40 protein-coding genes and 1 pseudogene are annotated in these 45,269 nt (G+C 60.4%); 25 read left to right on the top strand and 16 right to left on the bottom strand.

What is annotated here, in order from left to right; translation table 11 throughout:
* Positions 1-767, bottom strand: a pseudogene (locus BMY98_RS22355) (RHS repeat-associated core domain-containing protein); the annotation flags it as partial.
* 414 nt (positions 768-1,181) lie between these two features.
* Entirely contained in the window at positions 1,182-1,625 is a 444-nt protein-coding gene (locus tag BMY98_RS22345) for a hemerythrin domain-containing protein (RefSeq protein WP_074892555.1), read from the bottom strand.
* A 227-nt stretch (positions 1,626-1,852) separates the two neighbouring features.
* Here BMY98_RS22345 and BMY98_RS22340 point away from each other — a divergent pair, with 227 nt between their 5' ends.
* Positions 1,853-2,587, top strand: a complete 735-nt coding sequence (locus tag BMY98_RS22340; RefSeq protein ID WP_074892554.1) for an alpha/beta hydrolase — start codon at positions 1,853-1,855, stop codon at positions 2,585-2,587.
* A gap of 47 nt (positions 2,588-2,634) precedes the next feature.
* Complete coding sequence (locus BMY98_RS22335) at positions 2,635-3,234, top strand: N-acetyltransferase (protein WP_245760107.1); 600 nt, start codon at positions 2,635-2,637, stop codon at positions 3,232-3,234.
* A gap of 301 nt (positions 3,235-3,535) precedes the next feature.
* Here the strand turns inward: BMY98_RS22335 and BMY98_RS22330 are convergent, their stop codons facing one another.
* The gene (locus tag BMY98_RS22330) at positions 3,536-4,714 is read right to left on the bottom strand and encodes an MFS transporter (RefSeq protein WP_074892560.1); all 1,179 of its coding nucleotides are present in this window, start codon (positions 4,712-4,714) and stop codon (positions 3,536-3,538) included.
* Positions 4,715-5,001: 287 nt separating this feature from the next.
* Between BMY98_RS22330 and ku the strand changes: the two genes are divergently transcribed.
* Both ku and ligD read left to right on the top strand, forming a co-directional pair.
* On the top strand, positions 5,002-5,919 hold the full coding sequence (gene ku / locus BMY98_RS22325) for a non-homologous end joining protein Ku (protein WP_074892553.1): 918 nt from the start codon (positions 5,002-5,004) through the stop codon (positions 5,917-5,919).
* A gap of 60 nt (positions 5,920-5,979) precedes the next feature.
* The gene (ligD, locus tag BMY98_RS22320; protein WP_074892552.1) at positions 5,980-8,655 is read left to right on the top strand and encodes a DNA ligase D; all 2,676 of its coding nucleotides are present in this window, start codon (positions 5,980-5,982) and stop codon (positions 8,653-8,655) included.
* Positions 8,656-8,894: 239 nt separating this feature from the next.
* On the opposite strand, the gene BMY98_RS22315 is transcribed toward ligD, so the two are convergent.
* Complete coding sequence (locus BMY98_RS22315; RefSeq protein ID WP_074892551.1) at positions 8,895-9,230, bottom strand: hypothetical protein; 336 nt, start codon at positions 9,228-9,230, stop codon at positions 8,895-8,897.
* Positions 9,231-9,457: 227 nt separating this feature from the next.
* On the opposite strand from BMY98_RS22315, the gene BMY98_RS22310 reads away from it, so the two are divergent.
* Positions 9,458-10,372, top strand: coding sequence for an aldo/keto reductase (locus tag BMY98_RS22310; RefSeq protein ID WP_083398865.1), 915 nt, complete (start codon positions 9,458-9,460; stop codon positions 10,370-10,372).
* Positions 10,373-10,432: 60 nt separating this feature from the next.
* Here the strand turns inward: BMY98_RS22310 and BMY98_RS22305 are convergent, their stop codons facing one another.
* The 5 genes from BMY98_RS22305 to BMY98_RS22285 form a co-directional block, all read right to left on the bottom strand.
* Complete coding sequence (locus BMY98_RS22305; RefSeq protein WP_074892549.1) at positions 10,433-11,509, bottom strand: nucleoside hydrolase; 1,077 nt, start codon at positions 11,507-11,509, stop codon at positions 10,433-10,435.
* A gap of 190 nt (positions 11,510-11,699) precedes the next feature.
* Complete coding sequence (locus BMY98_RS22300) at positions 11,700-13,013, bottom strand: MFS transporter (protein ID WP_074892548.1); 1,314 nt, start codon at positions 13,011-13,013, stop codon at positions 11,700-11,702.
* A gap of 164 nt (positions 13,014-13,177) precedes the next feature.
* Positions 13,178-13,825: an N-carbamoylsarcosine amidohydrolase gene (locus BMY98_RS22295; RefSeq protein ID WP_074892547.1), complete on the bottom strand. Its 648-nt coding sequence runs from the start codon at positions 13,823-13,825 to the stop codon at positions 13,178-13,180.
* A 250-nt stretch (positions 13,826-14,075) separates the two neighbouring features.
* Positions 14,076-14,894, bottom strand: coding sequence for an alpha/beta fold hydrolase (locus BMY98_RS22290; RefSeq protein ID WP_074892546.1), 819 nt, complete (start codon positions 14,892-14,894; stop codon positions 14,076-14,078).
* Positions 14,891-16,039: an FAD-dependent monooxygenase gene (locus tag BMY98_RS22285; RefSeq protein ID WP_074892545.1), complete on the bottom strand. Its 1,149-nt coding sequence runs from the start codon at positions 16,037-16,039 to the stop codon at positions 14,891-14,893. Before BMY98_RS22285 ends, BMY98_RS22290 begins: the two co-directional genes overlap by 4 nt.
* Before the next feature lie 372 nt (positions 16,040-16,411).
* Between BMY98_RS22285 and BMY98_RS22280 the strand changes: the two genes are divergently transcribed.
* The 4 genes from BMY98_RS22280 to BMY98_RS22265 all read left to right on the top strand — a co-directional run bounded on the left by BMY98_RS22280 (position 16,412) and on the right by BMY98_RS22265 (position 22,390).
* On the top strand, positions 16,412-17,461 hold the full coding sequence (locus BMY98_RS22280; protein ID WP_074892544.1) for a 2,5-dihydroxypyridine 5,6-dioxygenase: 1,050 nt from the start codon (positions 16,412-16,414) through the stop codon (positions 17,459-17,461).
* A 279-nt stretch (positions 17,462-17,740) separates the two neighbouring features.
* Positions 17,741-18,175, top strand: a complete 435-nt coding sequence (locus BMY98_RS22275; protein WP_074892559.1) for a MarR family winged helix-turn-helix transcriptional regulator — start codon at positions 17,741-17,743, stop codon at positions 18,173-18,175.
* 118 nt (positions 18,176-18,293) lie between these two features.
* Positions 18,294-18,812, top strand: coding sequence for a (2Fe-2S)-binding protein (locus BMY98_RS22270; protein ID WP_074892543.1), 519 nt, complete (start codon positions 18,294-18,296; stop codon positions 18,810-18,812).
* A complete protein-coding gene (locus tag BMY98_RS22265) occupies positions 18,809-22,390 on the top strand; it encodes a molybdopterin cofactor-binding domain-containing protein (protein WP_074892542.1) in 3,582 nt (1,193 codons plus the stop codon). The genes BMY98_RS22270 and BMY98_RS22265 overlap by 4 nt, the downstream gene beginning before the upstream one ends.
* 382 nt (positions 22,391-22,772) lie before the next feature.
* On the opposite strand, the gene BMY98_RS22260 is transcribed toward BMY98_RS22265, so the two are convergent.
* From BMY98_RS22260 to BMY98_RS22250, 3 genes are all read right to left on the bottom strand, one after another.
* Positions 22,773-23,417, bottom strand: a complete 645-nt coding sequence (locus tag BMY98_RS22260; RefSeq protein WP_074892541.1) for a TetR/AcrR family transcriptional regulator — start codon at positions 23,415-23,417, stop codon at positions 22,773-22,775.
* A 4-nt stretch (positions 23,418-23,421) separates the two neighbouring features.
* Positions 23,422-24,765 carry a CDP-diacylglycerol--serine O-phosphatidyltransferase gene (gene pssA, locus BMY98_RS22255; protein ID WP_074892540.1) on the bottom strand — a complete coding sequence of 448 codons (1,344 nt, stop codon included), beginning with the start codon at positions 24,763-24,765 and terminating at the stop codon, positions 23,422-23,424.
* A 136-nt stretch (positions 24,766-24,901) separates the two neighbouring features.
* Positions 24,902-25,906, bottom strand: coding sequence for an NADP-dependent oxidoreductase (locus BMY98_RS22250; protein ID WP_074892539.1), 1,005 nt, complete (start codon positions 25,904-25,906; stop codon positions 24,902-24,904).
* A 269-nt stretch (positions 25,907-26,175) separates the two neighbouring features.
* Between BMY98_RS22250 and BMY98_RS22245 the strand changes: the two genes are divergently transcribed.
* The 10 genes from BMY98_RS22245 (at position 26,176) to BMY98_RS22200 (ending at position 36,272) form a co-directional block, all read left to right on the top strand.
* Positions 26,176-26,937, top strand: coding sequence for an SDR family oxidoreductase (locus tag BMY98_RS22245; protein WP_074892538.1), 762 nt, complete (start codon positions 26,176-26,178; stop codon positions 26,935-26,937).
* Positions 26,938-27,518: 581 nt separating this feature from the next.
* Positions 27,519-28,991, top strand: a complete 1,473-nt coding sequence (locus tag BMY98_RS22240) for a mechanosensitive ion channel domain-containing protein (RefSeq protein ID WP_074892537.1) — start codon at positions 27,519-27,521, stop codon at positions 28,989-28,991.
* A gap of 186 nt (positions 28,992-29,177) precedes the next feature.
* On the top strand, positions 29,178-29,978 hold the full coding sequence (sseB, locus tag BMY98_RS22235; protein WP_083398862.1) for an enhanced serine sensitivity protein SseB: 801 nt from the start codon (positions 29,178-29,180) through the stop codon (positions 29,976-29,978).
* An 82-nt stretch (positions 29,979-30,060) separates the two neighbouring features.
* Positions 30,061-30,507 carry a GNAT family N-acetyltransferase gene (locus BMY98_RS22230; protein ID WP_074892536.1) on the top strand — a complete coding sequence of 149 codons (447 nt, stop codon included), beginning with the start codon at positions 30,061-30,063 and terminating at the stop codon, positions 30,505-30,507.
* Positions 30,508-30,701: 194 nt separating this feature from the next.
* Positions 30,702-31,175, top strand: coding sequence for a T6SS immunity protein Tdi1 domain-containing protein (locus tag BMY98_RS22225; protein ID WP_217648328.1), 474 nt, complete (start codon positions 30,702-30,704; stop codon positions 31,173-31,175).
* 338 nt (positions 31,176-31,513) lie between these two features.
* Entirely contained in the window at positions 31,514-32,182 is a 669-nt protein-coding gene (locus BMY98_RS22220) for a GntR family transcriptional regulator (protein ID WP_074892535.1), read from the top strand.
* A 76-nt stretch (positions 32,183-32,258) separates the two neighbouring features.
* Positions 32,259-33,068 (top strand): ABC transporter substrate-binding protein, encoded by an 810-nt coding sequence (locus tag BMY98_RS22215; RefSeq protein ID WP_074892534.1) that lies wholly within the window; start codon positions 32,259-32,261, stop codon positions 33,066-33,068.
* Between the two features lie 12 nt (positions 33,069-33,080).
* On the top strand, positions 33,081-33,857 hold the full coding sequence (locus tag BMY98_RS22210; protein ID WP_074892533.1) for an amino acid ABC transporter permease: 777 nt from the start codon (positions 33,081-33,083) through the stop codon (positions 33,855-33,857).
* Between the two features lie 2 nt (positions 33,858-33,859).
* A complete protein-coding gene (locus tag BMY98_RS22205) occupies positions 33,860-34,639 on the top strand; it encodes an amino acid ABC transporter ATP-binding protein (protein ID WP_074892532.1) in 780 nt (259 codons plus the stop codon).
* A gap of 22 nt (positions 34,640-34,661) precedes the next feature.
* A complete protein-coding gene (locus BMY98_RS22200; RefSeq protein WP_074892531.1) occupies positions 34,662-36,272 on the top strand; it encodes a gamma-glutamyltransferase family protein in 1,611 nt (536 codons plus the stop codon).
* A 121-nt stretch (positions 36,273-36,393) separates the two neighbouring features.
* Here the strand turns inward: BMY98_RS22200 and BMY98_RS22195 are convergent, their stop codons facing one another.
* Positions 36,394-37,299, bottom strand: a complete 906-nt coding sequence (locus tag BMY98_RS22195) for a LysR family transcriptional regulator (RefSeq protein ID WP_074892530.1) — start codon at positions 37,297-37,299, stop codon at positions 36,394-36,396.
* A gap of 96 nt (positions 37,300-37,395) precedes the next feature.
* Here BMY98_RS22195 and BMY98_RS22190 point away from each other — a divergent pair, with 96 nt between their 5' ends.
* The 6 genes from BMY98_RS22190 to BMY98_RS27035 all read left to right on the top strand — a co-directional run bounded on the left by BMY98_RS22190 (position 37,396) and on the right by BMY98_RS27035 (position 43,232).
* Complete coding sequence (locus BMY98_RS22190) at positions 37,396-38,181, top strand: SDR family NAD(P)-dependent oxidoreductase (protein WP_074892529.1); 786 nt, start codon at positions 37,396-37,398, stop codon at positions 38,179-38,181.
* Positions 38,182-38,267: 86 nt separating this feature from the next.
* On the top strand, positions 38,268-39,662 hold the full coding sequence (locus tag BMY98_RS22185; RefSeq protein ID WP_074892528.1) for an aspartate aminotransferase family protein: 1,395 nt from the start codon (positions 38,268-38,270) through the stop codon (positions 39,660-39,662).
* A 69-nt stretch (positions 39,663-39,731) separates the two neighbouring features.
* Positions 39,732-41,099: a glutamine synthetase family protein gene (locus tag BMY98_RS22180; RefSeq protein WP_074892527.1), complete on the top strand. Its 1,368-nt coding sequence runs from the start codon at positions 39,732-39,734 to the stop codon at positions 41,097-41,099.
* A 109-nt stretch (positions 41,100-41,208) separates the two neighbouring features.
* A complete protein-coding gene (locus BMY98_RS22175) occupies positions 41,209-41,508 on the top strand; it encodes a hypothetical protein (RefSeq protein WP_074892526.1) in 300 nt (99 codons plus the stop codon).
* Positions 41,509-41,661: 153 nt separating this feature from the next.
* The gene (locus BMY98_RS22170) at positions 41,662-42,765 is read left to right on the top strand and encodes a tetratricopeptide repeat protein (RefSeq protein WP_074892525.1); all 1,104 of its coding nucleotides are present in this window, start codon (positions 41,662-41,664) and stop codon (positions 42,763-42,765) included.
* Between the two features lie 251 nt (positions 42,766-43,016).
* Positions 43,017-43,232 carry a helix-turn-helix domain-containing protein gene (locus BMY98_RS27035; protein ID WP_074892524.1) on the top strand — a complete coding sequence of 72 codons (216 nt, stop codon included), beginning with the start codon at positions 43,017-43,019 and terminating at the stop codon, positions 43,230-43,232.
* A gap of 44 nt (positions 43,233-43,276) precedes the next feature.
* On the opposite strand, the gene BMY98_RS28200 is transcribed toward BMY98_RS27035, so the two are convergent.
* The 3 genes from BMY98_RS28200 to BMY98_RS22160 all read right to left on the bottom strand — a co-directional run bounded on the left by BMY98_RS28200 (position 43,277) and on the right by BMY98_RS22160 (position 45,011).
* Positions 43,277-43,366 carry a hypothetical protein gene (locus BMY98_RS28200; protein WP_425438899.1) on the bottom strand — a complete coding sequence of 30 codons (90 nt, stop codon included), beginning with the start codon at positions 43,364-43,366 and terminating at the stop codon, positions 43,277-43,279.
* A 272-nt stretch (positions 43,367-43,638) separates the two neighbouring features.
* Positions 43,639-44,325, bottom strand: coding sequence for a tetratricopeptide repeat protein (locus BMY98_RS22165; RefSeq protein WP_074892523.1), 687 nt, complete (start codon positions 44,323-44,325; stop codon positions 43,639-43,641).
* Between the two features lie 14 nt (positions 44,326-44,339).
* Complete coding sequence (locus tag BMY98_RS22160; RefSeq protein WP_074892522.1) at positions 44,340-45,011, bottom strand: hypothetical protein; 672 nt, start codon at positions 45,009-45,011, stop codon at positions 44,340-44,342.
* Between the last annotated feature and the right edge of the window lie 258 nt (positions 45,012-45,269).

Here is a 45,269-nt window from a genome sequence, read left to right as displayed (position 1 = left end):
TTAACCGCTTCAGGCACGAGGTATTCAGCAGCGCCATTCACCGCACCCTTGCCCGCAGCAACACAAATATCTGCAGCCGCGACGAAGATATTGCCAATCGCGGCCTGAGGGTCGTAGGCCCAAAGATCGCCTGCGGCATGAGCCAACTGCCCCGCCTCAAGCAAATCGGCCTTGGCGTTCAGTTTGGGGTCTACCAAGCTCTCCAAGCCAGCAGCGATCTCAAACAGCACGCCTTCCCCAAGCTTCCCTGCATCCTCAAGAATCCCGGGAAGCTTCCCGTGCGCCTGAGTCACAAAATCATCAAGCGTCCCGACAATCGTGGCATTGAGGTGCCCGATCAGAATCTCGATCAGTGCATCGCCCAGCACCATCTTGCCGGCCTGCCGCATCTCCTGACGCACCAGAAACAGCATCGGCCGCAGGCTCATCCGCGCCGCCGCCATGCCCGGCGGGATGGGCACCATCCCAATCAGGTTGATGCCCAAACTGACCCAGTCCAGCGGGTCACGCTCGTCACTGGTCGCCAGCCGAACGATGTCGTTCAGCGCATCTACCAGCGCCATGATGTTGCCCACCACCGGCAGCCCACCGGCCAGGGTCTTGATCCGCTCAAGCGTGACAACCCCGCCGCTGATGTCCTGCAGCCAGGCATCGAAACTGGCCGCACCAAGACCAACGTCTTCAACCTGAATCAGATCAAGCGGAACGATCGCCACTTGCGGTTCGCGTTTATCGCCACCAACGGGAAGGTTTAAGGGGGTTGCCAAGGATGCTCTCCGTGCTCAAAAAACCATCCGAAAAGGCGTGAATACCAATCCGGGGGCCACGGAGATATCAAGGCTTGTGCCAGTTATGAATTAGCCAAGCAAAATCAATAGGTTAAGGAGGAAAATGACGGGTTTTAGCGAACGCCAACCCTAAGAACAAAGAGAAAGTGCGCAAGAAGTTGCGCACCCCTGCGCAACTTCTTGCGCACTCGTCTGCAGGCCATGCACGACGTGGCCTGCAGAGCATCTAGCAGCCAAATTTGAGCTTCGGAGTGCGCAACTTCTTGCGCACTCCGACCCATCCATAACCAACCACTCTTCACCACCAAGAGCGCATCGCCAGCAAAATACGGCAGCAAAATCACAGCCAAAAAAAAGCCCCGAACAGTCGGGGCTTTCAGCATTCAGAGCGGCTCAAGCTTCAGCCAGTTGCTCTTCATACTCCTTCTGATACTCACCGGCCAGCGACTCTTTCTGCTTGTCGTCCAGCAGTTTGCCCGCCGACTGGAAGAACTTCTGCTCTTCTTCCTTCAGGTGGTGATGAACCTTCTCCGACAGCTTCTTGGCCGTGGCCATCCAGGACGGGCTGGACATCTCGGTTTCGTCGAGCTCTTCCATCATTTCGTCCATTTCGTGATGCTCGGAAATGGCATGGCGGCTGAGGTCGATACCGTTGTCGGACTGCATCAGCGGTATATAGAAGAAACGCTCTTCGGCGATTGCATGGGCCTGGAGTTCAGCTTTCAGGTGCTTATAGACGTCGACACGTTCCTTGCTGTCGCCATGGGTTTGGATCAAGGCATCGGCATAGCCGCGTTGCCGGTCATGACTTTCTCTCAGGGCTTCAAAAATATTCACGGGTGCTCCTTGGTTCGGCGACGGACTGATGTGCTTATTCCTAGACCGCAGCGGGTATTCGGCCGTTCCGTTGTACTTCGAGCCTGTGCGTATTCCCCAACCCCCGCCAACATGAAAACCCTCCACCGTACAGCCCCCCGACAGCTCCATTCGATCACTGACGGGCTGACATTCGCGACATGCTGCGTATGATGAGTCCGACGTTTTTCGCAAAAAGGCTCACTACGATGATGAAGTTTTTCGCCGCGCTGCTTTGCATGTTCACTGGCATGGCCCACGCAGAACCTGCGCTGCTCACCGATCTAGCGCTGCCGTACGTGGCGGCGGCGCCCGCTGAATCCAAAGACAGACCCCTCATCATTTTCCTGCACGGCTACGGCAGCGACGAGCGCGACCTGCTCGATATCAAAAACGATCTCTCCCCGAGTTACACCTATCTCTCGGTGCGTGCGCCGCAGGAAGTCGACGGCGGTGGCTACAAGTGGTTCACCCAGGACACCGATCAGGCCGAATACGAAGGCGTGACCAGCGATGTCGACAAAAGCACCGACCTGCTGCGGACCTTTATCGAACAGGCCACCGAGAAATATCAGACCCAGCCCGATAAAGTGATCCTGGTCGGCTTCAGCCAGGGCGCGATGATGAGCTACCAGATCGGCCTGCAATACCCGGAACTGGTGCATGGCATCGCACCGCTCAGCGGCAAGATTCTCGCGTCCCTCCATTCACGCCTGAAACCCGATGAGCGCCTGAAATCGCTGAAAGTGTTCATCGGCCACGGCTCGGCCGACACCCGCGTGGCGTACTCGGGCGCAACCGACGCCAAGGCGGTGCTGGAGAATCTGCTGATCGTTCCCGAGTTTCATTCCTACGCCGGGGCAGGGCATACGATTACAACGGCTGAGGTGGCGGATTTGAAGCACTGGCTTCAGAGCCAGTTGAAGAGTAAGGCTGCTGATTGACCCAGCGGGCGCCGGCACTCACATAGATTTATTCGATTGCTATAGATATGTACCGCAAGAAGGCCGGATGCTTTCGTCATCATTTGCTGCTTTGGTACGCGGTGAATGTGGCAATGGGGAGACAGGGAAAGGGGACTGATCTGCGCAATCAGGTCCTCAAGTCAAAAGCGCGCGAACTGGTTAATCAAACCCTTGAGAGGTCCGTCGAAGTACGATCACTCGGTATAGACAGGGGGACTGTGAGATTCATGCCTATTGATCCCGCGGCGCTCGCAATCAGCGATGAATGGGAACGCTGCCCCTATCCTTGGCGGGCGGTGCCGGAATGGAAGCTCAAAGATCCGAAAGGTCTTGACCTCGCCTTGTGGCATGCTCAGGAGCTTTGCGGTTTATGTTACGCAACACCGCGTCGAAGCCGTTTGCGGATCAGCATTATCTTGCTGGAAGGTCAACCGACCGAGAGTCATCCCCTGAAAAGGTTGGTGGCTCCATTGATGTTGACGGCGGTAGGGGTTTACGCGCAGCTGCTGAGATGCAAAGTCATCCAGATCGAACGCCCCGAGCCAGGCGTCGTGAACTACTATCAGACACTGGGGTTCGAGTTCGACACCGCTGGATGCCTTGTTATTTCAGCCGATCGTTTCTAGGATGTCCCCCAGGACCAAAGCACGGAGGTGCTCATGAACATTAAGAAACGTAAGGCTAAAATTCGGGAAATGACAGAATTCCGTGCCGAAGCGCACAGGCGCGCTGCGGAATATGCTCAGGCTCAATTGCACTTTCTGCGCTTAGCGCTGGAGATCGGCAGAGACCTCGGACCCACTGGCCCCATGGCTGGGTTCAGGGGCTGAACCTACATAAGAAAACCGCCGAATTGGCGGTTTTTTCTTGGCCTGCAATCAGCGCCCCACGCCTATGGCCTGAGCATCCTGCGCGTGCCGTGCTCCGTTATTCATGGCGTGAGTTCTTCAAAAAACCCAACAACGCCAACACCGGAAATACACTCCCCACGATCACAATCCAGACCCAGCCACCATGGTCATACAGCGCGCTCGCCACCACCGAGCCGATCGCGCCACCGATAAAGATGCTGGTCATGTAAAGCGCGTTGAGGCGGCTGCGGCTTTTGGCATCCAGGGCGTAGACCGCGCGCTGGCCGAGGACCATGTTCATCTGCACGCAGAAATCGAGGATGACCCCGGTGACTGCCATGCCGATCACGGCGTATGCCGGTTCGATCAAGCTGGGCAGAAAGCTCAGCGCGGCAAATAGCATGGCGCACAGACTGGCGATGCGGGTGTGGCCGGCATCGGCCAGGCGGCCGGCGATGGGCGCGGCAATCGCGCCGATGGCCCCGACCAGGGCGAAGAGGGCGATCTGGCTTTGCGACAGGCCGTGATTTCGCGCGAGCTCAAGCGGCACGGCGGTCCAGAACAGGCTGAAGGTGGCGAACATGCACGCCTGATAAAACGCGCGCTGGCACAGAACCGGCTGTTTGCGCAGCAAGGTCCATAATGATTTGAGCAACTGGCCATAGGTGGCGCTGTGGGCAGGCTGATGTTTAGGAATGGTGGTCGCCAGCACCACGCTGATCAGCAGCATCACCGCGGCGGCCGTGCCGAACACCGCGCGCCAGCCGAAGTGGTCGGCGATGAGACTGGCAGCGGGCCTGGCCAGCAGAATGCCCAGCAGCAGGCCGCCCATGATGCTGCCGACCACGCGCCCGCGTGTTTCTTCCGGCGCGAGGTTGGCGGCGAGTGGCACTAGAATCTGCACCGCCACCGAGCTGAAACCCACCAATAGCGAGGCGAGCAGGAACAGATTGGGCGTTTGTGCGAAGGCGGCGCTGAGCAGGCTGAGAATGGCGACGCCGGTGGTGACGATCATCAGGCGGCGGTTTTCCAGCAAGTCGCCGAGCGGCACCAGGAAGAACAGGCCAAGGGCATAGCCGATCTGGGTCAGCGACACGATGAAGCTGGCCAAAGTGCCGGACAGCCCGATGTCCGGGGCAATCAAGCCAATGATGGGCTGTGCGTAATACAGGTTGGCAACGATCGCGCCGCAGCAGAAGGCGAACAGCGTCGCCAGGCCCTTGGTCATCGTGGCGCGGTGGGTTGCGGGAGAAATGGAGGTCATGGGGACACCGGTGAGTTCGCAGGCCTGGCCGAGACGGCTCTGGTAAGGCGTGCAGAAAAGAGTGGCGCGAGGTTAACGCTTTTTCATTGCGTTAAGAAGGGGCGCCGGGGAATAGCGCAGCGTTGATCCGTGCGGCGGGCAGCCCGAGACCGTGGCCGCGCAAAAGCCGGGCAGCCCCCGATAATAGTGACGCTCCGGTCGCTCGGCCGAAACTTTTCCGAGTGCGCTTCGGTCACTGCTTACACATACCCCCTCACACCCCATCGGAAATTAAAACTATGCCTCGGGCAATCTGGAAAGGCGCGATCAGTTTTGGGCTGGTGCATATTCCTGTGGCGCTGGTGTCGGCGACGTCCCGGCAAGGTGTCGATTTCGACTGGCTGGACAAGAGAAGCATGGACCCGGTCGGTTACAAGCGCATCAACAAGGTCTCCGGCAAGGAGATCAATAAAGAGAACATCGTCAAAGGCGTGCAGTACGAAAAGGGCCGCTACGTCGTCATCAGCGAGGAGGAGATTCGCTCGGCGCACCCGAAATCAACCCAGACCATCGACATTTTCGGTTTCGTCGACAGCGATCAGATTCCACTCCAGCACATCGACACGCCGTACTTCCTGGCCCCCGACAAACGCGGCGAAAAAGTCTATGCGCTGTTGAGACAGTCGCTGGTCGATACCGGCAAGGTCGCGCTGGCCCATGTGGTGATTCGCACTAGCCAGCACCTGGCGGCAGTGATGCCGCTGGAATCGGCGATCGTCCTCGTGCTGCTGCGCTGGCCCTCGGAAGTGCGCGGGCTCGACAGCCTTGAGCTGCCCAAGGAGGCCACCGACGTCAAGCTCAGCAAGAGCGAGCTGGACATGGCCAAGCGCCTGATCAAGGACATGAGCACCGAGTGGTCGCCGGACGCCGAGGAGTACCGCGACACCTTTCAGGATCAGATCATGTCGCTGGTGGAAACCAAGGCCCGCGAAGGCAAGATCGAGAACGTCGAGACCGACGCCGGCGACACCGAGCGCAAGTCGGCTGATGTCATCGACCTGACCGAACTGCTCAAGCGCAGCCTGGGCGGGCGCAGCGGCGCGGCCAAAGCGCCTGCAAAAGCCAAACCCGCGAGCAAAGCCAAGGCCGAATCAAAGGGTGATGGACCGGCGAAACGCCGTGCACCGCCCCGGAAGAAGACCACCAAGGCCTCTTGAACGCGTGTCCTGTTGTAGCGTTGAAAGATGCACCGTTCCACTGCGCAGAGGTTCATCGTTATGACAAAACCTGTGAGTGAATACACCCGCAAGCGCAACTTCGATGTCACGTCCGAGCCTGCGGAAAGCGAGGGCAAGACGCGAAGCAAGCAAGGCAAGGCGCTGAGTTTCGTCATTCACAAGCACGATGCGCGCAATCTGCACTACGACTTTCGCCTTGAGCTGGATGGCACGCTGAAAAGCTGGGCGGTGCCGAAGGGGCCAAGTCTGGACCCGAAAAACAAGCGCCTGGCGGTGCACGTCGAAGATCATCCGCTGGATTACGGCAGTTTTGAGGGCAGCATTCCCGAGGGCGAATATGGGGCCGGCGACGTGATTGTCTGGGATCGCGGCATCTGGCAGCCCCACGGCGACCCGCAGGAGACCTACAAGGCCGGCAAACTTAAATTCACCCTGATCGGCGAAAAACTCAGCGGCGACTGGGCGTTGGTGCGGACCCGTTTGCCGGGCAACAGCGACAAGGAACAGTGGCTGTTGATCAAGGAAAAGGACGACGCCGTGCGCTCGGGCGAAGACTACGACATCGTCGTCGACAAACCGGAGAGCGTGGTCAGTGGCGCAACGGTGGGCGAGGGACGTAACCCGGCCAAGAACGCCAAACGTCAATCGGCGGCGTCTGAACCCGCCAGTAAAACCTCGGCCAGTACGAAGCCCGCAAAAAAGCCAGTGGAAAAGAAAGCCAGAGCACCGTCGCCCAAAAAGAGCGGCGTGCCGGCCAAACTCTCGCCGCAGTTGGCGACGCTGATGGACGCTCCGCCCGAAGGTGAATGGCTCTACGAAATCAAATACGACGGTTACCGGATCCTGACCCGCATCATTGATGGCCAGGTGAAGTTCTTCACCCGCAACGGCAATGACTGGACCGAGCGCCTGCCCTTGCAGGCCAAGGCTGTCGGTGATTTGAAGCTGGACAACACCTGGCTGGACGGCGAGGTCGTCGTCCTCAACGACGCCGGGTTGCCGGATTTTCAGGCGTTGCAGAATGCGTTCGACATCGACCGCAGCATGGACATCCTCTATTACCTGTTTGACGTTCCTTTCCTGAATGGGGAAGACCTGCGCGAAACGCCCGTCGAAGACCGCCGCGCGGCGTTGAAGAAAGTGGTGGGACGACAGAAAAAGGGCCTGCTGCGGTTCTCCGAAGCCTTCTCGGCAGGCCATCGCGACATCATCGAAAGCGCCAGTCTGATGTCCCTCGAAGGCGTCATCGGCAAGCGTGCCGGCAGCGTGTACCAGTCCAAACGCAATGCCGACTGGATCAAGCTCAAGTGCAAGCTGCGGCAGGAGTTCGTCGTCGTCGGCTTCACCAAACCCCAGGGCGCGCGCAACGGGTTTGGCGCGCTGTTGCTGGCGGTGAACGAGGAGGGCGCGGGCCTGGTGTATGCCGGCAGGGTCGGCACTGGTTTCAATAAGCAGATGCTTGGCGAGTTGCTGGAGCAGATGAAACCGCTGGAACAGGACGCGTCGCCGCTGGAGAAAAAGGTGACCAGCGCCCAGGCCCGGGGCGTGCACTGGATAAAACCGACACTGGTGGCGGAAGTCGAGTTCGGCGAATGGACCCGCGACGGGATCATTCGTCACTCAGCGTTTGTCTCGTTGCGCAGCGACAAGCCGGCCAGCGAAGTGGTCCACGAGCACCCGATACCGCCGAAGGACATCAAAGCGCCGTTCAAGCCCCGTGCCGCCAAGGCCAAAGCGTCGAGCACCAAATCCGCGTCCAGTGCCGATTCTTCAGCCGAGAAATCCAGGCCGGCCAGCAGGCGCGCCGGCAAGGACCGCATCGAGGTGGCCGGGGTGATGGTCAGTCATCCCGAACGGGTGATCGACGCGGAGAGCGGCTTGCACAAGATCGAACTGGCGCAGTATTACGAGTCGGTGGCGGACTGGATTCTGCCGCACCTCGACCACCGACCTGTGGCGTTGTTGCGTTGCCCCGAGGGCGTGGAAGGCGAGCAGTTTTTCCAGAAGCATTCCGAGCGCATGGCGATCCCCAACATCAAGCAGCTGGACCCCAAGCTCGACCCCGGTCATGCGCGCTTGATGGGGATCGACAGCGTCAAGTCGCTGGTCGGTGCGGCGCAGATGGGCACCATTGAACTGCACACCTGGGGCGCGACCTACGACCAGATCGAGCTGCCGGACCACTTCGTCCTTGATCTCGACCCGGACGATCAGCTGCCGTGGCGCAGCATGATCGAAGCCACGCAGCTCACCTTGTCGACCCTCGACGAGCTGGGCCTTGATGCGTACGTCAAGACCAGTGGCGGCAAGGGCATGCACATCGTTGTGCCGCTGGCGCGCCGGGCCGATTGGGAAACGGTCAAAGCCTTTGCCAGGGCGCTGGCGCAATTCATGTCGAGGGAGTTGCCGGACCGATTCACCGCGACCTCCGGGCCGAAGAACCGGGTGGGCAAGATCTTTATCGATTACCTGCGTAACAGCCGGGGCGCCAGTACGGTTGTGGCCTATTCAGCCAGGGCGCGGCCGGGGTTGCCGGTGTCGGTACCCATCAGCCGTGATGAGCTGACCCAGGTGAAGTCGTCGGCGCAGTGGAACATCGCCAACCTGCAGCAGCGGTTGCGCAAGCTGAAGGCTGATCCGTGGGCCGGTTACAAGCACAAGCAGCGCCTGACCAAACCGATGTGGAAACGCCTGGGCGCAACGCCGCCGGCTTAAGAGCGACCGGACGCGCTTAAGCCATCAGGTTAAGGCGCGGAAGGTCCTGGGGGCGACGATTTCAGGCGCGCCTGGCACGCAGGATCAAACCAGGGTTTGCGTGCGCCGGCTCGCTGGCGAACCTGCGGGATCAGACACTGCATCAGTGACCGACCCAATGCGTTCGCCAGCAAGCCGGCTCTTACGGACCGAGTTGAAACATGGGCGGTGTGCGTCAGTCGCAACAATGCGCCATCCGATTACTTGACCCCGTCAGTCCGCTCGCCTACCTCAGCCGGATAAAACTCTCCGTCCAGCCCGGCGGCCAGCAGGCGTTCCCGTACCTGGGTTTCGACTTCCAGGACTTGGTCGGGGTTATCAATGTTGTCGACGACGAGCCAGACCGGCATGACGTTCTGGCCATGGGTGCCTTCGCTGAGCATGTCGTGGGAGAAGACTTGTTTGGCGCGCCACAGGCACAGTTCGTCATCGGTGTGGTGGGGTTCGCGAACGGCGGTCGGCGAAGTCAACCAGACTTCGGTGTAGGTGCGCAGGTCGGCGTTGGGGAGTTCGTTCAGGGTGATGACAGTTTTCATTTGGTGTGCTCCAGTGTTCAAGATGGAGTTGTGACGCATCGAGCGCACCAGCGTTCCCGCGATCTGCGCAGGTGGTCGTACCGACTTGAACCGACGGCGCGCGCAAGGGGTCGATCAATCACTGTGCGCTCACGTCAGCCCGACCCGGAGACATACCCGTGACCGACCGACACCTGCTCACCCGCAGACGACTGCTCACCCTGGCAGCAGGTGCCTCGGCGGCGTTGATGTTTGACGCAGCGATCGCTCATTCCGGTGCCATCGCCACAGCATCCGAACCACCACAACCCGGCCCATCGCCCGGTCAAGCAGGAGAACGGAACATGCTCACGCGAGACATTCCATCCAGCGGCGAAGCCTTGCCGATGATCGGACTTGGCACCTATCGCGGGTTCGATGTCGAGCCCGGCAGCGACGCGTACAAACTGCTGCCTGCGGTGGTGGATCAGTTGTTCCACGCGGGCGGGACCCTGATCGACAGTTCGCCGATGTATGGCCGCGCCGAGGAAACCACCGGCGAGTTGCTGGCGATCCATCAGCCGTCCTCGCCAGCGTTCCTGGCGACCAAGGTCTGGACCCGGGGACGTGACGAAGGCATCGCCCAAATGGAAGCCTCGTTCCGGCTGCTTCGGACCCAGCGCATTGACCTCATGCAGATCCACAACCTGCTGGACTGGAAGACCCACCTGCCGACGCTGCGTGAGTGGAAAGAGGACGGGCGCATTCGCTACATCGGTCTGACGCACTACACCCCGTCGGCCTACGCCGAGGTGGAAGCTGCGCTGAAGGCCGAGGCGTTCGATTTTCTGCAGATCAATTACGCGCTGGACGATCGCTCGGTCGAAGCGCGGCTGCTGCCGCTTTGCCGTGAACGGGGGGTGGCAGTGATCTGCAATCGGCCATTCGGTGGTGGCGGTCTGCTTGGGCGATTGCGTAACACGGCGCTACCGGGCTGGGCGGGAGAAGTGCAGGCCAGGAGTTGGGCGCAACTGGCGCTGAAGTTTCTGATCTCAAACCCGGCGGTGACGTGCGCGATTCCCGGTACGGGCAATCCGAAATACATGAAGGAAAACGCCGAGGCAGCCAGAGGGCCTTTGCTCACCGATGCCCAGCGCCAGCAGCTGACTGCCCTGATCGGCTGACACCGCTGCACCTGGACATCTTCTGCGTCGGCAAAGGCGAAGCGCGAGGAGCTGAAGCGATCAGCGTTTGACCGGCGCAGGCAAAGTGACCAGATTCACGTATGCATCCCAGAACTTCTTCTGGTCCACGGCGTACACCACTTTCGCCTTCTGCGTGCCGACGGGCGCGCCCTTCTTGTAGCCCATGGAGCGGCCGTAATCCGGTCCGAAGTGGGCGTCGACATCGACCCACAGGTCTTTGGACTCGGTGACCAGTTCCGGGTGCACCAGGTACAGCGCGGGCAGGCTGTCCCAGGTGAAGCTGCGATGGTTCGGGTCCTTGTCGAACTCAGGCCCCAGCACCGTTTTGTACAGCTCGGGAATCACGCCTTTGCTGGCGATGATGCGCTGGTAGACCGAGGCGTCGAAGATGACCTTTTCGCAGACATCGTTGGGGAAAATCACGTGCTCGATAGGCGAGCGCAGCACGATTTTTGCCGCCTCGGGGTCGAACCACCAGTTGAATTCGGCCGCTGGCGTCGTGTTGCCGGGAATCTCGATGGCGCCGCCCATGTAGACGATGCGTTTGATCAGCGGCACGATTTCCGGCGCGCTGCGAATCGCCAGAGCGATGTTGGTCAATGGCCCAACGGCAAGAATGGTCACTTCGTGAGGATTTTCCTTCACGCTGTCGACGATGAATTGCGCGGCGGATTTGCTGCGCAGTGCAGTGTGCGTAGCAAGCCCGTCCGGCGGGGATACCAGCTGCGAGGCCGAGGTCGGACGCGGGCTCTTGAACGCCCCCGGCCAGCCTGCGCCGAACAGGGCTTTTTCCTGTTCATAGGTGGCGAAGTCGTGCAGCAGCGGGTATGCCGCGCCGGAGTACACGCCGACGTCCTTTTCCACGCCCATGCGCTCGACCGCCTTCAGCGCATCGACCTGCTCCTGATCGATCCACGCGTTGCCACTGACGAGGGTCATGCCCAGCAGGTCGATGCGCTTTTGTGCGTGCAGTTGCGCCAGCATGATGAAGGCCTGGCCGTCGTCGTTGAGTACGTTGAAATCGGTGTCGAAGATGACCTTTTCCGCCGCCTGCAAGGAGGTCGCGGACAGTCCGAGCGTCAGGGCCAGGGCACAGCTTTTTAAAAACGCCTGCATGAGCGGTTTCCACCGTTGTTATTGGATGAATGCGATGAGCAGTGTAGGAGCGTGGCTTGTCCCGCGATCGGCTGCGCAGCAGTCGTAAAGTCAGACGCCCGTTGCACCTGATACACCGCATCTACCGGGTACACGACGATTGCGTCGCCGATCGCGGGACAAGCCACGCTCCTACAGGATTTAGATCTGATTATCTGTTCACCAGCTTCGCCGGCAACGCCACCACCAGCAAACTGCTCAAAATCAGGCACCCGGCAAAGAACCACAACGCCCCGGCGCTGCTGCCGGTCACGTCGATGGCGATGCCCATCATCGAGTTGCTCACCAGGCCTGCGATGTTCGCCAGCGAGCACGCCAGGGCAAACCCCGTCGCCGCCGCCCGGCCTTTGAGGAACGTCGCCGGCAGGCTGAAGAACACCGGCACGGCGCCAATGATCGCCGCCGAAGCGACGGCAAACAGTGCGACGGTCGCGACCACGTTATGGGTGAAGAACGGGCTGGCGGCCATGGCCACGGCGCCGATCCAGAACGGCACGATGATGTGCCAGCGACGTTCACGACGGCGGTCTGAGCTGGCGCCGATCATCAGCATGCCGATCAGCGCCGCCACGCTGGGCAACGCGGTTAACACGCCGATGTGGAAGGTGTCGGTGACCCCGGCGTTTTTGATGAACGTCGGCATCCAGAAGCCCATGGCGTAGGCGCTGAGCAGAATCGAGAAGTCGATGCCGCCGAGCATCCACACTTTCAGATTGAAGAACCCGTCACGAAAGCTGTGTTTGCTGTCTTTGCCCTCGGCATCGTCCAGGCGCAGTTCGCCTTCCAGCAACGTTTGTTCGGTGCTGTTCAGCCATTTGGCTTCTTTCGGATTATTCGGCAGCGCCCAGAACGTCATCACGCCGAGCAGCACGCTGGGAATGCCTTCGATCAGGAACAGCCACTGCCAGCCCCGCAGCCCGGCGGTCTGGTCGAAATGGCCCATGATCCAGCCCGACAGCGGACCGCCGATGACGCTGGAAAGTGGCAGGCCGATCATGAACAGCGCGATGATGCGGCCACGGCGGTAGGTCGGGAACCAGGTGGTCAGGTAAAACAGCACCCCCGGCAGAAAGCCCGCTTCAGCGGCGCCCAGGAGAAACCGCAGCACGTAGAACTGCGTCGGCGTGCTGACGAACAGCGTGCAGGATGACAGCAAACCCCAGGTGATCATGATCCGCGCGATCCAGATCTTCGCGCCGACCTTTTCCAGCACCAGGTTGCTCGGCACTTCGAACAGGATATAGCCGACGAAAAACAGCCCGGCGCCCAAACCGAATGCGGTCTCGCTGAAGTGCAACTGGTCGAGCATCTGCAGCTTGGCGAAGCCGATGTTGATGCGGTCCAGGTAAGCGGCCAGGTAGCAGAAGCACAGGAAGGGGATGAGCTTCCAGGTGATCTTGGTGTACAGCGCTTTGATCGGGTCCGCGGCTAAGTTTGCGGAGGTTTCTACATTCGCAGAGGGCATGGGTGTCTCCTGGCGGTTCTTCGACCGGTGGGCGCGGCGGCGGCTGATTTTGCCTGTGTTTGCGGTGTTGTCATATGGTGGAAGAAGCGGCAAGCGGTAAGCCTCAAGCTGCAAGAGGGGACCGCGTGCTCTTCACTTGCGGCTTACCGCTTGTAGCTTGCAGCTCATCGCTTACCGGTTGCCGCTCGCATGTGCGTCATAGCCTCCTGCTTACCAACCACATCCCCGTATTTGCTGTCGATGTCGAACAGGTTCGCTTCATGGGGATCGGGATGGCGGTCGCCCACGCATTCGCGCACGACGATGGTCCGGAAACCATGCTGCACGGCATCCACCGCAGTCGCCCGGATGCAGCCGCTGGTGGAGCAACCGGCCAGCACGACGGTGTCGATCCCTTGGGCGTGCAGCATTGATGCCAGTGACGTGCCGAAGAACGAACTCGCGTACTGCTTGCTGATGACGACCTCTTCAGGCAAGGGCTGCACGGCCTCGCAGAACGCGGCCAGCGGGTTGCCTTCGACCATGTCCTTCATCACCGGCGCTTTTTTCACCCACATGCCGCCGTCCGCGAAATGCGTGGGGTGATAGCGGATGTTGGTGTGCACGACCGCGATGCCGTGTTCCCGGGCGCAGGCCAGCAGCTCAACGCTTTCGGCCACGGCACTGACCACACCCGGCGCATATAAAGGTGCACCGGGCTGGGTGTAGCCCTGCATGAAGTCGATCATCAACAGGGCCGGTTTCGCACCAAAACCGATGCGATTGCCCCAGACGCCCTGATAGTTGGCGTCCGCGCTTTGTGAGTCGGTCATCGGGTTCACCTCGATCAATAGGGTTGAAGTCGATTTGGCGTCGCGCCGGATTAATATCTTGAACAGCCTCCGGGCCTGAGCACAGAGATGCTTGGCAACGCAGGACACCTGTAGGAGCGCGCTTGCCCGCGAAACGCGCCGGGTCAGTTGGCGGTGATGTGTCTGTAGCATCCCTTCGCGGGCAAGCGCGCTCCTACAGGTCCAGCGCCTTACATAAATCCGGTTCAGGCCTGTTCGGTAATCCTCTGCCTCAGGTCAGCGGCGTACCGAGAAAGTCCCCGAACGCTGCAAAGAATCCCGGCAGGTTGTCCCACGGGATCATGTGCCCGGCGTTTTCCACTCGCGCGATCAGAATGTTCGGTTGCAACTGTCGGATCTCGGCTTCGTCTTCCGCCTGAATCACGCCCCCACGCTCGGCGACGATGAGCAGGGCAGGGACAGGCAGGTTCGGCAGGTCCTGATGGAAATCCACGTCATGGAAGTCGTTGAAGGCGCGGACGATGGCCGCTTCGTAGCAGGTGTGCAGCCACTCGGCGCGCAGTTGCAGTTGCTCCTCGGTCCAGGTCGCGCAAAACGCGCGCATGTCTTCGGCGCTCATTCCCTGCTGCGACTGGCGGATCGAATCGACGTACCACGGCAGCTTGGCCGGGTATTCACGACGCCCCGGACCGGACACCGGCGGATCAATCAGCACCAGGCTTTTCAGGCCTTGGGGACAACGGACCGAAGCCCGTACGGCGAAACGCGCGCCCATCGAGTGACCAGCCAGGTGATAGCTGTCGATGCCCATGGCGGCGGCGAACGCACCAATGTCATCGGCGCAGGTGTCGACGCTGTAATCCAGATCCGGCCCGGTGGAGGAGAGCCCGCGACCGCGGGCATCCAGTACGTAGGTGTCGAAAGACTGGCCCAGACGTTCGGCAACGAAACCCCAGGTGATCGCCGGGCTGGTGATGCCCGGGATCAGAATCAGCGCCGGTTTGCCGGAGTGTGTGTCGCCGCCGTAGCGCAGGTAATGCTGACGAATGCCGTTGGCCTGGACGTTGCCCCCATGAATGAATGTGCTCACGCCGCCACCCCCGATTTCAGTTCCTGGCCGTAGAGGTCATAACCGTAAACCCAGGCCGGATCTTCCTGGGTGCGCAGCCAGGTATTGGCGTTGGAAACCGCTTGCACGCGAGACGCGCGCTCCTTGCGATTGGCTTCGTAGAGCTGGAACGCGGTGCGATAGTCGGTCAGTCCGGTTTCCTGAAGGCAGCGGGTGAGCATCGCGGCGTCTTCAATGGCCATGCCGGCGCCCTGGGCCATGTGCGGCTTCATCGGGTGGCAGGCGTCGCCCAGCAAAACGAGGCGGCCGCGACTCCACAAGGGCAGCGGGTTACGGTTGAGCAGCGGCCACTTGGTCACGCTGTCGGTGGACTCGATCAGGGCCTGCACGGTGGGGTGATAACCGGCGAAGGCTTCGTACATTTCGTCCCGGCTGCTGTCGACCCAACTGCCCTCGAAATCCCACGCCGCATGGGGCACGCCGGTGACGTAGTAGTACTCATCGCGCTTGCCGGTGGTGTGATAAACCATCATGTGACGGTCCTCGCTCCACCATTTCACGCAGTTCTCGAAATTCAGGTTGTACTTGGTCAGCACGTCGCTGGGGATCAGTGCGCGGTGGGCGACCCAGCCGCTGTACAGCGGTTTCTCATGGCCCAGCAACTCTTCGCGGATCTTCGAATTGATGCCGTCGGCGCCGATCACGATGTCCGCATCGGCGTGGGTGCCGTCGGCAAAGTTCAGGCGCACGCCGTTGTCGCGCTCTTCAAGGGTGGTCAGGCATTTGCTGAAGTGCACGCTGCCGGGCGCCAGTGTCGACATTTGCAGCGCGTGCAAATCGCCGCGGTGCACGGTGATGTAGGCCGCTCCGTACTCTTTGAGGGAGAACTCGCCCAAGGCGATACGCGACAGGTAGTCGCCGGTCGCACCGTCGCGGCTGAACCAGAAATCCGGGTGCGAACCCATGTCGCTCAGCTGTTGCTCGATGCCCATGCGGCGGAAGATTTTCATGATGTTCGGGCCCATATGGATCCCGGCACCGATGCGTGAAAACGCGGTGGACTGCTCGTAGATGTCGACGTGGAAACCGGCTTTCTGCAACAGCGTCGCAGCCGCAGCGCCTCCCAGCCCGGATCCGACGATGGCGATTTTTTGCGTGGTTGGCATGGCGCGCATTCCTTCGTGTTCATGAGCTCTGGTTAACAGGAGCTCTGGATGACAGGCGTTCTGGATAACGGCGAGGCGAGAGTGATCTGTCGCGTCGCTGGGTTTTTAAAGTGTATACGCTGATATTTTTAAAAGTGAACCGATATTTCCAGAAACGTCAGCCGACGTCGCAATCAGGCATTTCACCCTCTGTAACCTTCATATGCAGGGATCTGTGTGGTCGCGTAACACTGTGGCGTGCCTATTGCAGCGGCGTCCGGATTGATGTCTTATCGCTTTTAATAAGTGTATACGCTTTAAAAATGCACCGGTCTGATGCGCGGCGCCTTGCAATGGTGCATCCGGCCGGTCATGCCCCGAGAGGAGAGAGAGATGCCGGTTAGCGATTGCGAATTGACCCAGATGTTCGAGCACGTGCTGAAACTGTCGAAAGTGGACGCGACCCAGAGCGTGGCAGTGCTCAAGAGTCACTACTCCGATGCGCGCACGGTCCGCGCTGCGATGGAAGCGGCTCAGCGCCTTGGCGCGAAGGTTTATGCGGTGGAGCTGCCTTCGTTCAATCACCCAAAAGCCATGGGCAATGACATGACCGCCTACTGCGGCGACACCGCGCTGACCGGCAACATTGCGGCGCAACGTGCCCTTGAGGCGGCGGACCTCATCGTCGACACGATGATGCTGCTGCACTCGCCGGAGCAGGAGCAGATTCTCAAGACCGGCACGCGGATCCTGCTGGCGGTGGAGCCCCCGGAAGTGCTGGCGCGGATGCTGCCGACGGTGGCCGACAAGGAGCGTGTACTGGCCGCCGAACAGGTGCTGAAGGCAGCCCGGTCGATTCAGGTGAAGTCCCGCGCCGGCAGCGATTTCCGTGCGCAACTGGGGCAATATCCTTCAGTGACCGAATATGGTTTTGCTGACGAGCCGGGTCGTTGGGACCACTGGCCCAGCGGTTTCCTGTTCTCCTGGCCCAATGAAGAGACTGCCGAGGGCACGCTGGTCATTGATGTCGGCGACATCGTGCTGCCGTTCAAAACCTATTCCCGGGAGCAGATCACGCTGGAGATCGACAAGGGTTTTATCACCGGGATTCACGGTGGTTTCGAGGCGGAGTACCTGCGCGATTACTTGAAGTACTTCAACGACCCGGAGGTCTACGGCATTTCCCACATCGGCTGGGGCCTGCAACCCCGCGCGCAGTGGACGGCCATGGGCCTGCACGACAAGAACGACGGCATGTGCATGGACGCCCGGGCGTTCTACGGCAACTTCCTGTTCTCAACCGGGCCGAACACCGAAGTCGGCGGCACCCGCAAAACCCCGTGCCATCTGGATATCCCGCTGCGTCGTTGCGACATTTATCTGGATGATCAGGCCGTGGTGCTGGCGGGCGAAGTGGTGGCGCCCGAGGCTTCAAAGGCCTGACGCAGATCTTCAGGCGACGGTGAGACCTGTAGGAGTGAGCTTGCTCGCGATCGCGTTCATTCAGTCAGTCAGTGTAGGGTGAACGACCCAATGGAATCGCGAGCAAGCTCACTCCTACAGTTCGGGGTTGTACTGTCCATCCATAGCTGGCGCTAAACACGCGCGTTCCGAAGATTCCCCTCAACCCCCGCAAACGTTACTGTAGCCACCACTTCCCAGATCCTGCCGAACGAGCCATCCGTGTCCACTGACAACCCTTCCAATAACCGCCCTTCCAGCATCAGTGCGTCCTACACCTTCTCCGAGCAAGTGGGCCATCTGCTGCGCAAGGCCTACCAGCGTCATCTGGCGATCTTCCAGCAGAACGTCGGCGATTCGCAGCTCACGGCGGTGCAGTTCGTGACCCTGTGCGCGCTGCGCGATCACGGCCCCAGCTCCCAGACCGAACTGGTCAAGGCCACGGCCGTGGATCAGGCCACCATTCGCGGCATCGTCGATCGCCTGAAAGCCCGGGACCTGATCAGCCTTGAGCCGGACCCGCAGGATCGCCGCAAAGTCATCTGCAGCCTGACTGACAGCGGCCTGCAACTGGTGCAGGAGACCGTGCCCCGGGCCGCGCAGATCAGCGAGCTGACCCTCAGCAAACTCAACCCCGCCGAGCGCGTGGCTGTCCTGTTTCTGTTGCGCAAACTGATCGATGAGGGCGATGAATAACGCCGCCTGACCCAACCCCAAACTCCAACGTCCTACAGCCTTTTCTCCGCTGGCATGCTTCCTGCTCTCGTTTCATGAAGTAATCACTTCATCAAATGTAAGCTACAGCGGGTAACACATGAAGGCTGATACAAGCGAGCTGCAGCGGGTGGCGGAGAAGACCGTGACCCTGAACGTCAACGGTCAGGCCACAAGCGTCACGGCAATGCCTGACACGCCGCTGTTACTGATCCTGCGCAACGACCTGCACCTCAATGGTCCCAAATACGGCTGCGGTCTGGGCGAGTGCGGCGCCTGCACGGTGATCATCGATGGTGTCGCCGCACGGTCCTGCGTGTTTCCGCTGGCGGGCGCCCAAGGGCGCGAGATCACTACGCTGGAAGGCCTCGGTTCGCGAGACCGCCCCCATCCGGTGCAACAAGCCTTCATCGACGAACAGGCCGCGCAATGCGGCTACTGCATGAACGGCATGATCATGACCGCCAAAGCCTTGCTCGACCGTAACCCGCACCCCACCGAGACGCAGATCCGCAACGAGCTCTCGGCCAACCTGTGCCGCTGCGGCACGCACCTGGAAATCCTGAGTGCGGTCATGCGTGCCGCGCGTCATCAGCCCAGCCCGGATCCCGTCCAATGACCCAGACTTTGCCCACGCGCGATGAACTGCTCGCCCAAAATGGCGTGCTGTTGATCGTCGACGACATCCTGCCGCCGTCCGGACCGGTCGCCAAGGGCGGCACTCCTACCGTCAGGCCCATGGAATTGGGGCTGTTCATTGCCATTGATCAGGACAGCCGCGTCTACGCTTTCAACGGCCATGTCGACCTCGGCACCGGCATCCGCACCTCGCTGACACAGATCGTCGCCGAAGAACTGGACCTGCAGATGGATCAGGTGACGATGATTCTGGGCGACACCGAGCGTGCGCCGAATCAGGGCGCGACCATCGCCAGCGCCACCCTGCAGATTTCCGCCATTCCGTTGCGCAATGCCGCCGCCGAGGCTCGGCGCTACCTGCTGCAACAGGCCGCGCAGCGTTGGGCGGTCGGCGTGGATTCGTTGGTGATTGAAAGCGGGGTGATCAAAGCGCAGGACGGTCGCGAACTGACCTTTGGCCAACTGTTAATCGATCAGCGCGTCGAGCTGCGCATTTCCGGCAGCGCGCCACTCAAGCGGCTGGAGGACTACAAACTGGTGGGGCAGGGCGCCGCCCGTGTGGACATTCCGGGCAAGGCCACCGGCGAATTGACCTACGTGCACGACATGCGTTTGCCGGACATGCTCCACGGCCGCGTCGTACGTCCGCCCTACGCCGGTTACGACACCGGCGACTTCGTCGGCACCAGCCTCTTGTACGTGGACGAATCCTCCATCGCGCACATTCCCGGCATCGTCCGTGTGGTGGTGATTCGGGATTTTGTCGGCATCGTCGCAATGCGCGAAGAGCAGGCGGCCAAGGCGGCGCGGGAACTCAAGGTCGCGTGGAAGCCGTGGCAGCACCAGTTGCCGGACATGACCAACATTGAGCAGGCGATTCGCGACAACCCGAGCATTCAGCGTGTGGTGCTCGATCAGGGCAATGTCGAAGAAGCGTTGGCCCAGGCCAGCGAGCGGATGACGCGAACCTATCTGTGGCCCTACCAGATTCACGGCTCCATCGGGCCTTCGTGCGGGCTGGCGGACTACAACGAAGAAGGCATTCGGGTCTGGTCCGGCACGCAAAATCCCCACATGCTGCGCGCTGATCTGGCCTGGCTGCTGGAATACCCCGAAGAGCGCATCGACATCATCCGCATGGAAGCGGCGGGCTGTTACGGGCGCAATTGCGCTGACGATGTCTGCGCCGATGCGGTGTTGCTGTCCCGCGCCGTGGGTCGGCCGGTGCGCGTGCAACTGACCCGCGAGCAGGAACATGCCTGGGAGCCGAAAGGCACCGCCCAGCTAATGGAAGTCGACGGCGGGCTCAACGCCGATGGTGGCATCGCCGGTTACGACTTCAGCACCCGCTACCCGTCGAATAACTCGCCGACTCTGGCCCTGCTGCTGACCGGGCGCGTGGAACCGGTGGCGACGATGTTTGAAATGGGCGATCGCACTTCGATTCCGCCCTACGACATCGAACACATGCGCGTCACCATTCACGACATGGCGCCGATTGTGCGGGCGTCGTGGATGCGCGGCGTGTCGGCGCTTCCCAATACCTTTGCACACGAGTCCTACATCGACGAGTTGGCTTTCGCGGCCGGCGTCGACCCTATTGAGTACCGGCTTCGTTATCTGCACGACGAGCGCGCCGCCGAACTGGTTCGTGCGACTGCTGCCCGTGCTGACTGGACCCCGCGCACCCAACCGATGCAGATGCCCGAAGAAGACGGCGTCTTGCGCGGGCGAGGTTTTGCTTACGCGCGCTACATCCACAGCAAGTTTCCCGGCTTCGGTGCGGCGTGGGCGGCGTGGGTCGCGGACGTGGCGATCGACAAGCACACCGGCGATGTGTCGGTGACCCGCGTGGTGATCGGCCACGACGCCGGCATGATGGTCAATCCCGCCGGCGTGCAGCATCAGATCCACGGCAACGTTATCCAGTCCACCAGCCGCGTGCTCAAGGAGCGGGTGACGTTCGAGGAGTCCACGGTGGCGAGCAAGGAGTGGGGCGGCTACCCGATTCTGACGTTCCCGGAAGTGCCGAAGGTCGACGTCCTGATGATGCCGCGTCAGGCCGAGCCGCCCATGGGCGCCGGGGAGTCGGCGTCGGTGCCGAGTGCGGCGGCCATTGCCAATGCCGTGTATGACGCGACCGGGATTCGCTTTCGCGAACTGCCGATTACCGCCGAGCGCATTCTTGCCGCGCTGAACAGCGCGGGCGCGGAGGCCAACAGCAACCCGCCGCAATCGCCGAAAGCCAAACGTTCGAAATGGCTGTTCGGTTCGCTGTTCGCAGCCTTGGGGGCGGTATTGGGCATGGCCGCGACGGCATTGCCCTGGCGTGGGGAAATCGCGCCGATCACACCGCCTTCAGCGGGCACCTGGTCATCGGCGACCCTGGAGCGCGGGCGTTTACTGGCGGCTGTGGGCGACTGCGCGGTTTGCCACACCGCTCCGAATGGCGCCAGCAATGCCGGCGGGCTGGCGATTCAGACGCCTTTTGGCACGTTATATAGCAGCAACATCACCCCGGACGCCGAGACCGGCATCGGCAACTGGTCGTATCCGGCATTCGAGCGGGCGATGCGTGACGGCATCAGTCGCGATGGCAAACACCTGTATCCGGCGTTTCCCTACACGGCCTTCAGAAATATCGAAGATGCCGACATGCAGGCCTTGTACGCTTACCTGATGTCGCAGACGCCGGTTAAGCAAGTGCAGCCGGCCAATGACATGCGCTTTCCGTTCAATGTGCGGCCGCTGATGGCCGGCTGGAACGCGCTGTACCTGCGCAAAGGCGAGGTGCAGACCCAGCCACAGCAAAGCGCGCAATGGAATCGCGGCCAGTATCTGGTCAATGGATTGGGGCATTGCGCGGCCTGCCATTCACCCCGGGATCTGCTGGGGGCGGAGAAGGGCGGCACGTCGTTTCTCGCGGGCGGCACGGTGGACGGCTGGGAAGCGCCAGCGCTCAACAGCCTGTCGAAAGCGCCGACGCCGTGGACCGAGGATCAGTTGTTCAATTACCTGAGCACGGGTTATTCCGATGCCCATGGCGTCGCCGCAGGACCGATGGGGCCGGTGGTGTCGGAACTGGCGAAACTGCCGAAGAGCGATGTGCGGGCGATTGCAGTGTATCTGGCGGCGTTGAACGAGCCTGCGTCTGGCAGCACTGATGCCGGTCCGGCGCCGGCCACGGTTTCAGTCGCTCAGCCCGGCGTTTCGCCCCAGTCGTTGAGCAATGGCCAGCGGGTGTTCGAAGGCTCGTGCCAGGGTTGTCATGCCGACGGTCTGGGGCCGAAGCTGTTTGGCGTGAGCCCGTCGCTGGCGACCAACACCAACGTCCACAGCGCGCTGCCGGACAACCTGATCAAAGTGATTCAGCAGGGCATCGACAAACCGGCGACTGCAGATCTGGGTTACATGCCAGCCTTCAAGGACAGCCTCTCCGACATCCAGATCAGCGACCTCGCCGCGTACCTGCGCAATCGCTTCGCGCCCAATGAGCCGCAGTGGGCGGGGTTGCCGGAGAAAGTGGCGCATCTAAGAGCCAATCCCGGAACCCATTAACGCCACAAAAACGGTAGGTGCTCGCCGAAGATTTCAGATGCTGCCGAGACCAACTGTAGGAGCGCGCTTGCCCGCGATCTGGCGCGCAGCGGCAGCAGACCGGTGCATGCGGCGTGTCAGGCATGACGACGGCGTCAGGTTTACGACTGCTGCGCAGCCGATCGCGGGCAAGCGCGCTCCTACAGAGTACGTGTACGCCCAAAATCTCGAACCTTGCCGAGATCAACTGTAGGAGCGCGCTTGCCCGCGAAAAATATCAGCCCATGACATCTACGCGCCTGACCCACCGCATTCGCCAGCAAGCCGGCTCCCACAGGTTATGCGTACGCCGAACGCCGCATTCGCGGGCAAGCGCGCTCCTGCAGCTGCTTAATCGATCGGACTACTCCGGCAACACCATTACCCCACGCATCACCAGGTCTTGAATAAACGCCAGCCAGTCCGTGCGCTCCCCCTCGGCGGCCATGTCCTGACCCAGGAATGAGCTGAGGGTGTGCAGGTTGGAGTTATAGAAGTAGCACAGCGAGGCGATCATCAAATACACGTGCTTGATGTCGAGGTCCTGCCGAAACAACCCCTGCGCCTGTCCGGCTTCGATGATCGGTCTGAGCACGCCGACGGCTTCGCCCGACAGGCGTCGCAGCTCGCCGGACTGGCGCGCGTGCTTGCCCTTGTGCAGGTTTTCAATGCTGAGAATGGCGACGAATTCCGGGTGGCTGACGTAATAGTCCCAGACGAACGCCACCAACTGGCGCAGCGTCTGTACCGGCGTCGACGGGTCCAGTGACAGCAGACTTTCGGCGCGGTTGAACTGCTCGTAAGTGTGCTCAAGCACTTTGACGAACAGCTTTTCCTTGCTGCCGAAATAGTAATAAATCATCCGGTCGTTGGATTCGGCTTCGGCGGAGATCTTCTCGATACGCCCGCCGGAATAGCCGTCGCGGGTGAACACGGTAATCGCCGCCTGAAGAATGCGCGCACGGGTCTGATCAGCCTGTTGCGCGCGCACGCCGGTGCTTTTGCCCATGGGCTTACAGAATCCGGTACAGCAGGCGCTCGACGCGGACCCGGCTGACCCGGCGCAGGAAGGTGCGCACGCCGACCGGATACTCGCTCAGGGTGTCGAGCTCGTCGAACTTGCCGACCCGATGGGTATCACGCATCAGCAGCGCGACTTCTTCCGCGCGGGGCTTCAGCCATTCACCCTTGGGGTCATCGATCAGCACGGCGTTTTCAAGGTCCAGCTGAAAGGCCCGCGGGTTCAGGTTGTTGCCGGTCAGCAGCGTGTAGCGGTCATCCGACCACAGGCCCTTGAGGTGATAAGTGTTGTCGCCGTCTTTCCACAAATGGATGTTCAGCTGATGCTTGGCGATCGCCGTCTGATGCTTCTGCATGAAGCGACGCAGGCTGATCTCGTACAGATACGGCAGCGCCGAGATCACCTTGAACGGCTCCTCCGGCGAAATGAAAAAGTCGTTGGCGGTCTTGTCGCCGATGATGATGTCGACCTTCACGCCCCGCTTCAGCGCGCGATTGATCTCGCGCTTCACCACCAGCGGCATGTTGAAGTACGGCGTGCACAGCGTCAGTTGCTCGTTCGTCGCGGCGATCAGGTCGCAGAGGGTTTTGCTCAGCGGGTTCTTGTTGCCGATGCCCAGCAGCGGAATGACGCGAAACCCACTGTTGTCTCGCACGCCGTCGTTGACGTCATAGCTGGCGCGCTTGAGGTGCTGGCGGAACTGACGAATCTCCCCACGCAGGCTGCGTGAGCTGGGCGGTGAGGGCAGGTCGAGGCGATGCACGGCGTCGGAGGGCAGAATGTCCTGCTGCACCAGGCGCTGGAACGAGTCCGCCAGGCCCTTGCTTTCAATCAGGTGATAGCGATCGAGGCGGTATTTGCCGAGCTTGTGCAGGTAGACGTTATTGATGCTGGCGCCGCTGTAAATCACGCAGTCGTCGATGACACAGCCCTTGAGGTGCAACACGCCGAACAGCTCGCGGGTTTGCACCGGCACGCCGTAGACGGGCACTTCCTGATCGTGTTCCAGGTTTTGCGCCTGATACCACGCCGAGTTCCCGGCCTGCTTGCCCGCGCCAATCAGGCCGCGTTGGGCGCGGAACCAGTCAACCAGCACCACAACGTCCAGTTCCGGTCGCGCGGCCTTGGCGGCATACAATGCATCGAGCACTTCCTGGCCGGCTTCATCCTGCTGCAAATACAGGGCGACGATGTAAATCCGCCGGGTGGCGGCGGCAATCTTCGCCAGCAGTGTCTGCCGGTAATCGGCTGCACTCGGCAGAATCGTGATCGCCGTGCCGGAGGATTCAAAACCACGCAGCGCTGCAAGGGTAGAACGTCGGAAAGGAGCCCGCATAAGCCTCTCGATGGGTCGGATCAACAGCGCACGAGCTTACACCAGAGTGCGCCCTCTGGTGGTTTTGGCTGCGTTATCCGTGAGTTGTTCAGCGGATTATCAGCGACGGCTCACGGCTTGAGCTCACACCTTGAACTCACACCTTCAGAATCAGCTTGCCGCTGTTCTCGCCCTTGAACAGCATCTGCAGGGTTTCGGGGAAGGTCTCCAGGCCCTCGACGATGTGCTCTTTGCTTTTCAGCTTGCCCTGGGCCAGCCAGCCGGCCATTTCCATCCCGGCCCTGGCGAAGTTCTCGGCATGGTCCATGACCACGAAACCTTCCATGCGCGCGCGGTTGACCAGCAGCGCCAAATAATTGGCCGGGCCTTTGACGGCTTCCTTGTTGTTGTACTGGCTGATGGCGCCGCAGATGACCACCCGCGCCTTCAATGCCAGGCGGGTCAGGACCGCATCGAGAATGTCGCCGCCGACGTTGTCGAAATAAACGTCCACGCCCTTGGGGCACTCGCGTTTCAGGGCGGCGTGGATGTCTTCGTTCTTGTAGTCGATGGCGCCGTCGAAGCCGAACTCCTCGATCAGGGTCTGGCATTTTTCCTTGCCGCCAGCGATGCCGATGACCCGGCAGCCTTTGATTTTGGCGATCTGCCCGGCAATGCTGCCCACCGCACCGGCCGCGCCGGAAATCACCACCGTGTCTCCAGCCTTGGGCTGGCCGACTTCCAGTAACGCGAAGTAGGCCGACATGCCGGTCATGCCCAGCGCCGCCAAGTAGACCGGAAGCGGCACGAGTTTGGGATCGACTTTGTTGAAGCCCTTGGGCTCACCGACGAAATAATCCTGCACCCCGAGCACACCCTGAACGTAATCGCCGACCGCGAATTTCGGGTTTTGTGACTCGATGACTTTGCCCGCACCCAGCGCGCGCATCACCGCGCCCAACTCGACGGGTGCGATGTAGGACTTGCCTTCATTCATCCAGCCGCGCATGGCCGGGTCCAGCGACAGGTATTCGCTTTTCACCATGATCTGCCCCGGAGCGAGTTCCGCTACGGGCACGGTCTGGAAGGTGAAATCTTCGCGGCTGGCAGCACCCACCGGGCGGCGCGCGAGGAGGAATTGGCGGTTGTTCAAGGCAGTCATGGCAGGCTCTCGGCTAACGGTGGTTGAAGGTTTTATGGATCGCAGCAGTGATAGACCGTAAAGGTCGGGACAGCAAGGACTGCCACTGTACCGAATGCCGGCCGATCCATGCTGATGATAGCGATACTGGTTAATCATCATTGCCACCAATGCCCGTGCAACCGGCCTCTTGATAGTGCTGACGCCGAGGGTGTCGCGACCGCTAAGCTGCGGACCATCGCCGGCATGTGCCGAGCCTTCCGTTAATAAGCACAAAAAAGGACGAACCCATGAGCATGACGTTTTCCGGTCAGGTCGCGTTGGTCACCGGCGCCGCTGCAGGCATTGGCCGAGCGACTGCGCTGGCGTTCGCCGAACACGGCCTGAAAGTGCTGGTGGTGGATCTGGACAGCGCGGGCGGCGAGGGCACGGCCGAGTTGATTCGTCAGGCGGGCGGGGAAGCGCTGTTTCTGCCGTGTGACGTAACCAAGGACGCTCAGGTGCAGCAGATGATGGCCCAGGCCGTGGACGCGTACGGCCGGGTCGATTACGCCTTCAATAATGCCGGCATTGAAATCGAGAAGGGCCGCCTCGCCGAAGGCAGCGAAGCCGAGTTCGACGCGATCATGGGCGTCAATGTCAAAGGCGTCTGGCTGTGCATGAAATACCAGTTGCCGCTGATGCTGGCCCAGGGCGGCGGGGCGATCGTCAACACCGCGTCGGTCGCCGGGCTGGGCGCGGCGCCGAAGATGAGCATCTACAGCGCCTCCAAGCACGCGGTGATCGGCCTGACCAAATCGGCGGCCATCGAATACGCCAAGAAACACATCCGGGTCAACGCCGTGTGCCCGGCGGTGATCGACACCGACATGTTCCGCCGCGCCCACGAAGCCGACCCGCGCAAGGCCGAATTCGCCGCGACCATGCACCCGGTCGGGCGGATCGGCAAAGTCGAAGAAATCGCCGCCGCCGTGCTCTACCTGTGCAGCGACGGCGCCGCGTTCACCACCGGGCATTCATTGGCGGTGGACGGCGGCGTCACGGCGTTCTGATTCGTCTGATCATTCACCACACGGTTGACTGACACACCCTCACTCCGTAGGAGCCGGCTTGCTGGCGAACCCAGTCTATTGGTCGAAATCGTTGTCGCTGATCCACCGCATTCGCCAGCAAGCCGGCTCCCACAGAATACGTGCACACCGGAGATTCCGGATGGTGTCGAGATCAACTGTAGGCGCGCGCTTTAAGGCGAAGGCGGCGTGTCAGACATTGATTCGTCACAGGCACACCGCCTTCGCGAGCAAGCTCACTCCTACAGGAGGTCGGCGTTGGCCGGGATTTCAGCGTCGTGCACAGCACCTGCAGGAGTCAGATGCCTCTTGCAGAATACGTGTTCGCCGAAGATTCCGGATGTTGTCGAGATCACCTGTAGGAGCGCGCTTGCCCGCGAAAAATATCAGCCGCGACATCCAGCCGCCTGCCCCCCGCATTCGCCAGCAGGCCGGCTACAGAGTGAACATCGGCATCAGCCTTCGCCCCGATTCGCTTCACTGTTCCCCCGATGATGTGACCGGCACTTCCCTGCAGGGTATTCAGCTAAGCTTCACGGGCTGTCCACCCTCAGGGAATGTCGATGGATCATTTGTGGTTCGCCTATCCGCTGATCAGCGCTGCCGTGCTGCTGGTCATCGACCTCACGCTCTGGCAGTGGCTTCACCCGCGCTGGCTTCGGCGCAAACTCATGTGCCGGCTGGTGCTGTTCGTGCTGTTCAGCATGGCGCTGCTCGATGGCGGGCTGAGTCCGCTGTATGCGGTGCCCGCCGACTGGTCCGTTCCCCGGCATGTCCTGGCCACCATTCTGACCATCGCCTGGTGGCTTTACGGCGCGCGAACCCTGACCGTGCTCGCCGTCGTGGTCATGGAGCCGCGCATCGGCGGCAAGGGCCATCTGCTGCAGGACGTCATGGGTGCGATCATCTTCCTCGTTGCGGCTGTGGCGGCGGCCGCCTACGTACTCGACCTTCCGGTCAAAGGCCTCCTGGCCACCTCCGGCGCGGTGGCAATCATCTTCGGCCTTGCCGTACAAAGCACACTGGGTGACGTGTTCTCCGGCATCGTCCTCAACGCGACCAAACCGTTCCGGGTGGACGACTGGATTCGCGTCGACGACATCGAAGGCAAAGTCATCGAAATCGACTGGCGCTCCACCCACCTGCTGACGGCCGAGGGCAGCATGGCCGTGATCCCCAATGCCATGGCCGCCAAGACCCGCATCGTCAACTTCAGCCGGCCGGACCATTTCCACTCGGTCACCCTGTCCATCGAACTGTCGACCCGCCTGCGACCCAGCCTGGTGCTGGACTCCCTGGAGAAAGCGCTGCTCGGCTGCCGCGAATTACTGGCCCAGCCCGCGCCATCGGCAGTGGTGGTCAAGTCCGGCCTGCGCATCGTCGAATACGAAGTCACCGGCTACGTAAAATTACGGGACCGGCGTTCAGCGGTGCGCAACCAACTGTTCGACTTGATCCACCGGCAACTGGCTTCCACTGAAACCCGCCAGGACCAACAACGCCCCGCCACCCGCCAGTCTGCCGTGCTCAATACCGTGAATGCGCTGCGCATGCTCAGCGACGCCGACCGCGCGCAACTGGAACAGCACATGCGCCTGGGTGCGTATCCGGCGAAAGACATCGTGCTGGCCGAGGGCGTGGTGCCTGATGCGCTGTTCATTATTGAGTCCGGTGTGGTGTCTGCGTCGCTGCAACGGCCGGACGGCTGGCTGGAAGTCGGGCGCATGGGGCCGGGCGAGCTGCTGGGTGAGACGGGTTTCATTGACGCGACGCCGACGCTGGCGCGCTTTTGCGCGTACACCGACTGCATGATTTACCGGATCGACAAGGCCGACCTGGAACCGTGGCTGGCGGAGCATCCGGAGTTGTTGGGTGCGTTGGCCGGGTTAGCGAAGTACCGCGCGAAGGCGAGGGCGGCGATGCTGGAGGCCAAGCCGGTGGTTGCTGATGCCAATGGTTTTCTGGGTTGGTTGCGCAAGAATGTGAGGCGATTTGAGGTGACGCGGGGGCAGGGGTCCAATGACAAGAAGCGCTGACAAAAGACGAACCGCATTTGGCTCTCCGCCCACCACTGATAGGCAGGAACTCTCACTGGAAGTCCGGTCAGGGTGGCTTGTGCATGCCTCAGATTCATTCGCTTACTGTTCTTCCTGTTTTCACAATCCCGTGGAAAACTACGCGCGCTTTGCACTCATTTTTTGTCTGTTTTGATGGAGCCACGGATGGAGATCATGAACAACCAGCAAGAAAACGCCCTCGAACAATCACTCAGGCTGGCGGCGGATGAGCCGGCCCATCGACCTGAGTTTTTCAAGACGCTGTTGAACTCAATTGTCTACGTCCTTGGCACTGCCGGGACCGGCAAGGGTCATGTCACGCTCGAAGCGGGCAGCAACATCAGCATCGCGAATTGGCACAGGGCTGACGGCTCACCTGTCATCCCGTTTTTTTCTTCGTTGCAGACCCTGCAAGCCTCCATAGACAGCGAAGAATCCTATGTAGAGATTCCGGCCAGATCGCTGTTTGAAATCACACTGGGCGCGCCCCTTTTCCTCAACCCGAAGTCCCCTTACGGGAAAGAGTTTTTGCCGGAAGAAGTGCGCCATCTGCTCTCCGACGGGATCGGCCAGAAGCCGGCGCAGCGCACGGTCGAAAAAGACACGAACGTGCTGCTCGGACAGCCGTCGCAATACCCGTCCAGGATGGTCCACTCGCTCACCCAGTTACTCGCCAAACATCGCAACGTAAAACGTGCATTTCTGGCGTTGATGCATGACCCATCGGTTGATCAAAAGCCTCATCTGATCATTGGTATTGAAGCGGACGGAGATTTTGAAAGGGTCATGCGCGAGGCCGGTAACGTTGCCGGGGATACCGCCCCGGAAGGCGATCCCGTTGACCTCTATCGCGTGACCGAAGGGGGGGAAGGCCTTAGCGATTACTTCCTTACGGAAACCACACCTTTCTATGAACGGAAGTCGGCAGGCTGGCTGCGTTCAGTGCTTGGTTTTGGTAAAGCGTGACGAAGATTAAATACTGCTGATAGCGATGCAAGCGAAGAACTTTTGTAAGCCAGACAGGTTTCCACCCAATCAAGGAAGATCCATGGGCCAGGTCGACATTCAACTGATCACCCATCTGCCCCCGGAGATTCAGGCGCTAGAGCAAGAGGCGGCTGGAGAAGGCTTCAGGTTTCTCACCCGCCTGATTGACGAATGGAACTCAGGAGCTAATCGCTTCAATGCGCCCGGCGAATGTCTGATGGCTGCGTATCGAAACCAGCAGCTGGTAGGTATCGGAGGCCTCTCAATTGATCCCTACGCTGAAAAGAATATGGCTAGGCTGCGACGGGTCTATGTCAGCGCTTCATCAAGAGGGCATCACGTTGGAAAAACGCTGGTAAAGGCGCTTGTTGCACATGCCGCGCTGCGCTTTCAGAACGTATGCCTGTTCACCGATACCGCCGCCGGCGACGCGTTTTATCTGAAGTGTGGCTTCATGCGAACAGATCATGACCATGCCACGCACGTGATGTGCTTGAGCAATACATGACCCAAACGACTGTTGACTAAAAACCGATGATTGCAGCGCGGATGCCTATGCCGTCAGGGCCACGAGAACACCCTATGACGCGATGAACCCAATCTGCGGCAGTTCGCCCAATCAAACAGGGCGGACTGTCGTTTTCGACCACACCAATTCACCAGCGCGTTCTTGCTACCAGGCGCTCACCTTGAGGTTCTACCTTGGGACTTTTCTCCAAAATATTCGGAAAGCCATCCGGACCTGTTCTCTACACACTCTTTTCGGTTAGAGCGTCGAGCGATCTGGGCGCGTGGGCCGCCAGCTTCCCGAACCACACTGAGGTGGTGGGTTACTCAAGCCTCGGCCATTTCTTTCTTCGCAATCCACACGACTCAGAGTACCTCGTGCTGCACCCTTTTCAGTGCGCGGCAAAGTCGTACGGAAGTTTCCCCTCAGTCGAAGATTTTGAAGCAGAGATACTGAAGGAGCCCGGGTTCGAGCTGTATGTCCTGAGTTCTGATCACGTGGCTGATCTATTCCAGCATCTGGGTCCCCTTGCTGAAAATCAGGTCTACATCCCCCAGCCGTACCCCTTTCTTGGCGGCAGCGAAGCCCTGGAGACGTACGAAAAGGGTGATGCCTGGGTCTTTATGCACGTGGTGGCCCACATGCATGGCCTTGAGGGCGGCGCCTGAAAGGCCGCTCACTGACACCGAAAGGCGGTGCACGCAAAGCCCCTATATCGCTGCTAACGGAGCAAGCCAGTGGGTCGCAATAGGTATCGCTCCGCCTCGTGGCTTTCACCTGTCTTCTGCCAGTGATCCTGATCGCTCCGAGATTACCTTCCTGCACGCAAATAGGGAGTCGGTGTGCCATTCAGTAGCACTATCGCCTCTCTGCATCGCACATCTTTTCCCGGCATAAACAAAAAACTCCTCTTAATCAGCTGTTTAACCCCAAGTCAGGTATTGGCACACATCATGCTTTCCTGTGTTTGTGGATAATTGGATACAAAAATACAAAGGTGCTGCCAGTGCAATTTGCCACCGCTTACGTCGACCGCCAGCCCCTCACTGCTGAGGAGGAGGCTTACAGTTTCTTGCTCGACGCCATCTGCGGCGGCCGCTACCGCAAGGGCGACCGCTTGATCGCCGAGGATATCGCCAGCGAGATCGGCATGAGCCGCATGCCGGTGCGCGAAGCATTTCGCCGACTGGATGCCCTGGGCCTGGTGACGCTGCGGCCCAACCGCGGCGCGGTCGTCAGCGGTGTGGATATCGATGAGCTGCATGAAGTGTTCGAGATGCGTGGCGCCCTTGAGGGCCTGGCCGTGCGCGTTGCGGTTGCTCACATTGGCGAACGTCAGATGGCGGCTCTGGAGCGGTTGCTGGACGAGATGGATGACTACCGTGACGAGAGCGCCGCGTGGGTCCGTCGCCACCGTGCCTTTCATGAATACCTGTGCAGCCTTAGCGGCCGCACGCGCTTGATGAAGCAGATTTCCGCTTTGTATTCGCTGGTGGAGGCACCCATGCGCTTGTGGCTGCAGCACAGCGAAAAACCCCTGAGCGCGCGCCAGGAACATGCGGTGATCCTGGACGCGATTCGCGCCGGTGACGCCGCTCGCGTCGAAGCCGTGGTGCGCGAACACATCGAAAGCACCGTCCCGCTGCTGATTCAGTTTCTGCAATCGAAAAAATAATAGAGACGGGTTCCAAGCCGTCCGTGTTTTGACTTTAGTCCTGCCCCCGTTATTCAACGAAGTGGAGTGTCTGGTCATGCATAAACAACGCCGCGCCTTGCTGGTGGCTGTAACCCTCGGTCTCTGCACACAATGGGCCTGCGCCGCGGTCCAGGTGCCTGAGCGCCTGAAGAGCGTCGACAAACTCATCTACTGCTCGGGGATGGATTCACCGCCCTTGGTGTCCTTCGACGAATCCCAGAAACCGCGTGGGCTCACCGTCGACCTGGGCCTGGAAATTGCCAAGCGCCTGGGCAATAAAACCGTGCAATGGCGAGTCATTCCGTTTTCCGGTCTGGTGCCCGCGCTGCTTGCCCAGCAGTGCGACATGATCGTCGACCAGTTGTTCGACAAACCCGAGCGCCGCCAGGTGATCGACACCGTCAACTACATGTACTCCAGCCAGGCGGTGGTGGTGCCCAAGGGCAACCCCAAAGGCATCAAGACCCTGGACGACCTGTCCGCGCACAAGGTGGCGGTGCTCAACGGCTCCACCATCAAGACCCTGCTCGACACCCAGAACGAAAGCCTCGCCAAGGCCGGCAAGCCACCGATGAAGCTGGTGGTCTACAACACCGACACCGATGCCTTCCAGGCGCTGCGCATCAGCCAGGTCGACGCCTATGGCACCACCGTGGAAACCGCCGGCTACTACGCTGGGATGGCCCCGGAGCTGTTCCAGGAAGGGGTGCCTGCATTCAGCCGCATCCTCACCGGCCTGGGCATGCGCAAGGACGACCCGCAACTGACCGCCGCCGTGCAGCAGATCATCAGTGACATGCGCAGCGACGGCAGCTATGTGCAATTGCTCAACAAATGGCATGTCAGCAGCGACACACTCGACTGAGGTTCCACCACGATGAATTTCAATTGGGATGTGTTCTGGCAATACCTGCTGCAGCCCAGTGGGGTTTATCTCACCGGGCTGTGGCTGACTTGCCTGATCAGCGTGCTGGCGATGCTGCTCGGCTGTGCGCTGGGCCTGGCGGCGGCGCTGTTGCGCCTGTCGAGGAACCCGCTGCTGCACCTGCCGGTGCGCCTTTACGTGTGGCTGATGCGCGGCACGCCGCTGCTGGTGCAGATCGTCTTTTTGTATACCGCACTGGCAGCGGGCGGGATCTTCCGCTTCGAGGACATCGAGCTGTTCGGGCTGATCATCCCCGGCAATATCCAGGCGGCGATCATCGCCCTGGGTTTGAATGAAGGCGCGTACATGGCCGAGATCATCCGCGCCGGCATAGGGGCGGTGGACAAGGGCCAATACGAGGCGGGGCGTTCCCTGGGCATGGGGTTCGGCAAGCTGATGCGCCGCATCGTGTTGCCCCAGGCGTTTCGGGTGATCGTGCCGCCGCTGGGCAATGAATTCAACGTCATGCTCAAGAACACCACGCTGGTCAGCGTGATCGGGGTACAGGAGTTGTTGCTCAGCACGCAAATGGTCACCTCGGCGACGTTTCGCGTATTCGAGTTGTACCTGGTCGTCGCGATTTACTTCCTGACACTGACCACTTTGTGGGGCTTTTTCCAACGCTGGCTCGAGAACCGCTTCGGCCAGTCCGATCGACCTTCGGCGCCACCGCCCGCCGCCAGCCGTATGTTCGGTCGCAGCGCACTGAAACTGCTGAGGGGACGTTAACCATGGCGCACCAAAGTGAAGAACTGATCATTGAGGCACTGGATGTTCAGAAGTCGTTCGGCGAGTTGCAGATCCTCAAGGGCATCTCCCTGCAAGTGCGGCGCGGCGAAGTGGTGGTACTGATCGGCGCCTCCGGTTCTGGCAAGACTACTTTTATCCGCTGCATCAATTTGCTCGAAGACATCCAGGGCGGACGCATTCGCGTCAACGGCCGCGCCATGGGCTATCGCGAACGCGCCGATGGCAGTCTGGTGCGCGATTCGGAACGCAACATCGCCCGTCAGCGCCGCGACATCGGCATGGTGTTCCAGCGCTTTAATCTGTTCCCGCACATGACCGCGCTGGAGAACATCATCGAAGCGCCGATCCAGGTACTCGGCGTGCCGCGTGCGGCGGCGCTGGAACAGGCACGCGGCTTACTGGCGCGGGTCGGCCTGTCGGACAAGGCCAGCCACTATCCGTCGATGCTCTCCGGCGGCCAGCAGCAGCGGGTGGCGATCGCCCGCGCGTTGGCGATGAAGCCCTTGGCAATGCTGTTCGACGAACCCACCAGCGCCCTCGACCCGGAAACCGTCGGCGAGGTTCTGCAGGTGATGAAGGAACTGGCCGAGGAGGGCATGACCATGGTGGTGGTCACCCATGAGATGGGCTTTGCCCGTGAAGTCGCCGACCGCGTGGTAGTGCTCGATCAGGGCGAATTGATCGAGCAAGGGCCACCGGAACAGATCTTCAGCCACCCCAGCCATCCGCGTACCCGGGCGTTTCTCAGCCGCGTGCTATGACCATTTTTGAAGAGCCTTCGTCATGTTGAAATTCTCCGCTCACGAATACCCTTATCCTTCGCAACGCCAGAGTGTGTTCGCCCGTCGCGGCATGGTCGCGGCTTCACAGCCACTGGCCGCCCAGGCCGGTATCCAGATCATGCAAAAGGGTGGCAATGCAATCGACGCCGCCATCGCCACGGCGGCGGCGCTCACCGTGGTTGAACCCACCGGCTGTGGCCTGGGCGGCGACGCGTTTGCCCTGGTGTGGTGCAAAGGCCAGTTGCATGGTTTGAACGGCAATGGCCACGCGCCGGCGGCCTTGAGTGTCGAGGCTGTCAAGGCCGCCGGGCATTCAAAGATGCCGTTGTATGGCTGGACGCCGGTGACTGTGCCTGGCTGCCCCTCCGCCTGGGCAGAGCTGTCGAAACGCTTCGGCAAGTTGCCGTTTGCCGAGTTGCTGCAGCCGGCCATCCGCCTGGCGCGGGACGGTTTCCCGTTGTCGCCGGTGGTTGCCCATCAATGGCAGATATCCCTGAACGAATTCAGCCCGCACCGCGATGAAGTGCTGCAAGCCTGGTTCGACACCTTCCTGCTCAACGGTCGTGCCCCCCTGGCGGGCGAGATGTTCCGCAACCCGGCCCAAGCCCGTACGCTCGAAGACCTCGCCGACACGCGCTGTGAAAGCCTGTATCGCGGTGCTTTGGCCGAGCGCCTGGATGCGCATTCGCGGGCCAGCGGCGGCTACTTGCGCGCCAGCGACCTCAAGGATTACCGCGCGCAATGGGTCGAACCGATCCACATCAACTACCGAGGCGTGGATGTCTGGGAGATCCCGCCCAGTGGCCAGGGACTCGTTGCACTGATGGCGCTGAAGATCCTTGAAGGCTTCAATTTCGATCACCGCGACAGCCAGCAGACCTGGCATCGCCAACTGGAAGCGATGAAGCTGGCCTACAGCGACGGCCTGCACTACATCACCGATCCTGCGCATATGCGCGTGGCGGTAGCCGACCTGCTCAGTGATGACTACAGCACCCGTCGCCGTGGCGAGATCGGCGAGCAGGCCCAGCCGCCCAAGCCGGGCGACCCCCACGCCAGCGGTACGGTGTATCTGGCCACGGCGGATGCCGAAGGCAACATGGTCTCGTTCATCCAGAGCAACTACCACGGCTTCGGCTCCGGCGTGGTGCTGCCCGACAGCGGTATTGCCCTGCAGAACCGCGGGCAGGAGTTCAGCCTCGATGAGGGGCATGCCAATTGCCTGGCACCGGGCAAGAAAACCTTCCACACCATCATCCCGGGCTTCCTCACCAAAGACGGTCAGGCCCTTGGCCCGTTCGGCGTGATGGGCGGCTACATGCAGCCCCAGGGCCATGTGCAGATGGTGATGAACCTGGTGGACTTCGGCCTCAACCCCCAGGCGGCCCTCGACGCACCGCGCTGGCAATGGCTGGGCGACATGAAGGTCGGTATCGAACATGGCGCCTCGCGGGACCTGGTCAATGCGCTGGTGCGACGCGGGCATAAAGTGCAGACCGACAGCGATCTGACCGACTACGGGCGGGGGCAAATCATCCTGCGAGACCCGATCACCGGGGTGCTGTGCGGGGGGACTGAGCCCAGGGCGGACTCTCATATCGCGGCTTGGTAAGCGGCTACGCAAACGCTGAGCCCGACGGAAACGCCGCAGCCTATTGCGCGAGCAAGGGCGGTGTGACCCTGCTGACAAAACCCTGGGGTTGGGCGTGGAGAAGTCCCGTCATGTTTACGCGTCAAACACGACGGGGTTCGCCCTGGGCAATTTCGCGCATGAGGCTCAGGTAACGAAGCGCGCCCAGCCCCAGGGGGCGGTTCTTGACCCAGATGATATCGACCCACAACCGCATCTGACTCGGCATGTAGTCAAATACCACCTCCGTCAATGCGCCCGACGTGAGAAGAGGCTGCACCAGCGGTTGTGGTAGATAAGCCCAGCCCAATCCTTGCTGCACCAGATTCAGCGTTGCCAGGTAACTGTCGCTGTGCCAAATCCGCCGTGATAGCACAACACGTGGGTCGGAGTCTGTCGGTCCTCCCGTCGCGACGATGATCTGCCGAACGTTGACCAGTTGCTCTTCACTTAAAGGGCATTTCTTGCCCGCTGCCGCTGGGTGGTCTGGGGAGGCAACGGCCACTAACAACTGGCTGCCCGCTTCAAGAAACGTCTCCCTCTCGTCAAGCCCTGGACGTTCAAATCCCAGTGCCAGTTGCACGTGCCCCTCATGCAGCATCCGCATCGCCTCCGGATGGGACGCGGAGCGAATCTCGATTTCAAGGGTGGGAAACTCCTTGGCGATAACGGCCAGCGGGCGACTCCACAGGCCTGTTTGCAATTCCGGCGCCATCGCAAGGACAAGGCGCCCCTCCAACCCTTGATGAAGCTGGAGCGCATGGGCGTCCAACAGGTTTAGCTGGCTGGCGACCTGTCGTGCCTGAGGCTCCAGTGCTTTAGCGACTGCCGTAGGAATAGCCTTGCGGGTTGATCGGTCAAAAAGCAACAAATCCAGCTCTGCTTCAAGTTGCGACACCGCCATGCTGACAGCCGAGGGGACCCGGCCTAAATGTCGAGCCGCGGCGGAAAAAGAGCCGCTGTCCAGGACGCAGAGGAAGATTCTGAGGGACTCGCTGGTGAACGCCATGGGGGTCGTCAGTTTTTCTGATAATGGTCGTCTTTATGTATCAGGTTCATTGGCTTAGTTTCCACTCTCTTTCACATTAAATACGTGGGACACACCATGTCTGGCACAGCATTGAGGGGGCATGTGGCACTTGTGAGTGGTGCCGGGAGTGACGCCGGGATCGGTATGGCCATTGCTCGCAGGCTGGGTGAATCCGGGGCGAAGCTGATCATCACTGCCAGCAGCGATCGCATTGCGGATCGGGTTAAAGAGTTACGCCTTGAAGGGTTTGAAGTTGAAGGCCGACCCGCTGACCTTACCGATGAACGTCAGGTGCGTGAATTGAGCCAGTGGGCAGAGTCGGTCTGGGGGCGGGTCGATATTCTGGTGAACAATGCCGGCATGGCCATGCAAGGCAGCCCCGAGGTGTTCTCGGAGTTGGCCACGATGAAACTGCAGGAATGGAATCTTTCACTGGGCAGAAACCTGACGACGGCCTTTCTTCTGACGCAAGCCGTTCTCCCCGGTATGAGGGCGCGAAACTACGGGCGCATTGTGAATATCAGCTCCGTCACAGGCACCCGCTGCAGCAATCCGGGCGAGGCGGCTTATAGCGCCGCGAAGGCCGCGATGGTGGGCATGAGCATGGGGCTTGCACTTGAAGTCGCCCGGCAAGGGATCACCGTCAACAGCGTCGCGCCTGGCTGGATCACGACGGGGTCCACCTCAGCCGTTGAAGCTGAAGCGGGGCGCTTCACCCCAATGGGGCGGGCCGGCAGTCCTCGCGAAGTGGCTGCGGCGGTTGCGTTTCTGGCGTCGCCTGAATCCAGTTACATCACCGGTGAAGTCATTGTGGTGGATGGCGGGAACTGTCTGGTCGAGAACAAAGCTCCTGGCGCCTGAACTCAAGAACCAGAGCGGTGGCGCGCTGCTGTCCGAGCGGCAACGACTCTTAACTCATTTTTGTCATTAACACAGGGTGTTTGATCATGTCGAAAAGTGGAATCAGTGAATCAGCGATTGCTGCTTTTACCTCCTCCGAGCGTGAGCGCTTTATAGAAAGCAACCCGACGTCAATGGCGCTGGCCAAGCGCGCCAGGGCGAATCTGTTCAACGGTGTGCCCATGCACTGGATGAGCGACTGGTCGATGCCTTCGCCGCTGTTTGTCCAGCGTGCCAAAGGGGCGCGCTTCACCGATGTTGACGGTCATGAATACATCGACTTCTGTCTGGGCGACACTGGGACAATGTTTGGCCATTCACCTGATCCTGTTGCCCGCGCCATAGTCGAGCAGGCAAATAACGGCTTGACCACGATGCTGCCTGGCGAAGACGCGGTGGTCTGCGGCGAGTTGCTGGCTGAGCGATTCGGGCTGCCTTATTGGCAGGTGACCGCCAATGCGACTGACGCCAATCGCTATGTGCTGCGCTGGGCGCGCGCCATCACCAAGCGCAATGTCCTGCTGGTGTTCGACGGCTGTTATCACGGCACGGTGGATGACGTGATGGTGCGCTACCGCGACGGCAAAACAGTGCCCCGACCAGGCCTTGTCGGCCAAGCCTACGATTTGGCGCAATACAGTCGATCCATCCCCTTCAACGATGTCGCTGCGCTGGAGGCTGCGTTAGCCCAAGGCGATGTGTGCGCGCTGATGTGCGAGCCCGCGATGACGAACATCGGCATGGTCCTGCCTGATCCCGGGTTCATGCAAAAGTGCCGAGAGTTGACCCGCCACTATGGCAGCCTGTTGGTCATCGATGAGACCCACACGATTTCCACCGGCCTGGGTGGATGCACGCGCCAATGGGCGTTGGAACCCGACTTTTTCGTGGTGGGTAAACCCGTCGCAGGAGGCGTGCCTTGCGCCGTGTTTGGCATGACCGAGCAGGTCGCCCAGGCCATGCGCGACGTGCAGATGGACGCAGAAGGTGGTGGCCACGGTCACAGCGGTATGGGAACAACGCTGTCTGCCAACTCGCTGGCGATGCGTTGCATGCGCGCCAGTCTTGAAGAGGTCATGACCGACGCTGCCTACCAGCACATGCTGGCGGTTGCCTCAAGACTGGCGCAGGGGTTTCGAGCGTTGTTCACGCGCCACCAACTGCACTGGTCTGTCACTGAGTTGGGCGCTCGCTGTGAGTTTCAGTTCTGTGCCACGTCGCCCAGAACCGGTGCGCAAGCCGAGGCCGCTTTTCACGACAGTCTTCAAATGGCGCTGCACCTCTACTTGATCAATCGCGGCATCCTGATCACGCCTTTTCACAACATGACCCTGTGCTGCCCGCAAACAAGTGAGGCGGATATCGACAGGCTGATCAGTGAGCTGGACAACGCGCTGACCACGCTGCTTGCCCTGCCGGGAGCTCGGGTCACCTCCTCATAACTGGACGGTGACGCTCCGTTTTTTTCCAGACACTGCCAAGGCGCTTGAAGCGGCGCCAAGAGGTTTGACATGCAATTTGCTGATCGAAAAGAGGCCGAGGATTATCTGGCCGCACACCCTGAAGTGCTGAGCATCGAGTTGTTCCTTATCGACGCGAATGGCGTCCCACGGGGCAAACTGTTGCACCGTAATGAGCTGCTGGCGATCTACGAAAATGGTCGACCGCTGCCAAGCTCCATTCTTGCCTTGACCGTGCAGGGTGAGGACGTGGACGACACAGGCCTGGTCTGGGATGTCGCTGACGCTGATTGCTGGAGCTATCCCTTGCCGGGAAGCCTGACCCTGCAACCCTGGCGCACCCGTCCCACCGGCCAGGTGCAGGTCAGCATGCACCCGGCCCAAGGTATTCCCGCCGCACCGGCGGACCCGCGTCATGTGCTGGTGAACACCATCGAGCGGCTCAAAGCCGATGGCTTCCATCCGGTCATGGCTGTTGAGTTGGAGTTTTACCTGCTGGACCAGCAGCGCGACGTCAATGGTCGGCCGCAGCCGGCGCAGCAAACCAATGGCGTACGCCCGGTCGCTCCGCAGGTGTATGGCGTCCACGAGCTCGAACAGGTTCAACCGTTTCTTGATGATCTCTACGCAGCGTGCGCACTGCAGGGGTTGCCGGTGCGTACGGCGATCTCCGAGTATGCGCCGGGCCAGCTTGAGTTGACCCTTGAGCATCGTTTCGACGCACTCCAGGCCATTGACGAAGGCGTCCGTTACAAACGGCTGGTCAAAGGTGTTGCCAACAGACATGGGCTGCAAGCGTGCTTCATGGCCAAGCCATTCAGCGACCAGGCCGGCAGCGGTCTGCACCTGCATGTCAGCCTGGCGGACGAGCAGGGCAACAATCTGTATGCGAGCGAAGACTCGCAGGGCACGCCGCTGCTGCGTCACTCCATTGGAGGGATGATGGCGACCTTGTTTGACGCGCTGGCGATATTTTGCCCCCACGCCAACTCCTACCGCAGGTTCCAGACCGGCAGTTACGCGCCACTGGCCAAAAGCTGGGGCGTCAACAATCGTACGGTATCGTTCCGGGTCCCCGGCGGCCCTGCGCTCAGTCGACACATCGAACACCGTATTTGCGGCGCCGATGCCAACCCCTATCTCGCGGCCGCCGCGTTACTGGCGGGCATTCACCACGGTATCACGCATCAGAGCGATCCCGGCGCGGCGATTGTGGGCAACGGGTATGAACAGGCGACCGATTTCCTGCCTACCGACTGGCTGACAGCATTGCAGGCCCTGGAACGTTCAACGTGGGCGCGTGAGGCGCTGGGCGCTGAATTCCTGAAGGTGTTCCTGGCAATCAAGTGGCGCGAGTTCCGTCAATTCAATGCAGAAGTCGGAGAGCAGGACTGGCGCTGGTACCTCACTCACGCCTGAATGTTGCGCCGCCAGTGTGTCTTGAAGTGGACTGCTGGCGGCGCTTACTTCTCATGTTTTAAGCGCTTCCCGAAGCGACCGTCCTGTAAAACCCAAATGGGATGCGGCTGTGAAGACAGTGAAAACCAACCGTTTTGACGATGTCGACGTTGATCTCGAGTATGAGTACCGCGGCTATAACTACAGCGTGGAGCACGAAGGGAAGCTGTTCCTGATCAGGACTTACGATGACGAGCCTGGGCGGGCGACGGTCTTGCGTCCGACTACGATGCATGACAACGCTAACCTTAGACAGCTCGTCTCGTTCCTGCAGGCGGAGTTAGGCGTCTCCAGGATCAGGCTCTATAAAGAGGATTTGGGGAGCTACGCTGAGATCGACTGCGGGACGCTGGCGTTTCTTCCTGTTTGAATTTGGTGGAAGTAGCATGTTTGGGGTGCTTGCACTCTCTGGGCCGAAAGCTGTTGGTGGAGAGGGACCGGAGTCGGCACGAGCGGGCACTCATAGGCAGTAGGTAGAAGCATCGATACACTTCCCGCTCACCATTCATGAACGGATTCGAAATTGCGCCGGTCTTTAGTTGCTCTGCTCCTCAGCGTGGTGGCGTTTGTTCTAGTTTCCTTCGTTTTCACCCTGTGGCGAAGCCCATACAGCCTCACTGTCTTGATCGCCTCTGCCTATGAGGAGGGGCTGGTAGTTGGCCGCAACCCTGGCAAAGCCGCAGACTGGTACTTACGCGCAGCAGAACAAGGGGACCGTGTCGCGCAGTTCAAACTTGGCATCCTTCAATATTACGGTCGAGGCATCGACGTTGATCGACCAATGGGTCTTCAGTGGATCACTGAGTCGGCCGATCACGGGAGCGCAGACGCCCAATATTATATGGGTGTTGCCAGCATTGCGGGCGTAGATATGCCGACGGACTTTGCCCACGCTGCGACATGGTTCAGCAAGGCTGCGGAGCAAGGTCATGCAAAAGCTCAACGACAACTCGCTATCCTTTATTACAAAGGTAACGGTATCGAGGCAAACGACCAGCAGGCTTTCAACTGGGCCACCAAGGCAGGCGCTCAAGGCGATGCGGAGGCCCTGACGCTACTAGGTACTCTCTATTTCTCTGGTAAAGGGACCGCAGCAAACCCTCAACACGCCGTGAAATTGCTCACCCAGGCGGCCAATGCCGGCGATAGCCTTGCATTCGAAATGTTGGGAGCGGCCACGTTACATGGCACTGGCACTCCGAAAGACGTACCCGCCGCATTGGATTGGTATACCCGCGCTGCCGACCTGGGCCGGGCTAACGCGCAGTTCGTCCTCGGCTACCTCTATAGCAGTGGCGGAGATGTGCCAGTTAACTATCCACTGGCAAATCGCTGGTTGTTGCAGGCGGCCACTCAAGGTAATGCTGTGGCGCTAGTTACCCTCGCCATTCATCTCGATAAGGGGCAGGGCATTAAACGTAGCAAGCTCAAGGCTTGCGGGCTATTGCGTGTGGCCCTCAAACACAGGCTGCCGAGCGATATCGCAGATCCCATGCGCATGCAGCTGGAGACGGAAGAGAAAGCGCTTTCACCGCAACAACTGGCTGAGACATTGGCTCTGGAAAAGCTCTATTCAAGCCCGGCGGGTATAAGAAAACTGCAAGGCGATCTAGCAAGCGAACAGTAAGAAGCGCCGACCGCTCGGTCAGCTGTTAGACCATTTGCGGTCCTGTCGTGGGAGTGATCGAGTAAATGCCTGTGTTTAGGGAAGAATCCGTCGCAGAAATCTGCCTCGAATCGATTGCCGGCGCTTGTGAAAGGCAGCAATCGGCCAAGAGCAGTCATCCTATGACCACGAGACCAAAGAAGATCTGTCCTGATTCAGGTGATTACAAGGGCTGCATGGAATAACCACATATTTTTTCCGCCCTGCACGCAGTGGCCAACACCGGGCGCAAGCTGTTGGATATCGGCCCGAGCCGGGGCTTCGCCGAACGAAGCACCCTCTGTCGCGCATTCAAACGCTGGACCGGCCAGACGCCAGTCCAGTGGCGATTGCAGAACGCGGCGAACCCAAAGTGCAGTGACCGATCAAACCACGTAAAGGCGCTTGGCTCTCCTACACATGAACGTAATTCCCTTCCCTCAAAGTAAATTCAGCACGTGGGATTTCGGCCGCTTCACCGGTTCCGGCAGCGTTATGGCGGCCCTTCCACACAAGGTGGGGCATGGTTCCCGCCCTTGGTTTGGACGATCTCGCCGTTGTGAGGATTTTTGTATATCTTCACGCTGCGCAGCCGCCGCGTCTGTTTGTGTTCACGCTGGGGGAGGGCTCTGGGGATCGATCAGTGTAATGATGTTTTCAGCCTGAAGCTGTACTCGGCCTGCACATTCCGAGTGAACCCCGATGCTCGGATCTGACTTCCAAGAAGCGTGGCAGCTTACAAAGCTTCGATCAATAGCGAAGAAGGCCGCAAACTCAATGACGCCAGGGCTATAAGACGCCCCAACGCATTCGGTTGTTTTTGTCGCCGTATTAAGGCGCAGGCCCGCTTTCCCGTTAAGGCAAGGAAACGCCGTATTCGGCGAGCTTGGCCTTGTGTTCCTGCTGCACGTATTTCTTGTCGACGATCTGCGAGAACTTAAAAAAGTCTGCTTTGGCGTCTTCCCTGTCGCCCAAATGGTCGTACGCGATGCCGCGCGCATAATAAGCCCAAGCATAGTCAGGCTGGCGCTGAAGACCGGTGCTGAATGCTTCAGTGGCCTCTCGGTACTGGCCAAGGTCTGTCAGTGCAAGGCCCAGATGATAGTAGGTTGGCATGTGGAAGCCTGAACCCTTTCCGGCTTCGCCCAGGCGGTTGTCCAAGTTGTACTGCACGAGTTCAAGAGCTTTTTTCGGATTGCCAGCGTCGCGGTACATGGCGCTCAAGTCCAGGTTGTCGCGCGGGGCAGGCTTGACCGCCAGTTGCATGGATTTTTCCTTGGCGGTGACGGCTTCGGGAAAGCGCTTGAGGCCGCTGTAAGCTTCAGCCTGTAACGCGTAAACCAGACTTTGAATCGAGGCGGGCAACGTATTGTTCTGCAGGCACAGATCGCCCTCTTGGAGCACCAGCAGGTAGTTATCGGCTTTGTACGCCTTAAACTGACTTGCGCAGTGTGCAAAGTTGGCTTTTTGCGGGTTCGGCACCCCGGCACATCCGGTGAGGATAAAGGCACTTGCGATCAGTGCGGACCAGCGAGTATTCATGACAAACCTCCTTGTTAGTCGAGCAGCCGAGCGTTGAGGTCGGGGCGATAGACCTGCAAAAGCGGCGCGGTCACGGTACCTTGAAGCGAGCAGAGAACAGTGGTGTGGCCCGCGAGCGGCGGTGACGCATCGGCTGCGTCGATGATGAAGACGCGGTCTACGAAGCCAAATGGCGTGGCAACGCCGGGGCCGGTTAATCCTTCGGTGCGCCATTGGCCGATCGGGTCTCCGACGCGGCGAATTTCGGCCCGGGCAACGGCTTTGCCTTGCCTGACAAAACGTGTGTTATCGAAGATCAGCGGCTTGAGTTTAGCGGCCACCTCGTCCGGCGAGCCATCGGCTACGAAACCCCAGAACAGGAAATTGCCCAAGTCCTTAATGGTTTGGACCTGGTTGTAGTACCCCACCATACTCACGCCGTTGACGATCAGGGGCGTTTCGAAGCGTTGATAGGTGCCGCCTTCTTGCAGTGGATTCAGGATGGTCGGCGCCTTGACCGAGCCGTATTCACTCAGGCGTAAAGTATCGGCCGGCAGGCGCGCGTCGCGCAGACTCTCGAAGAAATGCGCATCACAACGAGAGAATTCAGTGAGCAATTGTTCCGGAGTCGTGACGGTCTGAGCCTGGGCAGTGCAGGCGGCGGCGATGGCAAGTAAAGCAACGCCGGAAAAAACAGAACGGAGCATTTGGAATCATCCGTGAAGTAGGAACGCAGGTTTTCGGCTTATGACGCGCGAACTTTAGCGAAACAGGTCTGCGGAAAATACCCGGTTAATCGTTTTGGCGGAAAGCACACATGGTCCGGACATCAGCTCTTGGCCGTACGCTGCTTCCGATCAAGGCCGCTTCCGGCCCAGAGTGTGTGAAAACGCCTTCGCAAACCCTTGCTATGATTTCTGAGGATTTCATCGAAAGGATCGCCCATGAAGCGTTTCATCCGAGGT

Origin of the sequence: Pseudomonas graminis (assembly GCF_900111735.1) — a bacterium.
In the GTDB taxonomy this organism is placed as follows: Bacteria; Pseudomonadota; Gammaproteobacteria; order Pseudomonadales; family Pseudomonadaceae; genus Aquipseudomonas; species Aquipseudomonas graminis.
This window is presented reverse-complemented; position numbering and strand designations above follow the sequence as displayed.

Bases quoted from the DNA above. Each gene is read 5' to 3' on its own strand.
- BMY98_RS22340 (WP_074892554.1), top strand. From the start codon at position 1,853: ATGATGAAGTTTTTCGCCGCGCTGCTTTGCATGTTCACTGGCATGGCC.
- BMY98_RS22335 (WP_245760107.1), top strand. From the start codon at position 2,635: ATGTACCGCAAGAAGGCCGGATGCTTTCGTCATCATTTGCTGCTTTGG.
- ku (WP_074892553.1), top strand. From the start codon at position 5,002: ATGCCTCGGGCAATCTGGAAAGGCGCGATCAGTTTTGGGCTGGTGCAT.
- ligD (WP_074892552.1), top strand. From the start codon at position 5,980: ATGACAAAACCTGTGAGTGAATACACCCGCAAGCGCAACTTCGATGTC.
- BMY98_RS22315 (WP_074892551.1), bottom strand. From the start codon at position 9,230: ATGAAAACTGTCATCACCCTGAACGAACTCCCCAACGCCGACCTGCGC.
- BMY98_RS22310 (WP_083398865.1), top strand. From the start codon at position 9,458: ATGTTTGACGCAGCGATCGCTCATTCCGGTGCCATCGCCACAGCATCC.
- BMY98_RS22305 (WP_074892549.1), bottom strand. From the start codon at position 11,509: ATGCAGGCGTTTTTAAAAAGCTGTGCCCTGGCCCTGACGCTCGGACTG.
- BMY98_RS22300 (WP_074892548.1), bottom strand. From the start codon at position 13,013: ATGCCCTCTGCGAATGTAGAAACCTCCGCAAACTTAGCCGCGGACCCG.
- BMY98_RS22295 (WP_074892547.1), bottom strand. From the start codon at position 13,825: ATGACCGACTCACAAAGCGCGGACGCCAACTATCAGGGCGTCTGGGGC.
- BMY98_RS22285 (WP_074892545.1), bottom strand. From the start codon at position 16,039: ATGCCAACCACGCAAAAAATCGCCATCGTCGGATCCGGGCTGGGAGGC.
- BMY98_RS22280 (WP_074892544.1), top strand. From the start codon at position 16,412: ATGCCGGTTAGCGATTGCGAATTGACCCAGATGTTCGAGCACGTGCTG.
- BMY98_RS22270 (WP_074892543.1), top strand. From the start codon at position 18,294: ATGAAGGCTGATACAAGCGAGCTGCAGCGGGTGGCGGAGAAGACCGTG.
- BMY98_RS22265 (WP_074892542.1), top strand. From the start codon at position 18,809: ATGACCCAGACTTTGCCCACGCGCGATGAACTGCTCGCCCAAAATGGC.
- BMY98_RS22260 (WP_074892541.1), bottom strand. From the start codon at position 23,417: ATGGGCAAAAGCACCGGCGTGCGCGCGCAACAGGCTGATCAGACCCGT.
- pssA (WP_074892540.1), bottom strand. From the start codon at position 24,765: ATGCGGGCTCCTTTCCGACGTTCTACCCTTGCAGCGCTGCGTGGTTTT.
- BMY98_RS22250 (WP_074892539.1), bottom strand. From the start codon at position 25,906: ATGACTGCCTTGAACAACCGCCAATTCCTCCTCGCGCGCCGCCCGGTG.
- BMY98_RS22245 (WP_074892538.1), top strand. From the start codon at position 26,176: ATGAGCATGACGTTTTCCGGTCAGGTCGCGTTGGTCACCGGCGCCGCT.
- BMY98_RS22240 (WP_074892537.1), top strand. From the start codon at position 27,519: ATGGATCATTTGTGGTTCGCCTATCCGCTGATCAGCGCTGCCGTGCTG.
- sseB (WP_083398862.1), top strand. From the start codon at position 29,178: ATGGAGATCATGAACAACCAGCAAGAAAACGCCCTCGAACAATCACTC.
- BMY98_RS22230 (WP_074892536.1), top strand. From the start codon at position 30,061: ATGGGCCAGGTCGACATTCAACTGATCACCCATCTGCCCCCGGAGATT.
- BMY98_RS22215 (WP_074892534.1), top strand. From the start codon at position 32,259: ATGCATAAACAACGCCGCGCCTTGCTGGTGGCTGTAACCCTCGGTCTC.
- BMY98_RS22210 (WP_074892533.1), top strand. From the start codon at position 33,081: ATGAATTTCAATTGGGATGTGTTCTGGCAATACCTGCTGCAGCCCAGT.
- BMY98_RS22205 (WP_074892532.1), top strand. From the start codon at position 33,860: ATGGCGCACCAAAGTGAAGAACTGATCATTGAGGCACTGGATGTTCAG.
- BMY98_RS22200 (WP_074892531.1), top strand. From the start codon at position 34,662: ATGTTGAAATTCTCCGCTCACGAATACCCTTATCCTTCGCAACGCCAG.
- BMY98_RS22195 (WP_074892530.1), bottom strand. From the start codon at position 37,299: ATGGCGTTCACCAGCGAGTCCCTCAGAATCTTCCTCTGCGTCCTGGAC.
- BMY98_RS22190 (WP_074892529.1), top strand. From the start codon at position 37,396: ATGTCTGGCACAGCATTGAGGGGGCATGTGGCACTTGTGAGTGGTGCC.
- BMY98_RS22185 (WP_074892528.1), top strand. From the start codon at position 38,268: ATGTCGAAAAGTGGAATCAGTGAATCAGCGATTGCTGCTTTTACCTCC.
- BMY98_RS22180 (WP_074892527.1), top strand. From the start codon at position 39,732: ATGCAATTTGCTGATCGAAAAGAGGCCGAGGATTATCTGGCCGCACAC.
- BMY98_RS22165 (WP_074892523.1), bottom strand. From the start codon at position 44,325: ATGAATACTCGCTGGTCCGCACTGATCGCAAGTGCCTTTATCCTCACC.
- BMY98_RS22160 (WP_074892522.1), bottom strand. From the start codon at position 45,011: ATGCTCCGTTCTGTTTTTTCCGGCGTTGCTTTACTTGCCATCGCCGCC.